General features: G+C 64.8%; 54 protein-coding genes, 1 tRNA gene and 1 pseudogene (1 of these 56 only partly in view). 30 read left to right on the top strand and 26 right to left on the bottom strand.

Translation table 11 applies throughout. From position 1 onward, the window contains the following. The 3 genes and pseudogenes from VC352_RS25420 to VC352_RS10810 form a co-directional block, all read right to left on the bottom strand. A protein-coding gene (locus VC352_RS25420; protein ID WP_416340144.1) for a methyl-accepting chemotaxis protein crosses the window boundary here: on the bottom strand, positions 1-799 show its 5' portion. 65 nt of this gene lie to the left of the window's left edge; only the first 799 of its 864 coding nucleotides appear in the window; its start codon is at positions 797-799; its stop codon lies beyond the left edge, outside the window. Then, positions 791-1,561 (bottom strand): annotated as a pseudogene (locus VC352_RS25415) (MCP four helix bundle domain-containing protein); the annotation flags it as partial. The gene VC352_RS25420 and the pseudogene VC352_RS25415, both read right to left, overlap by 9 nt. A gap of 55 nt (positions 1,562-1,616) precedes the next feature. Then, the gene (locus tag VC352_RS10810) at positions 1,617-2,414 is read right to left on the bottom strand and encodes an EAL domain-containing protein (RefSeq protein ID WP_322979560.1); all 798 of its coding nucleotides are present in this window, start codon (positions 2,412-2,414) and stop codon (positions 1,617-1,619) included. 405 nt (positions 2,415-2,819) lie between these two features. On the opposite strand from VC352_RS10810, the gene VC352_RS10805 reads away from it, so the two are divergent. From VC352_RS10805 to VC352_RS10790, 4 genes are all read left to right on the top strand, one after another. Then, positions 2,820-3,812, top strand: a complete 993-nt coding sequence (locus VC352_RS10805; protein WP_322979559.1) for an AraC family transcriptional regulator — start codon at positions 2,820-2,822, stop codon at positions 3,810-3,812. Positions 3,813-4,008: 196 nt separating this feature from the next. After that, a complete protein-coding gene (locus tag VC352_RS10800) occupies positions 4,009-5,592 on the top strand; it encodes an aldehyde dehydrogenase (NADP(+)) (protein WP_322979558.1) in 1,584 nt (527 codons plus the stop codon). 283 nt (positions 5,593-5,875) lie between these two features. Next, on the top strand, positions 5,876-6,190 hold the full coding sequence (locus VC352_RS10795) for a YceK/YidQ family lipoprotein (RefSeq protein ID WP_322979557.1): 315 nt from the start codon (positions 5,876-5,878) through the stop codon (positions 6,188-6,190). Then, the gene (locus tag VC352_RS10790) at positions 6,187-6,453 is read left to right on the top strand and encodes a hypothetical protein (RefSeq protein WP_322979556.1); all 267 of its coding nucleotides are present in this window, start codon (positions 6,187-6,189) and stop codon (positions 6,451-6,453) included. Before VC352_RS10795 ends, VC352_RS10790 begins: the two co-directional genes overlap by 4 nt. Before the next feature lie 93 nt (positions 6,454-6,546). On the opposite strand, the gene VC352_RS10785 is transcribed toward VC352_RS10790, so the two are convergent. Then, on the bottom strand, positions 6,547-6,741 hold the full coding sequence (locus tag VC352_RS10785; protein WP_322979555.1) for a hypothetical protein: 195 nt from the start codon (positions 6,739-6,741) through the stop codon (positions 6,547-6,549). A 108-nt stretch (positions 6,742-6,849) separates the two neighbouring features. Continuing rightward, positions 6,850-6,926 (bottom strand) — tRNA-Arg (locus VC352_RS10780). Positions 6,927-7,266: 340 nt separating this feature from the next. On the opposite strand from VC352_RS10780, the gene gabD reads away from it, so the two are divergent. Both gabD and gabT read left to right on the top strand, forming a co-directional pair. Beyond that, positions 7,267-8,718, top strand: coding sequence for an NADP-dependent succinate-semialdehyde dehydrogenase (gene gabD / locus VC352_RS10775; RefSeq protein ID WP_322979554.1), 1,452 nt, complete (start codon positions 7,267-7,269; stop codon positions 8,716-8,718). A 139-nt stretch (positions 8,719-8,857) separates the two neighbouring features. Continuing rightward, positions 8,858-10,138, top strand: a complete 1,281-nt coding sequence (gene gabT / locus VC352_RS10770; RefSeq protein ID WP_322979553.1) for a 4-aminobutyrate--2-oxoglutarate transaminase — start codon at positions 8,858-8,860, stop codon at positions 10,136-10,138. Between the two features lie 238 nt (positions 10,139-10,376). Here the strand turns inward: gabT and VC352_RS10765 are convergent, their stop codons facing one another. Next, positions 10,377-10,736, bottom strand: coding sequence for a cupin domain-containing protein (locus VC352_RS10765; protein WP_322979552.1), 360 nt, complete (start codon positions 10,734-10,736; stop codon positions 10,377-10,379). A gap of 246 nt (positions 10,737-10,982) precedes the next feature. Between VC352_RS10765 and VC352_RS10760 the strand changes: the two genes are divergently transcribed. Both VC352_RS10760 and VC352_RS10755 read left to right on the top strand, forming a co-directional pair. Then, positions 10,983-12,476 (top strand): aldehyde dehydrogenase, encoded by a 1,494-nt coding sequence (locus VC352_RS10760; protein ID WP_322979551.1) that lies wholly within the window; start codon positions 10,983-10,985, stop codon positions 12,474-12,476. 209 nt (positions 12,477-12,685) lie between these two features. Continuing rightward, the gene (locus tag VC352_RS10755; RefSeq protein WP_322979550.1) at positions 12,686-13,837 is read left to right on the top strand and encodes an MFS transporter; all 1,152 of its coding nucleotides are present in this window, start codon (positions 12,686-12,688) and stop codon (positions 13,835-13,837) included. Positions 13,838-13,843: 6 nt separating this feature from the next. On the opposite strand, the gene VC352_RS10750 is transcribed toward VC352_RS10755, so the two are convergent. Further along, on the bottom strand, positions 13,844-15,298 hold the full coding sequence (locus VC352_RS10750) for a PLP-dependent aminotransferase family protein (protein ID WP_322979549.1): 1,455 nt from the start codon (positions 15,296-15,298) through the stop codon (positions 13,844-13,846). Between the two features lie 170 nt (positions 15,299-15,468). Here VC352_RS10750 and VC352_RS10745 point away from each other — a divergent pair, with 170 nt between their 5' ends. Continuing rightward, entirely contained in the window at positions 15,469-15,699 is a 231-nt protein-coding gene (locus VC352_RS10745; RefSeq protein ID WP_322979548.1) for a DUF1127 domain-containing protein, read from the top strand. Positions 15,700-15,809: 110 nt separating this feature from the next. On the opposite strand, the gene VC352_RS10740 is transcribed toward VC352_RS10745, so the two are convergent. After that, entirely contained in the window at positions 15,810-17,111 is a 1,302-nt protein-coding gene (locus tag VC352_RS10740; RefSeq protein ID WP_322979547.1) for an FAD-binding oxidoreductase, read from the bottom strand. Between the two features lie 234 nt (positions 17,112-17,345). On the opposite strand from VC352_RS10740, the gene VC352_RS10735 reads away from it, so the two are divergent. Then, positions 17,346-17,699 carry a YkgJ family cysteine cluster protein gene (locus VC352_RS10735; RefSeq protein ID WP_074677774.1) on the top strand — a complete coding sequence of 118 codons (354 nt, stop codon included), beginning with the start codon at positions 17,346-17,348 and terminating at the stop codon, positions 17,697-17,699. Between the two features lie 36 nt (positions 17,700-17,735). On the opposite strand, the gene dadR is transcribed toward VC352_RS10735, so the two are convergent. Next, on the bottom strand, positions 17,736-18,224 hold the full coding sequence (gene dadR, locus VC352_RS10730; protein ID WP_017678280.1) for a transcriptional regulator DadR: 489 nt from the start codon (positions 18,222-18,224) through the stop codon (positions 17,736-17,738). A gap of 156 nt (positions 18,225-18,380) precedes the next feature. On the opposite strand from dadR, the gene dadA reads away from it, so the two are divergent. The 9 genes from dadA to VC352_RS10685 all read left to right on the top strand — a co-directional run bounded on the left by dadA (position 18,381) and on the right by VC352_RS10685 (position 26,671). Beyond that, entirely contained in the window at positions 18,381-19,679 is a 1,299-nt protein-coding gene (gene dadA, locus VC352_RS10725) for a D-amino acid dehydrogenase (protein ID WP_322979546.1), read from the top strand. 39 nt (positions 19,680-19,718) lie between these two features. Next, complete coding sequence (locus VC352_RS10720; RefSeq protein WP_013713456.1) at positions 19,719-20,066, top strand: RidA family protein; 348 nt, start codon at positions 19,719-19,721, stop codon at positions 20,064-20,066. A 207-nt stretch (positions 20,067-20,273) separates the two neighbouring features. Continuing rightward, the gene (alr, locus tag VC352_RS10715) at positions 20,274-21,347 is read left to right on the top strand and encodes an alanine racemase (RefSeq protein WP_322979545.1); all 1,074 of its coding nucleotides are present in this window, start codon (positions 20,274-20,276) and stop codon (positions 21,345-21,347) included. A gap of 295 nt (positions 21,348-21,642) precedes the next feature. Continuing rightward, on the top strand, positions 21,643-22,191 hold the full coding sequence (locus tag VC352_RS10710) for a cupin domain-containing protein (RefSeq protein ID WP_322979544.1): 549 nt from the start codon (positions 21,643-21,645) through the stop codon (positions 22,189-22,191). Positions 22,192-22,329: 138 nt separating this feature from the next. Next, positions 22,330-22,878 (top strand): sterol desaturase family protein, encoded by a 549-nt coding sequence (locus tag VC352_RS10705; RefSeq protein WP_322979543.1) that lies wholly within the window; start codon positions 22,330-22,332, stop codon positions 22,876-22,878. A 126-nt stretch (positions 22,879-23,004) separates the two neighbouring features. Then, a complete protein-coding gene (locus tag VC352_RS10700; protein WP_322979542.1) occupies positions 23,005-23,427 on the top strand; it encodes a c-type cytochrome in 423 nt (140 codons plus the stop codon). A 151-nt stretch (positions 23,428-23,578) separates the two neighbouring features. Then, positions 23,579-23,740, top strand: a complete 162-nt coding sequence (locus VC352_RS10695) for a hypothetical protein (RefSeq protein ID WP_322979621.1) — start codon at positions 23,579-23,581, stop codon at positions 23,738-23,740. A gap of 120 nt (positions 23,741-23,860) precedes the next feature. Next, entirely contained in the window at positions 23,861-25,228 is a 1,368-nt protein-coding gene (locus tag VC352_RS10690; RefSeq protein WP_322979541.1) for a glutamine synthetase family protein, read from the top strand. Positions 25,229-25,354: 126 nt separating this feature from the next. Continuing rightward, on the top strand, positions 25,355-26,671 hold the full coding sequence (locus tag VC352_RS10685) for an FAD-binding oxidoreductase (protein WP_322979540.1): 1,317 nt from the start codon (positions 25,355-25,357) through the stop codon (positions 26,669-26,671). Between the two features lie 9 nt (positions 26,672-26,680). Here VC352_RS10685 and VC352_RS10680 read toward each other — a convergent pair whose 3' ends face one another. Beyond that, positions 26,681-27,463 (bottom strand): helix-turn-helix transcriptional regulator, encoded by a 783-nt coding sequence (locus VC352_RS10680; RefSeq protein WP_322979539.1) that lies wholly within the window; start codon positions 27,461-27,463, stop codon positions 26,681-26,683. A gap of 140 nt (positions 27,464-27,603) precedes the next feature. Here VC352_RS10680 and VC352_RS10675 point away from each other — a divergent pair, with 140 nt between their 5' ends. Both VC352_RS10675 and VC352_RS10670 read left to right on the top strand, forming a co-directional pair. Continuing rightward, positions 27,604-28,419: a carbon-nitrogen hydrolase family protein gene (locus VC352_RS10675; RefSeq protein ID WP_322979538.1), complete on the top strand. Its 816-nt coding sequence runs from the start codon at positions 27,604-27,606 to the stop codon at positions 28,417-28,419. A 252-nt stretch (positions 28,420-28,671) separates the two neighbouring features. After that, a complete protein-coding gene (locus VC352_RS10670) occupies positions 28,672-30,000 on the top strand; it encodes an APC family permease (RefSeq protein ID WP_322979537.1) in 1,329 nt (442 codons plus the stop codon). Here VC352_RS10670 and VC352_RS10665 read toward each other — a convergent pair. Next, positions 29,942-31,933, bottom strand: a complete 1,992-nt coding sequence (locus VC352_RS10665; RefSeq protein ID WP_322979536.1) for an alkaline phosphatase family protein — start codon at positions 31,931-31,933, stop codon at positions 29,942-29,944. The two genes, VC352_RS10670 and VC352_RS10665, sit on opposite strands and share 59 nt — an antisense overlap. Positions 31,934-31,993: 60 nt before the next feature. Further along, on the bottom strand, positions 31,994-32,677 hold the full coding sequence (locus VC352_RS10660; RefSeq protein WP_322979535.1) for a Crp/Fnr family transcriptional regulator: 684 nt from the start codon (positions 32,675-32,677) through the stop codon (positions 31,994-31,996). A 103-nt stretch (positions 32,678-32,780) separates the two neighbouring features. On the opposite strand from VC352_RS10660, the gene VC352_RS10655 reads away from it, so the two are divergent. Then, positions 32,781-33,305 (top strand): DUF962 domain-containing protein, encoded by a 525-nt coding sequence (locus VC352_RS10655; RefSeq protein WP_322979534.1) that lies wholly within the window; start codon positions 32,781-32,783, stop codon positions 33,303-33,305. A gap of 203 nt (positions 33,306-33,508) precedes the next feature. Here the strand turns inward: VC352_RS10655 and VC352_RS10650 are convergent, their stop codons facing one another. Next, positions 33,509-34,255 (bottom strand): hypothetical protein, encoded by a 747-nt coding sequence (locus tag VC352_RS10650; RefSeq protein WP_322979533.1) that lies wholly within the window; start codon positions 34,253-34,255, stop codon positions 33,509-33,511. A 169-nt stretch (positions 34,256-34,424) separates the two neighbouring features. Further along, positions 34,425-35,165, bottom strand: coding sequence for a sulfite exporter TauE/SafE family protein (locus VC352_RS10645; protein WP_322979532.1), 741 nt, complete (start codon positions 35,163-35,165; stop codon positions 34,425-34,427). Between the two features lie 144 nt (positions 35,166-35,309). Here VC352_RS10645 and VC352_RS10640 point away from each other — a divergent pair, with 144 nt between their 5' ends. Continuing rightward, positions 35,310-36,002, top strand: coding sequence for a metalloregulator ArsR/SmtB family transcription factor (locus VC352_RS10640; RefSeq protein WP_322979531.1), 693 nt, complete (start codon positions 35,310-35,312; stop codon positions 36,000-36,002). A 227-nt stretch (positions 36,003-36,229) separates the two neighbouring features. On the opposite strand, the gene VC352_RS10635 is transcribed toward VC352_RS10640, so the two are convergent. The 5 genes from VC352_RS10635 to oscA form a co-directional block, all read right to left on the bottom strand. Further along, positions 36,230-37,222 carry a sulfate ABC transporter ATP-binding protein gene (locus VC352_RS10635; RefSeq protein WP_322979530.1) on the bottom strand — a complete coding sequence of 331 codons (993 nt, stop codon included), beginning with the start codon at positions 37,220-37,222 and terminating at the stop codon, positions 36,230-36,232. A 55-nt stretch (positions 37,223-37,277) separates the two neighbouring features. Continuing rightward, positions 37,278-38,144: a sulfate ABC transporter permease subunit CysW gene (cysW, locus tag VC352_RS10630; protein WP_322979529.1), complete on the bottom strand. Its 867-nt coding sequence runs from the start codon at positions 38,142-38,144 to the stop codon at positions 37,278-37,280. 10 nt (positions 38,145-38,154) lie between these two features. Beyond that, positions 38,155-38,967: a sulfate ABC transporter permease subunit CysT gene (gene cysT / locus VC352_RS10625; RefSeq protein ID WP_322979528.1), complete on the bottom strand. Its 813-nt coding sequence runs from the start codon at positions 38,965-38,967 to the stop codon at positions 38,155-38,157. A gap of 79 nt (positions 38,968-39,046) precedes the next feature. After that, positions 39,047-40,048, bottom strand: coding sequence for a sulfate ABC transporter substrate-binding protein (locus tag VC352_RS10620; RefSeq protein WP_322979527.1), 1,002 nt, complete (start codon positions 40,046-40,048; stop codon positions 39,047-39,049). Positions 40,049-40,142: 94 nt separating this feature from the next. After that, positions 40,143-40,325, bottom strand: a complete 183-nt coding sequence (gene oscA / locus VC352_RS10615; protein ID WP_322979526.1) for a sulfur starvation response protein OscA — start codon at positions 40,323-40,325, stop codon at positions 40,143-40,145. A gap of 238 nt (positions 40,326-40,563) precedes the next feature. On the opposite strand from oscA, the gene VC352_RS10610 reads away from it, so the two are divergent. Then, positions 40,564-41,145: an alpha/beta hydrolase gene (locus VC352_RS10610; protein ID WP_322979525.1), complete on the top strand. Its 582-nt coding sequence runs from the start codon at positions 40,564-40,566 to the stop codon at positions 41,143-41,145. A gap of 178 nt (positions 41,146-41,323) precedes the next feature. Further along, a complete protein-coding gene (locus tag VC352_RS10605; RefSeq protein ID WP_322979524.1) occupies positions 41,324-42,151 on the top strand; it encodes a sigma 54-interacting transcriptional regulator in 828 nt (275 codons plus the stop codon). A gap of 133 nt (positions 42,152-42,284) precedes the next feature. Here VC352_RS10605 and modC read toward each other — a convergent pair whose 3' ends face one another. The 3 genes from modC to modA all read right to left on the bottom strand — a co-directional run bounded on the left by modC (position 42,285) and on the right by modA (position 44,941). After that, entirely contained in the window at positions 42,285-43,409 is a 1,125-nt protein-coding gene (gene modC, locus VC352_RS10600; protein ID WP_322979523.1) for a molybdenum ABC transporter ATP-binding protein, read from the bottom strand. After that, on the bottom strand, positions 43,409-44,089 hold the full coding sequence (gene modB / locus VC352_RS10595; protein ID WP_322979522.1) for a molybdate ABC transporter permease subunit: 681 nt from the start codon (positions 44,087-44,089) through the stop codon (positions 43,409-43,411). Before modB ends, modC begins: the two co-directional genes overlap by 1 nt. A 99-nt stretch (positions 44,090-44,188) precedes the next feature. Next, on the bottom strand, positions 44,189-44,941 hold the full coding sequence (gene modA, locus VC352_RS10590) for a molybdate ABC transporter substrate-binding protein (RefSeq protein ID WP_322979521.1): 753 nt from the start codon (positions 44,939-44,941) through the stop codon (positions 44,189-44,191). Positions 44,942-45,223: 282 nt separating this feature from the next. Between modA and VC352_RS10585 the strand changes: the two genes are divergently transcribed. From VC352_RS10585 to VC352_RS10565, 5 genes are all read left to right on the top strand, one after another. Then, positions 45,224-46,585, top strand: a complete 1,362-nt coding sequence (locus VC352_RS10585) for an NAD(P)/FAD-dependent oxidoreductase (protein ID WP_322979520.1) — start codon at positions 45,224-45,226, stop codon at positions 46,583-46,585. Beyond that, on the top strand, positions 46,585-47,022 hold the full coding sequence (locus VC352_RS10580; protein ID WP_106738245.1) for a RidA family protein: 438 nt from the start codon (positions 46,585-46,587) through the stop codon (positions 47,020-47,022). The genes VC352_RS10585 and VC352_RS10580 overlap by 1 nt, the downstream gene beginning before the upstream one ends. After that, a complete protein-coding gene (locus tag VC352_RS10575) occupies positions 47,019-47,693 on the top strand; it encodes a DUF1028 domain-containing protein (protein ID WP_322979519.1) in 675 nt (224 codons plus the stop codon). Before VC352_RS10580 ends, VC352_RS10575 begins: the two co-directional genes overlap by 4 nt. 299 nt (positions 47,694-47,992) lie before the next feature. Continuing rightward, positions 47,993-49,153 (top strand): acetylornithine deacetylase, encoded by a 1,161-nt coding sequence (gene argE / locus VC352_RS10570; protein ID WP_322979518.1) that lies wholly within the window; start codon positions 47,993-47,995, stop codon positions 49,151-49,153. Between the two features lie 141 nt (positions 49,154-49,294). Beyond that, the gene (locus VC352_RS10565) at positions 49,295-49,837 is read left to right on the top strand and encodes a L,D-transpeptidase family protein (RefSeq protein ID WP_322979517.1); all 543 of its coding nucleotides are present in this window, start codon (positions 49,295-49,297) and stop codon (positions 49,835-49,837) included. Between the two features lie 41 nt (positions 49,838-49,878). Here VC352_RS10565 and VC352_RS10560 read toward each other — a convergent pair whose 3' ends face one another. The 4 genes from VC352_RS10560 to VC352_RS10545 all read right to left on the bottom strand — a co-directional run bounded on the left by VC352_RS10560 (position 49,879) and on the right by VC352_RS10545 (position 54,738). Next, positions 49,879-50,715 carry an alpha/beta hydrolase gene (locus VC352_RS10560; RefSeq protein WP_322979516.1) on the bottom strand — a complete coding sequence of 279 codons (837 nt, stop codon included), beginning with the start codon at positions 50,713-50,715 and terminating at the stop codon, positions 49,879-49,881. A gap of 9 nt (positions 50,716-50,724) precedes the next feature. After that, the gene (locus tag VC352_RS10555; RefSeq protein WP_322979515.1) at positions 50,725-53,070 is read right to left on the bottom strand and encodes a TonB-dependent siderophore receptor; all 2,346 of its coding nucleotides are present in this window, start codon (positions 53,068-53,070) and stop codon (positions 50,725-50,727) included. A 223-nt stretch (positions 53,071-53,293) separates the two neighbouring features. Continuing rightward, on the bottom strand, positions 53,294-54,223 hold the full coding sequence (locus tag VC352_RS10550; protein WP_322979514.1) for a DUF4880 domain-containing protein: 930 nt from the start codon (positions 54,221-54,223) through the stop codon (positions 53,294-53,296). After that, entirely contained in the window at positions 54,220-54,738 is a 519-nt protein-coding gene (locus tag VC352_RS10545) for a sigma-70 family RNA polymerase sigma factor (RefSeq protein ID WP_322979513.1), read from the bottom strand. Before VC352_RS10545 ends, VC352_RS10550 begins: the two co-directional genes overlap by 4 nt. Positions 54,739-54,898: the final 160 nt, after the last annotated feature.

Raw genomic sequence — 54,898 nt, 5'->3', positions numbered from 1 at the left:
CCGCGTTGGTCTGGTCGGCACCGGCAGAGCTCTGCAGCGACAGGTCACGGATATTGACCAGGCCGTGGTCAACTTCTCGCGCCACCTGCGCCTGTTGTTCCGATGCGCTGGCGATGACCAGGTTGCGCTCATTGATGGTGGCGATGGCCTCGGTGATGCTGTCCAGCGCTTCGCCGGCCGATTGGGCCAGTTCCAGGGTTGAGTCGGCGCGCGCCATACTGGCGTTCATGGTCGCCACGGCCTGCTCGGTTTCCGTCTGAATGGCGCCGATCATCTGCTCGATCTCGCCCGTGGACTGCTGGGTACGCTGGGCCAGCGCGCGGACTTCGTCGGCTACCACGGCAAAGCCACGGCCCTGCTCGCCGGCCCGGGCCGCTTCGATGGCGGCATTGAGCGCCAGCAGGTTGGTCTGGTCGGCGATGGCGCGGATCACGTTGACCACCTGACCGATATTGCGCACGTTGCTCGCAAGCAGGCCGACCTCTTCACCCGCGCTGCCGATGTCCGCCGTCAGCAGGCGGATCGAATCGATCGTCCGGCCGACCTGGGCATGTCCGTGGCGCGCACTCTGATCGGTATCGCGTGTGGCCTGCGAAGTGCTCACGGCGTTGCGTGCGACTTCCTCCACCGCTGCGGTCATCTCGGTCACGGCGGTGACGGCCTGCTCGATCTCGGCATTCTGCTGATACAGGCCACGTCTGCCGTCTTCGGTGACCGCGTGCAGCTCCTCGGACGCGGACGCCAGCAGGCTGGAGGAATCGGCGACCTGTTGCAGGGTATCGCGCAGGTTATGGCGCATGGTGTCGAGTGCCTGGAGCAACTGCGCCGGTTCATCCGCGCCCGGGGCGGAACAGTCGTGGTTGAGATCACCGGCGGCGATGTCCTGGGCAATGCCGACGGCTTGAGCCAGCGGTTGGGTGATACTCCGCGTGAGCAATACGGCCAGGCCGATGGTGCAGACGATGGCGGCGATCAAGGCGATCAGCACGACCTCGATGGCACCGGAGTAGGCTGTCTCGCTTTCGCTCGCTGCCAGCTCGGCACCTTTCTCGTTGTGCCGTACCAAGGCTTGCAGTGCGGCGCCGAGGGCATCGGCATGCGCGCTCAGGTCGCCCGCGACCAGTTGTTGAACCTGAGCGTCATCACCCGCGATGACTGCCTTAATCACCCGTTCCTGCGTGTTCATGTAGCGTTCGCGTTCAGCACGAAAGCGTGCGTAGGCCTGCTGCTCTTCGTCTGAATCGATCAGCGCGACATAGGTCTGTTCGGCCTGTTCGAGGAAATGCTTGTACTGCTCCATCGTTGCCAGGTCGGCAGTCCGCTGCTCGGCGTCACGGATGATCTGGGTACGCAGGGTCAGGGCGCGCACCCTGGACATACTCATGCCCATTTCTTCGAGGGCCAGTACGGACGGAAACCACTTCGTGTCGATGGAATCGGAGGCGTCGTCCATGCGTTTCATCTGCGTCAGGGTGATGCCGCCCAGCAGTAACACCAGCACGGCCAGGATGGCGAAGCTCGCCGCCGCCCGCATGCCGATCCTGAGTTTTCTCAACAACATACCAACCTCATAAAAGAGCGCCGCGCCATCCGGCACGACGTGAAGAGTGTGATGATCAAGCGGATACCCGTTGAATACCGGGCAGGTCGGCGAGGGCGAAGCCTGGACGACCGAACAGATAACCCTGCAGCCACTCACTGCCCAGGCTTTGGGCGCGCTGCAGATCCTCTGGCGTCTCGATGCCTTCGACGATCACGCAGGGCGCCAGCGTCTTGCACAGCTCCAGCAGGTACTTGAGGGTGAGTTCGCCCTGCGCATTCGAGCGGGCACGCTGGATGTAGCTCTGGTCGATCTTGATGATGTCCGGCTGGCTTTGCTGGATGAACGCCAGTGTGCCGAAGCCCGAGCCGAAGTCGTCTACCGCCACCTGGCAACCGCTGTTGCGCAGATGCGTGACCAGCTCGACGGCGCTGTTATGGCAGGGCGGTACGGTGCTTTCGGTGATCTCCACGACCAGGCGCCGGGAAACGGACTGATCGCCAGCCAGCACCTCGAGCGTGCTGTCCCAGTCCTTATCCATGACGGTGCTCAGGGCCGAGATGTTGCAGCCCAGGGTCAGTCCGGGATGAGCCTGCAGCAGGCCGATCATGGTGTTCAGCACACGGTGGTCGAGGGGGCGGATAACGTGCAGGCGTTCGAGCAGCGGGAAGGGGTTGAAGCCCAAGCCGCCGTTTTCATGGCGTAACAGGCTTTCCCGATAGAGGATCCGCTCGGGGTCATGCGTCGCGACTACCGCCTGGAACGCCAGGCAGAAGTGCCCGCGCTGCAGTTCGTCGTAGAACAGGTGGGCTCGCTGGAGATCGTCCAGTGAGCCAACGGTAATGGGCGCCATGAAGGTGGCGCTACGGCTCATGCCGGTTCCCGGCGGCAGATCAGGCGTTTCGCTTGGCCGTACATCATTTTCTTTCCTTTGGTGAGGCCGTTGTCGAGCAAAGCAACGACCGCATCGGCGGGAGACAAGCACTCCTGCCAATGGCGGGTTAAACAGGGTGTGGAGAATTGCGATGCCGTTGCATCGCCAGTGGTCGGTCAGACTTGCTTCAGGGGCGTATGGCCTGACTGGACGGGCCGCGCCGGCTGCCGGCGAGAGCGGGGGCCGGTGGTATTATTGACGACGTAAAGCCGACGCCAGGCCTACGGCGGTTATCGTCCCATCGGCGTGCTGCGGTGGGAAGTGTTCCCGGAAACCAATCGCATGTCCGTGGACACTGGCAATCAGTCATCACGCGCTACCCGACCAACGCACGAGAGAACGTCGATGCATTCGATTACCAGCGCCTGCTTTCGCATCCTGATCAAGGCCTTCGTCGGTCAGGGCGCGTTGCCCGACGAAGGCCTGTCCGGCTTCGCCCAGCTACTCGCGGGAGATGCGCCGACGCCTGTGTTGCAGGTCTATCGCTTGCTGGAGCAGTTGGTGGCCACGAGCGGCGATGCGGACATGGGCTTGCGCGCTTATGAACACTTCCACCCCTGCGTACTGGGAGTGAAGAGTTACGCCATGATGTCCAGCCCGACCCTGGGGCAGGCGTTGCAGCACATGGTCGATTATCACCCGCTGACCAGCGACGGCTCGCACCTCTTTCTCGAGCAGGACGCCGATGGGTTGCGGCTGGTCGGGCTTGAGATCGGTGCGGTCGGTGGGCAGGCGCCTCGTGCCTTTATCGACGCCGGTGCGGCGCTGGCACTTGGCGCGGTGCATTGGCTGGCGCCGTTCGAACGGCCCTTGCCGCTGCGACTGGAGCTGACTTATGCGCAGCCCGAAGACACGCGACAGTTGCGCCGGCTGTTCGGCGACAACCTGCGTTTTGGCGCGCCGCGTAACAGCATGACCTTCAGCCGGGCCGATGGCGAGATCCCCTTGCCTACGGCGGCTGAGGCCTTGCATCCCCTGCACCTGGAGTACGCCAAAACCTGGCTGGACGAGCAGGTTGACGGTTCGCTCGAGGCGCGAGTGCGCCGAGTGCTCAGCGCGCAGCTCAGTCTCGGCATCAGCCCTGGTCTCAGCGAGGTGGCGGATCAGCTCGGCATGAGCAAGCGCAGTCTGCAGCATGGCCTCACGCGTGACGCGGTGAATTTCACTCGCCTGCTCGACGGCGCCCGGCGGAGTCAGGCCGCCAGCTTGCTGCGCAACAGCACGCGCAGCCTGAAGTACATCTCGGCGCAGCTCGGCTTTCGCGATCAGAGCAGTTTCCACAAGGCCTGCATGCGCTGGTTCGGCATGGCGCCGCTGCACTATCGCAGCGAGCCGTAGGGGCGGGCGGTCAGTTCCTGATCGCCATCTCGGGTCGCATTCTCCGGTTGTTGGACGGTAAGCAGGACAAATGTATTGTTGTCACTTATCGTACATCCTACAACTGCGCAGGCGGTTGTGAATCCCGGCCCTGCAGCCGGGCCTCATTCATTGTCCCGATGGCGCCTTGCCCGCCATGCACTGACAGGAGAACGCCATGCTGAGTCTGACTGGCCACAATTACATCGGCGGTGAGCGCCGCGCCGCCGGCACCGTCGAGCACAAGAGCCTCGACGCCAGCAGCGGTGAAGCGCTGCCGTACACTTTCATCCAGGCCACGCCGGAAGAAGTCGACGCTGCCGCCCAGGCTGCCGCTGCCGCTTACCCGACCTATCGCAACCTGTCGGCCGTGCGCCGTGCCGAGTTCCTCGAGGCCATCGCCGACGAAATCGACGCCCTCGGTGACGACTTCGTGGCCCTGGTCTGCCGCGAAACCGCCCTGCCTGCTGCCCGCATCCAGGGTGAGCGTGGTCGTACAAGTGGTCAGATGCGCCTGTTCGCCAAGGTGCTGCGTCGTGGTGACTTCTACGGTGCACGGATCGACCGCGCCCTGCCGGATCGCCAGCCGCTGCCGCGCCCGGATCTGCGTCAGTACCAGATCGGCGTCGGCCCGGTCGCCGTGTTCGGTGCCAGCAACTTCCCGCTGGCCTTCTCCACTGCGGGTGGCGATACCGCCTCTGCTCTGGCTGCCGGTTGCCCGGTGGTGTTCAAGGCGCATAGCGGCCACATGGCCACTGCCGAGTGCGTGGCTGATGCCATCATCCGTGCGGCCGAGAAAACCGGCATGCCCAAGGGCGTGTTCAACATGATCTTCGGTGGCGGCGTCGGCGAGATTCTGGTCAAACACCCGGCCATCCAGGCTGTCGGCTTCACCGGTTCGCTGAAAGGTGGTCGCGCCCTGTGCGACATGGCTGCTGCCCGTCCGCAGCCGATTCCGGTGTTCGCCGAGATGTCCAGCGTCAACCCGGTGATCGTCCTGCCGGGCGCCCTGAAAGCGCGTGGCGCCACCGTGGCCAAGGAACTGGCGGGTTCCGTGGTGCTGGGTTGCGGCCAGTTCTGCACCAACCCGGGCCTGATCATCGGCATTCGCAGCGCCGAGTTCAGCGAGTTCGTTGCCGGCCTGGCCGATGCCATCGGCGCGCAACCGGCGCAGACCATGCTCAACGCCGGCACCCTGCGCAGCTACGCCAACGGCCTGGCTCAGCTCAACGCTCACGCCAAGGTCACCCACCTGGCCGGCAACGAGCAAACCGGCAACCAGGCGCAGCCGCAGCTATTCAAGGCTGACGTGAGCATGCTGCTCGAAGGCGACCATCTGCTGCAGGAAGAAGTTTTCGGCCCGACCAGCATCGTCGTCGAAGTCGCCGACAGCGCCGAGCTGACCCGTGCCCTGCAGAGCATGCACGGCCAGCTGACCGCGACCCTGATTGCCGAGCGTGAGGACCTGAGCGCCTTCCGCGACCTGCTGCCGCTGCTGGAAGTCAAAGCCGGCCGTGTGCTGCTCAATGGCTACCCGACGGGCGTTGAAGTCTGCGACTCCATGGTGCATGGCGGCCCGTACCCGGCGACGTCCGACGCCCGCGGCACGTCGGTCGGCACCCTGGCGATCCACCGCTTCCTGCGTCCGGTGTGCTACCAGAACTATCCGGACGAGGTACTGCCGGAGGCGCTGCAGAACGCCAACCCGCTGGGCATCCAGCGTCTGGTCGACGGCGTGCACAGCCGTGATGCGCTGAGCTGATTCGAGCGCTGTAACGAACAATGCCGCGCCCGTGAGGGTGCGGCATTTTTGTTTGGGTGGCATGCAACCATGCTTGGCAACGGCCTGGGCTTTTTCAACCGTCTGAATGACCATCTTGACCACATCTCCCGGACGCGATTGCTGCGGCAAGTGGCTGGCGGCTACCGTGAAGGTGCTGAAGCTGGGAGTGGTTCTGGTCGCGTCTTCAGGTTTGGAGGCAGTAGTCGAGATTGTGGCCTGGCTTGCAGATGCGTACTCTGCTTCGCGGCCATGACGGCCTCGAATGGAAAAGGATTTCATGCTCAACCGTATTTATCGAATCTCTGCGCTGGCCGTTCTGGTGAGCGCACTGCCTGGCTGCGGCACACTGTTCGGGCGATCGTCCGGCGGTTTTTACGGCCCCGATTACTATTCCGGCACTGCCTACGACTTTGGCCTGCTGTTCGGCTCCGATGACATCAATCGCGGCTACTTCCCCGCCACGCTCTGGTGCTGGGCATCGATAGCCTGCCCGGTGTTGACGGTTTTTTCGATGCCCGTGGATTTCGTCGTCGATACCGCCATGCTGCCCCGTGATATCTACGAGGCAAAACGATGAGTCTTGCCAGCCTGCGAGTATTAAGGGCCGTTCTTCCCGTGCTGCTGATCCTGGGGTTTCACGACCTGGCGCTGGCCAGTTTCGAATATGGCAATCGGCGTCTTGCCGCGACTGCAACGGAATTGCTGGCTCAGTTCGTGTTTGCCTTCATTGCGCTCACCGTCATGGGTGCCATCTTCATGATCATCGGTGATATTCGCCGCTGGCTGCGGCGCAGGTTTGGCGAAGATCGCCGCGAGGATGATCATTCCAGGGATCTCTAGCCTGCCTGCGAACGCCCCGGCGCGGATGGTCAACTAGTAGCCTCGATGATGCACAAGACTCCGGTTCGATACCTGGGCCTTGTGCTTTGCGGCTCAGTCGCCGCCTCCACCGCCACCATCTCCCCCGCCTCCCGAGTCGAAGCCCCCGTCACCGAACCCAGGGCTGGAATCCTGTCCGCTCAGGCCGTTGCTCCTCCTTTTGCCCGCGCGTGGCTTGGGCCGTGAGCGTTGCCACGAATAGATGGAAAGCACCACGAATGCGATGGCGATCAGCGGCAGAATGTCCATGCGTCCCCTCCGTTGTCGGGCTGCAATACCAAAAGCTCAGAACGCACAGAGTAAGTCGTAACGGACGCATGGAAACGAAAAAGCCCGCACAGTGGCGGGCTTTTAAAATGGCGCACTCGGCGGGATTCGAACCCACGACCCCTGCCTTCGGAGGGCAGTACTCTATCCAGCTGAGCTACGAGTGCGTTGCGGGGCGCAATGATACGCATCTGGGCGCTTAGCGTCCATCGTGCATGGATGTGCATTATTCCGAACGCACTTTACACTTTTGAGCTGGCTCATAGCCCCTAGAGCAAGTTTTTTGTCATTCTTTCGTCGATTTAGCCCCTTCGGCTATTGCCCTTTACCTGGCGCGCTCCTAGGATTCGTTTGAGATTTCAAACGCAGTGTTCGGCCATCCCGAACCCTTCGCCAATCAGCGGCTCTTAACTTTTTACCAGGCCCATGCCGTGCTGTTCGCGCGGCGTGGTTCGTGTCCATGACTCCACCCCGACGCCTGGGCGTCGGAATCCGAAGGAGACTGCCATGCAACTGAAAGACGCCCAACTGTTCCGCCAGCAGGCTTATATCGACGGCCAGTGGCTAGACGCCGACAGCGGCCAGACCATCGCCGTGAACAACCCGGCGACCGGCGAGATTATCGGCCACGTGCCGAAAATGGGCCGTGCGGAAACCCGCCGTGCCGTTGAGGCCGCCGAGAAGGCGCTGCCGGCCTGGCGTGCGCTGACCGCCAAGGAACGCGCGAACAAGTTGCGCCGCTGGTTCGAACTGCTGATGGAGAACCAGGATGACCTCGGTCGCCTGATGACCCTGGAGCAGGGCAAGCCGCTGACCGAAGCCAAGGGCGAGATCGCTTACGCCGCTTCCTTCATCGAGTGGTTCGCCGAAGAAGCCAAGCGCGTCTACGGTGACGTGATCCCGGGCCACCAGCCGGACAAGCGCCTGATCGTGATCAAGCAGCCGATCGGTGTGACCGCCGCCATCACCCCGTGGAACTTCCCCGCCGCGATGATCACCCGCAAGGCTGGCCCGGCCCTGGCCGCCGGTTGCACCATGGTGATCAAGCCGGCTTCGCAAACCCCGTTTTCCGCCCTGGCCCTGGTCGAGCTGGCCGAGCGCGCCGGCATTCCGAAAGGTGTGCTGAGCGTGGTCACCGGCAGTGCCGGCGAAGTGGGTGGTGAGCTGACCAGCAACCCGATCGTGCGCAAGCTGTCCTTCACCGGCTCCACCGAAATCGGTCGCCAGTTGATGGCCGAATGCGCTCAGGACATCAAGAAGGTGTCGCTGGAGCTGGGCGGCAACGCGCCGTTCATCGTCTTCGATGACGCCGACCTGGACGCTGCCGTCGAAGGCGCGCTGATCTCCAAATACCGCAACAACGGCCAGACCTGCGTCTGCGCTAACCGTATCTATGTGCAGGACGGTGTCTACGACGCCTTCGCCGAGAAGCTGATCGCCGCCGTATCCAAGCTGAAGATCGGCAACGGTCTGGAAGACGGCACCACCACCGGCCCGCTGATCGACAGCAAGGCCGTGGCCAAGGTGCAGGAGCACATCGAAGACGCCGTGGGCAAAGGCGCCAAGCTGGCCCTGGGCGGCAAGCCGCACGCGCTCGGTGGCACTTTCTTCGAGCCGACCATTCTGCTCGACGTGCCGAAAACCGCTGCCGTGGCCAAGGAAGAGACCTTCGGCCCGCTGGCGCCGCTGTTCCGCTTCAAGGACGAGGCCGAAGTGATTGCCATGGCCAACGATACCGAGTTCGGCCTGGCCTCCTACTTCTACGCCCGTGACCTGGGCCGCGTGTTCCGCGTGGCCGAAGCGCTGGAGTACGGCATGGTGGGTATCAACACCGGCCTGATCTCCAACGAAGTGGCGCCGTTCGGCGGCGTGAAGGCTTCCGGCCTCGGCCGCGAAGGCTCCAAGTACGGGATCGAGGATTACCTCGAGATCAAGTACATGTGCCTGGGCGGCATCTGATGCCAAGACGGGGCAAGGTGCGAAAGAGCGTGCGGCGCCCCGGTTGTAAGTCGTAACCCTATTGAGTCCCTTGCGGCCCGGTTCAGTCGATCATCGCATGCTGAACCGACCACCCGCCGGGGGCGACCATGAGGACACCATGAGCAAGACCAACGAATCCCTGCTGCAACGCCGCCAGGCCGCCGTACCGCGCGGTGTCGGCCAGATCCACCCGATCGTCGCCGAGCGCGCCGAGAACGCCACCGTGTGGGACGTCGAAGGCCGCGAGTACATCGACTTCGCCGGCGGCATCGCCGTACTGAACACCGGCCACCTGCATCCGAAGGTGATCGCCGCCGTTCAGGAGCAGCTGACCAAGCTGACCCACACCTGCTTCCAGGTGCTGGCCTACGAGCCCTACATCGAGCTGTGCGAAGAAATCGCCAAGCGCGTACCGGGCGACTTCGCCAAGAAGACCCTGCTGGTCACCTCCGGCTCCGAAGCCGTCGAGAACGCCGTGAAGATCGCCCGTGCCGCCACCGGCCGCGCTGGTGTGATCGCCTTCACCGGCGCCTACCACGGCCGCACCATGATGACCCTGTCGCTGACCGGCAAGGTCGTGCCGTACTCCGCCGGCATGGGCCTGATGCCGGCTGGCGTTTACCGCGCCCAGGCACCGTGCCCGCTGCACGGCGTGAGCGAGGACGAGTCCATCGCCAGCATCGAGCGCATCTTCAAGAACGACGCGCAGCCGCAGGACATCGCCGCGATCATCATCGAGCCGGTGCAGGGCGAGGGCGGTTTCTACGTCAACTCCCCGGCCTTCATGCAGCGCCTGCGTGCCCTGTGCGACCAGCACGGCATTCTGCTGATTGCTGACGAAGTGCAGACCGGCGCTGGCCGTACCGGCACCTTCTTCGCCACCGAGCAACTGGGCGTGGTGCCGGATCTGACCACCTTCGCCAAGTCCGTTGGCGGCGGCTTCCCGATCTCCGGCGTGTGCGGCAAGGCCGAGATCATGGACAAGATCGCCCCCGGTGGCCTGGGCGGCACCTATGCCGGTAGCCCGATCGCCTGCGCAGCGGCCCTGGCCGTACTCAAGGTGTTCGACGAAGAGAACCTGCTGGTACGCTCCAACGCCGTCGGCGAGAAGCTCAAAGCCGGCCTGAACAAGATCGCCGAGAAGCACAAGGTGATCGGTGACGTGCGTGGTCTGGGTTCGATGGTCGCCATCGAGCTGTTCGAGGGCGGTGACCACAGCAAGCCGGCTGCCGAGTTGGTGGGCAAGATCGTCGCCAAGGCGCGCGAGAAAGGTCTGATCCTGCTGTCGTGCGGCACCTACTACAACGTCATCCGCTTCCTGATGCCCGTCACCATTCCTGACGCGCAACTGGAAAAAGGCATCGCCATCGTCGCCGAGTGCTTCGACGAACTGGCCTGAGTCGTTCCTGCTGTACCTGCGCCCGTGGCTCACCAGGCCGGGCGCACCTGAGACCCGCCGCGTGCGGGTCTTTTTTTGCCTGCCGGCTGGGGCAGGGCGGGTGAAACCCGCCGGTTCCTTCAAGGCGGGTTGCACCCGCCCTACACGACGCGCGCTCCACTGCCGCTGGGCATGCGCCCACAGAAAAAGGCCCGCGCAAGGCGGGCCAAAGGGTGACAAGCAACAGGAGTTCGGGAACTTACTTGGGCTCGAAGATCACATACACCTTGCGGCAGGCTTCCAGCACTTCCCAGGTGCCGGAGAAACCGGCGGGGATAACGAAGCGGTCGCCAGCACGCACGGTTTTGGCGTTGCCCTCGGCATCGCGCAGTACGGAAACGCCCTGGAGAATCTCGCAGTATTCGTGCTCGGTGTAGTTCACCGTCCACTGGCCCACGGCGCCTTCCCAGATGCCCGTGCTGAACTGGCCACACGGGCTGCTGTAGTGGTTGCGCACGCTCTGCTCGGGATCGCCCTTGAGCACCTTCTCCGGCGCGGGGCGGTAATGTTCGGCGGCCGTGCCGGCCTGGGCGAAGTCGACGATCTGCTCGATGTTCATCGGTCGGTTCCGTAGTGGGCGAAGTGGCGTGCCAGGGGCTGCCGCAGGGGTGGAATCTCAGCAGTCTATGTGTGGAAAAACGAACATGACAAGGGTTTTTCTGTTGTTTTTGTCAAAAATATTGAAAACCCCAGCGCCGCTAGTTTAGTGTGGCGAACAGCTTTGGCCAGTGCGTTGGCCTCACCCGATTTTTGCCGGTGGCTGCCCTGTGCGGGCGCACCCAGGCCCACAAGAGAGGATGCCGGAATGACTGATCTGACCCATGCCGACTGGGAGCAACGTGCCCAGAACCTGAACATCGAGACCCGTGCCTTCGTGCATGGTGAATACCGTGCGGCTGAGTCCGGCGCCACCTTCGATTGCATCAGCCCGGTCGATGGCCGTGTGCTGGGTCAGGTCGCCAGCTGTGACCTGGCTGACGCCGAACTTGCAGTCAAGGATGCCCGCGTCACTTTCGAGTCCGGCGTGTGGTCGCGTCTGGCGCCGGTCAAGCGCAAGGAAGTGATGATCCGCTTCGCCGATCTGCTCGACGCTCACGCCGAAGAGCTGGCCCTGCTGGAAACCCTGGACATGGGCAAGCCGATCGGCGATTCGCTGAGTATCGACGTGCCGGCTGCATCGCGTGCCCTGCGCTGGAGCGGCGAAGCCATCGACAAGATCTACGACGAAGTGGCTGCCACCCCGCACGATGAGCTGGGCCTGGTCACCCGCGAGCCGGTGGGCGTGGTTGCCGCCATCGTGCCGTGGAACTTCCCGCTGCTGATGACCTGCTGGAAGCTCGGCCCGGCGCTGTCCACCGGCAACTCGGTGATCCTCAAGCCGTCCGAAAAATCGCCGCTGACCGGCATTCGCATCGCCCAACTGGCCATCGAGGCGGGCATTCCGGCTGGCGTATTCAACGTGCTGCCGGGCTTCGGCCACACCGTTGGCAAGGCCCTGGCCCTGCACATGGACGTCGACACCCTGGTGTTCACCGGTTCGACCAAGATCGCCAAGCAACTGATGATCTACGCCGGCGAGTCGAACATGAAGCGCGTCTGGCTGGAAGCCGGTGGCAAGAGCCCGAACATCGTCTTCGCCGACGCCCCGGATCTCAAGGCCGCTGCCGCTGCGGCGGCCAGCGCCATTGCCTTCAACCAGGGCGAGGTCTGCACCGCCGGCTCGCGCCTGCTGGTGGAGAACTCCATCAAGGATCAGTTCGTGCCGCTGGTGGTCGAGGCCATCAAGGGTTGGAAGCCTGGCCATCCGCTGGATCCGGCCACCAACGTCGGTGCGCTGGTCGACACCACGCAGATGAACAACGTGCTGAGCTACATCCAGGCGGGCCACGAAGACGGTGCCAAGCTGGTGGCCGGCGGCAAGCGCGTGCTGGAAGAAACCGGCGGCACCTACGTCGAGCCGACCATCTTCGACGGCGTGAACAACGCCATGCGCATCGCTAAGGAAGAGATCTTCGGCCCGGTGCTGTCGGTGATCGGTTTCGATGACGAGGCCGAAGCCGTGGCCATCGCCAACGACACCATCTATGGCCTGGCGGCTGGCATCTGGACCAGCAACCTGTCCCGCGCCCATCGCGTCGGCCGCGCCGTGCGTGCCGGCAGCGTATGGATTAACCAGTACGATGGCGGTGACATGACCGCGCCCTTCGGCGGCTTCAAGCAGTCCGGTAATGGCCGCGACAAGTCGCTGCATGCCTTCGACAAGTACACCGAGATCAAGGCGACCTGGATCAAGCTCTGAACTGCAGCTTCAGGCTGCAAGCCACAGGCCGCAGTTAACGGCGGCTGAGGTGTGTGGCTGAGCGATCCAACTGCGGCTGGGCTTCCTCGGGAAGTCCGGCCGTTTTGCTTCTGTGACTATGCACTGTAGGCGCCGCGCTAGCGCATGTGCAGCGCCGCTCGGTTGTGCCAGCGGTCGCTAAGCCCGCCATGACAACAAGGAATCTGACCATGCGTTGGGGTACCTATTTCGCCGTTTGCGCGGCGGTCATCAGTATCGGCCTGGCGCTGGGCGTGACCATGCCGCTGGTGTCGCTGCGCCTGGAAAGCTGGGGCTACGATTCCTTCGCCATCGGCGTAATGGCCGCCACGCCTGCGGTGGGCGTACTCCTCGGCGCCTCGCTGGCCGGGCGCCTGGCGGCGCGTTTCGGCACTACCTTGCTGATGCAACTCTGCCTGCTGCTCGGCGCGCTATCGGTGGCCGGGCTGGCACTGCTGCAGAACTACGCGGTGTGGGTCGCCTTGCGCCTGTTCATCGGCGTGGCATTGACCGTGGTGTTCGTGCTCGGCGAGAGCTGGATCAATCAACTGGCCGTGGAAAAGTGGCGTGGGCGCCTGGTGGCGCTGTATGGCACCGGCTATGCGCTGAGCCAACTGAGTGGGCCGCTGCTGCTCAGCGCCCTGGGCACCCGCACCGACCTGGGTTTCTGGACGGGGGTGGGGCTTCTGGTCGGTGGCTCGCTGATGCTGCTCGGGCGCAGCGGTGCGCCGCAGGTCGATGCCCATAGCGCCTCGGGGCGTGGCTTGCTGAGCTTCTGCGGCAAGCTGCCGGCGATTGCCTGGGCGGTGATGCTGTTCGCCGCCTTCGAGGCGATGATGCTGACCCTGCTGCCGATCTATGGTTTGCGCCAGGGGTTCAACCAGGAGGTCGCTCTGCTGATGGCCAGCGTGGTGGTGGTCGGCGATGCCGCGCTGCAACTGCCCATCGGCTGGCTAGCCGACCGCATGTCGCGACAGACGCTGTTTCGCGGCTGCGGTATCGTCCTGCTGCTGTCCAGCCTGGCGATTCCGTTGCTGCTGCATACGCCGTTGGTGTGGCCGGTGTTCGTCGCCTTCGGCGCCAGTGCCGGCGGCCTGTTCACCCTGTCGCTGATCATGATTGGCGAGCGCTACCGCGATGACGAACTGGTGCGCGCCAATGCCCATGTCGCCCAGCTCTGGGGCCTTGGTTGCCTGGTCGGGCCGCTGCTTACCGGCGCGGTAAGTCAGTGGCTCAGTGGCCATGCCCTGCCGTTGATGATGGCGGCGGGTGCGCTGGTATTCATCGTCCTGGCCGGGCGACCCGGTGCGTTCAGCGACGCAGTGCCAGATACGCGCGGCTAAGCGCCTCTAGCGCCAGAGCCCTAGGTCTTGGCTCTGATCCAGTTTGCTCTCTGCGATCAGCTCGGTGATGCTCGTGCCGATCTGACGAATGGCCGCCTCGAGCTCCGGGCTGCTCGGCTTGGCGTAGTTCAGGCGGATGCAGTTGCGGTACTTGCCTGCGGCGGAAAAGATGCTGCCAGGCGCCACCCGCAGTTTGTGTGCGGCCAGGCGCCGGTTCAGGCGCAGGCTGTCGAAGCCTTGCGGCATTTCCACCCAGAGCATGAAACCGCCTTGCGGTTGGCTGACGCGCGTACCCGGCGGGAAGTAGCGGCTGACCCAGTCGGTCATCTGCTGGCGGCCACGGGCGTAGAGCTTGCGCATCTGCCGCAGGTGCGGCTGGTAGAACCCTTCGCGGAGGAACTCGGCAATGGCCAATTGCGGCAACTGGGCACTCTGCCCGGTGCCCATGTATTTCATGTGCAGCACCTGCTGCAGGTAGCGCCCGGGAGCGATCCAGCCGATGCGCAGGCCCGGCGCCAGTGTTTTGGAGAAGGAGTTGCACAGCAGCACGCGGCCATCCTCATCGAATGACTTGATGCTGCGTGGGCGCGGGTAGTGATAGGCCAGGTCGCCGTAGATATCGTCCTCGATGATCGCCACATCGAAGCGCTGCGCCAGCGCCAACAAGGCGCGTTTGTTGGCCTCGGGCATGATGTAGCCGAGCGGATTGTTGCAACTTGGGGTGAGCTGGATGGCTTTGATTGGCCATTGCTCCAGCGCCATCTCCAGGGCTTCCAGGCTGATCCCGGTCAGGGGGTCGGTGGGCAGCTCCAGTGCCTTGAGGCCAAAGCCCTTGAGCACCTGCATGACGCCGTGGAAGCTCGGCGAATCGACCGCAACGATATCGCCCGGCTGGCAGATGGCACGCAGCGCCGTCGACAGGGCTTCGTGACAGCCGGTGGTGATGACGATGTCCTCGGCGGCCAACTGGCAGCCGGAGTCCAGCGCCAGACGGGAGATTTCCTGGCGCAGGGTGATCTCACCCTCCACCGCACCGTAACTCAGCTCGCGCAGGCTCTGCCGCCTGCTCAGGCGAGACAGACTGCGCAGCAGCGGCTTGAGCGTCGGCGAGCTGATGTCAGGAATACCCCGGCTGAGTTGCAGGGTTTCGCCATAGACCGGCTCGCTGACCAGCTCCAGTACCTGCTCCCACTGCGACACTTCCACCGGTCGCTGCGGCGCGCGGCTGACCTGCGGTAACTCCGGCTGCTGGCGCCCGTGGGTGACGAAGTAGCCGGACTTGGGCCGTGGCGTGGCCAGGCCTTGATCCTCCAGTTGGCGATAGGCCTGTTGCACGGTGCTGAGGCTGACACCGTGCTCCTGGCTGAGCGCGCGTACCGAAGGTAGGCGCTCACCCGGACGGAACAGCCCTTGCTCGATACGAGCGGCCAGTTCTTCGGCGAGATTCAGGTAGAGCGTCATGAATGGCCTCGTCGTACCGGAAATGACCAGTACAGATTGCGCTGAAAACGGGAATTCAGATGGGAATTCGGCAGATCTGTATGGATTTAATAGAGGTTTTTTGAATCTGTCATGGCTTTTCGGATAGGCGCATTCTGGTTTCCCATGAGCGCCATCAGGAGAACAGGGCCATGCGCATCATCGACGAGGTAGCGAGAGGAGCAGGAGGCACTGTTTCAGCCGTGACTCCGGTAGACAGCGGTCGGCAAGCCAGCGAGGGCCATCGCTGGGCGAACTTCTGGCGTCGTTTGCATACCAGTCGAGAGCTGCGCCACCTGAGTGATGAGGCCCTGGCCGATGTCGGCCTGACCCGCGCCGAGGCAAATCGCGAAGCCTATCTGCCGTTCTGGAAGATGCTCTAGCATCGTAGGGTGGGTTAGCAGCGCTGAGCACCGTTCCAGCAGCCACACACGGGTTCGTGCGCTGCGTAACCCACCAGTCGGCCTCTCAGGCGATGCCGACAACCCCCCGCTTAGAGCACTTCCTTCAACCGATGCCAGAGCATGCCCAGCGCCAGCAAGGGCGAGCGCAGGTACTGGCCGCCGGGGAAGGTCATGTGCGGCACCTTGGCGAACAGCTCGAAGCCGCCGCCCATCTGGCCGGCGATGGCTTCGCCGAGCAGCTTGCCGGCCAGGTGGGTGGCGTTCACCCCATGGCCGGAATAGGCCTGGGCGTAGAACACATTGGGTTGATCCTGAAGCCGGCCGATCTGCGGCAGGCGGTTGGCGCCAATGCCGATCATGCCGCCCCACTGATAGTCGATGCGCACGTTGGCCAGTTGCGGGAACACCTTGAGCATCTTCGGCCGCATGTAGCCGGCGATATCTGCCGGGTCGCGCCCTGAATAGTGGCAGGCGCCGCCGAACAGCAGGCGGCGGTCGGCGGACAGGCGGTAGTAATCCACCGTCACGCGCTGGTCGCACAGCGCCATGTTCTGCGGGATCAGTTGCCGTGCCTGCTCTTCGGAGAGCGGCTCGGTGGCGATGATGTAGCTGCCGGCTGGCAGCACCTTGCCGCCCAGCTGCGCATTCAGCCCGTTGAGGTAGGCATTGCAGGCCAGCACCAGCGTGCTGGCGCGCACCTGTCCGCCGGCGGTGTGCACGCGCACTTCGCTGCCATAGTCGATGCGGGTGACGGCTGAGTTCTCGAATAGCTGCACGCCCAGCGACTGCGCTGCCGCCGCTTCTCCGAGCGCCAGGTTGAGCGGGTGCAGGTGCCCGGAGCCGCTGTCGATCATGGCGCCATGGTAGTTGTTCGAGCCGACCACCTCGTGCACCCGCTCCTTGGGGATCAGGCGCAGCTCGTGGCGGTAGCCGAGGCTTTCCAGCTCGGCCTTGTCGGCGGCGAAATCATCCAGATGGGCGGGCTTGTTGGCCAGGTCGCAATAACCCCAGGTCAGGTCGCAGTCGATCTGGAACTTGGCGACGCGCTCGCGCACGATCTCCACGGCCTCCAGGCCCATCAGCTTGAACTGGCGCACGCCTTCTGTGCCGACCACCGATTCGAACTGCTCGACACCATGGCCGACGCCGCGAATCAACTGCCCGCCGTTGCGCCCGCTGGCGCCCCAGCCGATCTTGTGCGCTTCCAGCAGGGCCACCGAGAAGCCTTTCTGGGCCAGCTCGATGGCCGTGTTCAGGCCGCTGAAGCCGCCACCGACCACGCACACGTCCACCTTCAGCTCCCCCTGCAGCGGCGGGTAGGCCAACTGGCGATTGACGCTGGCGGCATAGTAGGACGCGGCATGCTGAGGCTGGTGAACGCGGGCGTTCATGTGCGAAATCCTGAATTGGTGTGTGGAAAATTCAACGCAGCATAAGCGCGTGATCGTTATCACGCCAAGAGATGGGCAGAAAAAAGCAGGCTGCGTCCGTTCATGTTGCTCTGGTCTATCGCCGCTGAAGCGCCTCCCACACAGCTCCGTGGGAGGGGCTTTAGCCGCGACTTAAGGAATGACATCGGGGCGCCTGGCAGTAAACTGGTCGCCATCACTTCAGGATGCCCGACGATGAGCTGCACCGACCGCAAGATCGACCACCTGCGCCGGCAGATTCCGCGCTTCGACTGCGTGCCGGGCTGCCACGACTGCTGCGGGCCGGTCACGGCATCGTCCGAAGAGCTGGCGCGCCTGCCGGTGAAAAGCGATGCCGAACACGATGCGGCCCTGGCCGAGTACAACTGCGTGCACCTGGGGCCGAACGGCTGTGAGGTGTATGACCAGCGCCCGCTGATCTGCCGCCTGTTCGGCACCACGCCGAACCTGCCATGCCCGCATGGCCGTGGGCCGGAGCAACCGATCGAGCCGGCAGTGGAGCGTCAGGTGCACCGGCTGATCGCCACGACGCGGCAACGGCTGGTGTAGAACGCAGCGGCATCGCCTACGCGCACGGCATGCGCTTCACTCCGGCACCGGCAGCGCCAGGCTCTCCTTCACCTCTTCCATGACGATATAGCTCTTCGACTCGCGCACGTGCGGCAGCTTGAGCAGGATGTCGCCGAGCAGCTTGCGGTAGCTGGCCATCTCGTTGATGCGCGCCTTCACCAGGTAGTCGAAGTCACCGGACACCAGATGGCACTCCAGCACGTGCGGCAGTTTGAGCACGGCGCGGCGGAACTCCTCGAAGGTGTCACCGGACTTGTAGTCCAGGCTGATCTCGACGAACACCAGCAGGTTGGCCTTGAGGTTCTGCGGGTTGAGGCGGGCGTGGTAGCCCATGATGATGCCTTCGCGCTCCAGGCGGCGTACACGCTCGGTGCAGGGCGTGGTCGACAGGCCCACGCGCTCGCCCAGTTCGGTGAAGCTGATGCGCCCATCCTCCTGCAGGATACGGAGGATGTTGCGGTCTATCTTGTCCAGTTCACGACGGCTTTGATGCTGGGTTCTCATGGGGAATCCGCCTCTGTAAAACGGCTTTTTGCCAAGAATTCTCGCCAAATATAGCTATGTATATGGTGAAAAGCACTGCATGGCTCTTTCTATACTGCGCCCATCTACAACAGTGGCCTGTAACGCACGTGCCTTGGGCGCGGCGGGGAGAAAAACATGCGTGTTCTGGTTCTCGGCAGCGGTGTGATTGGTACCGCCAGTGCTTACTACCTCGCCCGTCAAGGCTTCGAGGTGGTGGTGGTCGACCGCCAGGATGGCCCGGCCTTGGAAACCAGCTTTGCCAATGCTGGCCAGGTTTCCCCCGGCTACGCGTCGCCCTGGGCCGCTCCGGGCGTGCCGCTGAAAGCCATCAAGTGGCTGCTGCAAAAGCACGCGCCGCTGGCGATCAAGGCTACCGGTGACGTCGACCAGTACCTGTGGATGGCGCAGATGCTGCGCAACTGCACTGCCAGCCGCTATGCGATCAACAAGGAGCGCATGGTGCGCCTGTCCGAGTACAGCCGCGACTGCCTCGACGAGCTGCGTGCCGAGACCGGCATCGCCTATGAAGGCCGCCAGCTCGGCACCACCCAGTTGTTCCGCACCCAGGCCCAGGTCGATGCCGCCGCCAAGGACATCGCCGTGCTGGAAGCCTCCGGTGTACCGTTCGAGCTGCTCGACCGCGACGGCATCGCCCGCGTCGAACCGGCCCTGGCTGGCGTCAAGCACAAGCTGGCCGGCGCTCTGCGTCTGCCCAACGACCAGACCGGCGACTGCCAGATGTTCACCACCAAGCTGGCGGACATGGCCAAGGCGCTCGGCGTCGAGTTCCGTTTCGGCCAGAACATCCAGCGCCTGGACGCCGTGGGCGACCGTATCAACGGTGTATGGATCGACGGCAAGCTGGAAACCGCTGATCGTTACGTGCTCGCCCTCGGCAGCTACAGCCCGCAACTGCTCAAGCCGCTGGGTATCCGAGCTCCGGTGTATCCGCTCAAGGGCTACTCGCTGACCGTGCCGATCACCAACCCGGACATGGCGCCGACCTCGACCATTCTCGACGAGACCTACAAGGTCGCCATCACCCGCTTCGACGGTCGCATCCGCGTCGGCGGTATGGCCGAGATCGCCGGTTTCGACCTGTCGCTCAATCCGCGTCGTCGCGAAACCCTGGAGATGATCACCTCCGACCTCTACCCGGAAGGCGGTGATCTGCAGCGCGCCGATTTCTGGACTGGCCTGCGCCCGGCCACGCCCGACGGTACCCCGATCGTCGGCGCCACCGCCTACCGCAACCTGTTCCTCAACACCGGTCACGGCACCCTGGGTTGGACCATGGCCTGCGGTTCCGGTCGTCTGCTGGCCGACCTGATGGCCAACAAGCGCCCGCAGATCAGCGCTGATGGCCTGGATATCTCGCGTTACTCGCGCAAGGCTCGCGAAGTGCACAGCGCACCGCAGCCGCTGCGCACCTGATAGGCTGCGCGGCCCGGAAATTCAAAGGAGATTCGCAGCATGTCGATCCAGCGCCTGCATGTGGCCAAACGCTACAGCGAAGTGGTGATCCACAACGGCACGATTTACCTCGCCGGCCAGTTGGCCGACGACTTCGACGGTGACATCCGCGAGCAGACCCGCCAGACCCTGGCCAACATCGACAAGATGCTGGCCGAGGGTGGCAGCGACAAGAGCAAGATCCTCTCGCTGACCATCTTCCTCAAGGACATGGCCGACTATGACGGCCTCAACGCCGAGTACGACGCCTGGGTTGCCGACGGCCATGCGCCGGCCCGCGCCTGCGTCGAGGCGAAGATGTACAAGCCTGAAGTACTGGTGGAAATGTGCGTGGTGGCGGCCGTCTGAGGCGACCACCATCGGAACAGTTTTTTACGGCCCGCCATCCTTGGCGGCCGCCCTTACGGGCCGTCGCTGGGCGACGTCAAAAATTGTTCCAGACAATTTTTTGTGTTGGCTTCTCGCCCGGCTTCCCCTGCCGGGCTTTTTTTATAGCGTGTGGCCCGGATTGTTTCCGGGCTGCGAAACCAGCGAAGCAGTGAGAAATAACGAACCATGCGCCCTGCCCGTGCCCTGATCGACCTCGATGCCCTGCGTCACAACTACCGAATGGCCCGCGAGCTGAGCGGCGCGCGCGCCCTGGCCGTGGTCAAGGCCGATGCCTACGGGCATGGTGCGGTACGTTGCGCGCAGGCGCTACAGGATGAGACCGACGGTTTTGCCGTGGCCTGCATCGAAGAAGCACTGGTGCTGCGTGAGGCCGGTATCAGCGCACCGATCCTGCTGCTCGAAGGCTTCTTCGAGGCCGATGAGCTGGCACTGATCGACCAGCATGAACTGTGGTGCGTGGTGCATGCCCAGTGGCAGATCGAGGCCATCGAACAGGCGCAACTGCGCAAGCCGCTGACTGTCTGGCTCAAGCTGGATTCCGGCATGCACCGCGTCGGTCTGCATCCGGCCGAGTACCAGGCTGCCTACCGCCGCCTGCTGGCCAGCGGCAAGGTCAGCAAGATCGTATTGATGAGCCACTTCGCCCGCGCTGACGAACTCGACTGCGGTCGCACCGCCGAGCAACTGGCAGTATTCCAGCAAGCACGCGAAGGACTCGCCGCCGAGGTCAGCCTGCGCAACTCGCCGGCCTTGCTGGGCTGGCCCCAGGTACCCAGCGACTGGGTGCGCCCCGGCATCATGCTGTATGGCGCCACCCCGTTCGAAGAGGCGCAGGAACAGGCCGCGCGCCTGCAGCCGGTGATGACCTTGGAATCGAAGGTCATCAGCGTGCGTGAACTGCCAGCGGGGGAGCCGGTGGGCTATGGCGCGCGTTTCATCGCCGAGCGGCCGACCCGCGTCGGCGTGGTCGCCATGGGCTATGCCGATGGTTATCCGCGCCATGCGCCAACCGGCACGCCGGTGGCGGTGGACGGCCAACTGACGCGTCTGATCGGGCGTGTGTCGATGGACATGCTCACCGTCGACCTCACCGATCTGCCGCAGGCGGGCCTGGGCAGCCGCGTCGAGCTTTGGGGCAAGCAGGTATTGGCCAGCGATGTTGCCACGGCGGCGGGCAGCATTCCCTACCAGATCTTCTGCAACCTGCGGCGGGTGCCTCTGCAGTACACGGGCGGCTGATTTCGCCGCCTGTAGGGCACCTCTAAAAACTATCTGCGTTGCCATCGCTGCGTTAAAAACAGGCTCGTGCGCGAGTCCGATCAAAATGCTCATTTACAGCGCGTAAAGTCGAGCGCGACTCCGACCGTTTTTCGCCTGTTTTTGCGGGGCCGCCATCGGTATTGCGCTGGCTGCCTCGCCTACGTTTTTAGAGGCACCCTGTAGGAGAGTCTGCACGCAGGCGTTGTAAATTCCGAACGCTATGCCATGATACGGACACTTTTCCGCATCCACCCCTTAAGGGAGGGCAACAGCATTGGACGTCGGCGTTCGCCTGCAATCGATTCGTAAGCTCAAAGGTCTATCCCAGCGTGAACTCGCCAAGCGTGCGGGTGTCACCAACAGCACCATCTCGATGATCGAGAAGAACAGCGTCAGTCCCTCGATCAGCTCGCTGAAAAAGGTGCTCAGCGGCATTCCCATGTCCCTGGTGGAATTCTTCTCCCTCGATCTGGAGCAGGAGAATCAGACCCAGGTGGTCTACCGGGCGGCCGAGCTTACCGATATCTGCAGCGGCGCCATCACCATGAAGCTGATCGGCAAGGCGCATCCGAGCCGGGCCATCGCCTTTCTCGATGAAACCTACCCAGCGGGTTCCGACACCGGCGACGACATGTACGCCCACGAGGGCGAAGAGGCCGGCATGCTGGTCGAAGGCCGCCTGGAGCTGACCGTCGGCAACGAGGTGTTCGTGCTGGAGCCGGGCGACAGCTACTACTTCGAGAGCAGCAAGCCGCACCGTTTCCGCAACCCCTTCGATGTGCCGGCGCGCCTGATCAGTGCCACCTCGCCAGCGAACTTCTAAGCTCGCTCCTTTTGCCTGATTGCAACCGGCTCGATCCGTTAACGGGTCGAGCCTGCATCAGCGGCCCAAGCGCTAGAATGGCGTCCTCATTCAATGGACAGAACCGGCCTTGCGCCGGTACGGCAAGGAGCCTGCAGCATGGCAGCCAGCAACAAGTGGTTGATTTCTTCGCTCGCCTATTACCTCGACTTTTTCACCGTCCCGCTGCTGATCATGGTGGCGTTGCTGATCGGGCCCGTTCTGTTCTGGCAGATGGTGGCCGGCGTATTGATCTGGAGCTTCGTCGAATACGCCATGCATCGTTTCCTCTTCCATTCGTTGTATCGCCGGGAACACTGGACGCATCACGTCGATGTGCTGGCGTTGATCGGCATTTCCAGCTGGAAGACCAGCGCGGCGTTCCTGGCGTTGGTGGTGCTTTTCCAGGCTCTGGGCATGGCCTCGCTGATCGCTGGCGTCATGCTGGGCTATCTGGCCTATATCAGCGTGCATTACGTCATGCACCGTCCTGAGCATCCGCTCTATCGCTTCATCCCCGGCCTGGTGCGCAACCACGACCTGCACCATCAGCGCGGAGTGGAAAAGAACTTCGGCGTCTCTTCTCCGCTCTGGGATCACATCCTGGGCACCTACGTGGCGGTAAGTCATGCCGAGCTGTCCGAGGGTGTTGGCAGCAAGGCCCGCTAAGCCTGCCTCTGTGGGCAGAAGTCTGCGACAATCTGGATTGTTTCGGCCTGACCGGCTAACCGTTATACTGTCGCCCGCTCGCGAAACCGTGGCCGCGGGCGTGACTAGCCACGAAGAGGGTGTACCGTGAATCTGATGAAGAAAATGCTGGCAGTACCGACTGCCGTATTGGCCCTGTGGGCAGTGACTGCTCAGGCCACGACCGATGAAGCCATCGCCGAACGCCTCAAGCCGGTCGGTGAAGTGTGTGTCATGGGCCAGGAGTGCAAGGGCGTCGGTACCGTCGCCGCAACTGCTGGCGGTGGCGCGCGCACCCCGGATGACATCATTGCCAAGCACTGTAATGCCTGCCATGGCACCGGTGTGCTGGGCGCGCCGAAGATCGGCGATACCGCTGCCTGGAAAGACCGCGCCGACCACCAGGGCGGCCTCGACGGCATCCTGGCCAAGGCCATTTCCGGTATCAACGCCATGCCGCCGAAAGGCACCTGCGCCGATTGCTCGGAAGACGAGCTGCGTGGCGCCATCAAGAAGATGTCCGGCCTGTAAGACCGACGCTTCCGAGAAGAGCCGCCCCATAGGCGGCTTTTTTGTGCGTGCCGTTCGGCAGTGCGCGGCTCGATTGTTTAGCGGGCTGCAATCCGAACGTCTGTAAAATTCGATTTAACGCATCTCTGGGCCTGTGCGACGCTGCCTAGCCATGAGTTCCCCAGCCTGTCGTGCCATGCCCCAGCAGCACCGTGCCCCCGCGCGGCGTCGTTTGCTGGAACGACTCAATCCGCTGCTGACCATCATCCTCGCCTTCTGGGCCTTGTGGCATTGCCGCCACGCGCGCCCGCCGGATGTCGTCCTCGCCCGCTGAATACCGATGGCTGCGCCATGCCCGCAGCCGCTGATACCCGTTTGTCTGCCTGTGCAACCTGTTCGAGATCGAGCGGGCCGTGCGGACATTGAGCGCCCAACTGGCGCAAGCGAGCGCAACATGACGACTTTCGCCCCCGTGCAGGAAGCTCAGGACTTCCTGACGAATAATTCCGATATCGAGCTGATCGAGCTGTTCATCCTCGACGCCAATGGCGTGCCGCGCGGCAAGCTGCTGCACCGCGAGGAATTGCTGGCGCTGTACCAGAGTGGCCGACCGCTGCCGAGCACCATGCTCGGCCTGTCCATCCAGGGCGAGGATGTCGAGGACTCCGGCCTGGTCTGGGAGGTGGGCGATATCGACTGCCGCGCCTACCCGTTGCCCGGCAGCCTGGTGCGCCTGCCCTGGCGGCAGATGCCCACCGCTGCCGTGCAGGTGTCGATGCACCCCACCGAAGGCCTGCCGGCCACCCCGGCCGACCCGCGCCAGTTGCTGATCCGCGTGATCGAGCAGCTCGAAGCCGAGGGTTATTACCCGGTGATGGCCTGCGAGCTGGAGTTCTACCTGCTCGACCAGAAGCGCGATGCCGAGGGGCGCCCGCAACCGGCGCTGGACGCAGACGGCGGCCGCCCACGGCAGACCCAGGTCTACGGTCTGCGCGAACTGGAGCAGATCGAGCCGTTCCTGCGCGACCTCTATGCCGCCTGCAAGGCGCAGGGCATTCCCGCGCGCACGGCGATTTCCGAATACGCCCCCGGGCAGGTGGAAATCACCCTGGAGCACGGCCCGGTGCTGGCAGCGATGGATCAGGCGGTGCGCTACAAGCGCCTGGTCAAGGGCGTGGCGCACCGCCACGGCATGCAGGCCTGCTTCATGGCCAAGCCGTTCGATCACCTGGCTGGCACTGGCATGCACATGCACGTCAGCCTGGCCGATGCGCAGGGCAACAACCTCTTTGCCAGCGAAGATCCGGCCGGTACGCCGCTGCTGCGCGAGGCTGTAGGCGGCATGCTCGCCAGCCTGCTCGATTCGCTGCTGCTGTTCTGCCCCAACGCCAACTCCTACCGGCGCTTCCAGGCCAACAGCTATGCGCCGCTGGCGCCGACCTGGGGTGTGGACAACCGCACCGTCAGCCTGCGCGTACCGGGCGGCCCGGCCAATACCCGGCACGTCGAACACCGCATCTGTGGCGCCGACGCCAACCCCTACCTCGCCGCCGCCGCGATCCTCGCCGGAATTCACCGGGGGATTCGTGACCAGCTCGACCCCGGCGCGCCAATCGAAGGCAATGGCTACGCCCAGGCCACCGAGTACCTGCCGACCCAGTGGTCGGCGGCGATCCAGGCGCTGGAGCAGTCCAGTTGGGCGCGCGATGCCTTTGGCGCTGACTTCCTCAAGGTGTATCTGGCGGTCAAGCGTGCCGAGTATCGCCAGTTCATGGGCGAGGTCGGTGAGCAGGACTGGCGCTGGTACCTGAGCAACGCCTGATGGCCCTGATTTGCAGAAGTCGCGGCTGAAGCCCCTCCCACAGGACACCCATACCCCCCGTTCCGTGGGAGGGGCTTTAGCCGCGACAATAGATTCATCGGTGCAAACGCACCCCAAGGACATGCAATGAACACGATCAAGCAACCCGCCAAACCCGCCGCCGAGCGCGCGCCGTCCTACTACTCGGCCTCGCTCAATTTCGAGAGCGACTACCCGACCCTGCAGGGCAGTGTCACCGTCGACGTGGCCATCATCGGTGGCGGTTTCACCGGCATCGCCACGGCGGTGGAGCTGGCCGAGCGCGGCCTCAAGGTCGCCGTGGTGGAAACCAACAAGGTTGGCTGGGGCGCCAGCGGGCGCAACGGCGGCCAGGTCACCGGCAGCCTCTCCGGCGACGAGGCCATGCGCAAGCAGATGCGCAACACGCTGGGCGACGAGGTGGACGACTTCATCTGGCACCTGCGCTGGCGCGGTCACGAAATCATCAAGAGCCGCGTGGCCAAGTACGGCATCGACTGCGACCTCAAGCATGGCCACCTGCATACGGCGATGAAAGCCAGCCATATGGACGAGCTCAAGGCGACCTACGACGAAGCGCTGCGTCGTGGCATGGAAGCCGATGTCACCCTGCTCGACGCCGCTGGCGTGCGTGCGCAACTGGGCAGCGAGCTGTACTGCGGTGCGCTAAAAAACACCCGCAACATGCACCTGCACCCGCTCAACCTGTGCCTCGGCGAGGCCAAGGCCGCCGAGAGCCTGGGCGCGCTGATCTTCGAGCACTCCGAAGTGCTGGATATCGTCCACGGGCCGCGTCCGGCAGTGGTCACCACGGGCGGGCGCATCGAGGCCAAGCAGGTGCTGCTGGCCGGTGACGTCTACCACAAGCTGGAGCGGCGCAAACTCAAGGGCCTGATCTTCCCGGCCATGGGCGGCATCGTTACCACCGCGCCGCTAGGCGCCGAGCTGATCGAGGCGATCAACCCGCATGACCTCGCGGTGTACGACTGCCGCTTCGTGCTCGATTACTACCGCCTGACCGGCGATGGCCGCCTGCTGTTCGGCGGCGGTGCCAACTACTCCGGGCGCGACTCACGCGACATCGCCGGCGAGCTGCGCCCGTGCATCGAGCGCACCTTCCCACAGCTCAAGGGCGTGCAGATCGATTTCCAGTGGAGCTGCGCCATGGGCATCGTGATGAACCGCATCCCGCAACTGGGCAAGCTCTCGTCCAACGTCTGGTACTGCCAGGGCTACTCCGGCCACGGCGTGGCGACCACCCACATCATGGGCGAGATCATGGCCAAGGCCATCACCGGTGACCTGGAACAGTACGACACCTTCGCCGCCTGCAAACACATCAAGGTGCCGCTCGGCGACCAGCTCGGCAACCCGATGCTGGCCGCCGGCATGTGGTACTACCAGATGCTGGAGAAGCTGCGCTGACCACCGGCATTAGCCACCCTGCGCCTGCAAAAACAACGCAAACAGCTCCGACTGCGACTTGATCCCCAGCTTGCTGTAGACGTGCTTGCGGTGCACCTTCACGGTCTCCGCCGAGATCGCCAGCTTGCGCGCCACTTCCTTGCTGGAGTGGCCGCTGAGCATCAGTCGTACCACTTCCAGTTCGCGCCCGGTCAGCGCCGTTTCCACTTGCCGGGCCATCTGTTCCAGACGCTCCTGCCAGGGCGGCGGGGCGCTGGGTTCGCCCGGCTCCGGTTCGAACGCCAGGCGCTGGCGCATCAGCGCGGTGACCCAGGGCTGCACCAGGCTGAGCAGGGCGATCTGTTCCGGGCGGAAGGCCTGGCGCGAGCCCAGCGACAGGCACAGGGTGCGCTCGCCTGGCAGCGGCAGGTTGATCTGTACCTCGTCGGCCACCACGTTGAGGCTGAAGTAACGGCGGAAGTAGTCGGTCTGCTCGAAGCACTCGGGTGCCACGTCAGCCAGACGCACCAGGCCGTCGCGGCGGCCTTCGCGGCTGGCGATGTAGAAGGGGTCGAGCAGGTACAGGCCGCGCAGGTAATCCTGGAACAGCAGGTCGGGCTCGCCGTCGTCGCCGGCGCATTCGGCCAGCACCTGTGGCCGCCCCTCGCTGAAGATCAGCGCCACCCAACTGTCGTGCGCCACGTATTGCCCCAGCGTGCGCACCAGGGCGCGCCAGAAGTGCGGGCTGGGCAGGGCGTCGATGAGTTCGCCTACGCTGCGGTGAAAGGCGATGTCGTGCAAGGTCATGGTCATGCCTCTACCCTCTGGGGGTTACCCCACGTGCGTGATTTCGCCCGGGCGACCCTGTCTCCATACTCGAACCCTGGCGGATGGCTGCCGGCATTCTGGGTAGCCGCCGCGCGTCGTGCAACAACAAGAATCGGAGCCCTGTCATGCAAGTCGAACTCGTCCAGCTCGCTGGCCGTGATGGCGATACCGCCTACAACCTCGCTGCCGCGCTGGAGGCCATCGCCGGTTGCGCGGCGGGCACCCGTCTGGTGGTTTTCCCGGAAACCTACCTGACCGGCTTCCCCACTGCCGAGAACATCGCCGCCCTGGCCGAGCCGCTGGATGGCCCGAGCCTGCAGGCGATCCACCGCGCCGCCCGTGAACGCAACCTGGCTGTGGCCATCGGCATCGCCGAGAACGACAACGGCCGCTTCTACAACACCACGGTGCTGCTCGACGGCGATGACCTCGTGCTCAAGTACCGCAAGACCCATCTGTGGGCATCTGATCGCGGCGTATTCGAGCCGGGCGACCGCTACGCCACGGCGCTACTGGATGACGTGCGCGTCGGCCTGCTGGTGTGCTTCGACATCGAATTCCCGGAAAGCGCCCGCGCCCTGGGCGAGCTGGGCGCCGAGCTGCTGATCGTCACCAACGGCAATATGGATCCCTACGGGCCGACCCACCGCACCGCGATCATGGCGCGGGCCATGGAGAACCAGGCCTATGCGGTGATGACCAATCGCGTCGGCGAGGGTGATGGCGGCCTGGTGTTCGCCGGTGGCAGCGCGGTGGTCGATCCCTCCGGCACCCTGCTGCTGGAGGCCGGCCGCGAGCCGTGCCGGCAGACCATCGAGCTGGATTTCCAGCGTCTGGCCGAAGCGCGCCGCGACTACCGCTACCTGGATGAGCGCCGTATGCCGATGCCCGGCCAGCGTGTCGAGCACGACAGCGGTTTACGTGAGCTGTTGATCCCCTGACTTTTCTCAGAACCTGTTCACGATCTCGCGAGCTAGAGCCATACAAGGTAAAAACAGGCGAGGACGCGGAGTTTACGAGCTGTAAATGAGCAGTCCGAGCCTGTTTTTAACGAAGTAGGGCCGACGCGCAGCAGATCGTGAACAGGTTCTTATAGACGGGCGCCAATGAAGTGCCCGCTGCGGCCCAGCCGCGCCTGTTCTTCGCCGACTTCGGCTCTGCCATAACAATTTAAAAAACGGGAGTAGCAAGTAATGGCTCGTCTGCAACGATCCCTCTCACTGGGGGCGGTGGTGCTCTTCGGCATCGCCTACATGACACCCATCATCGTTCTTGGCACCTTCGGCATCCTCGCCGAGATCAGCCGTGGCGCGGTGCCCGCCGCATACGTCGCCGCCTCGCTGGCGATGCTCTTTACCGCGCTCAGTTATGCACGCATGGCCGCGTTGTTTCCGGTGGCCGGCTCGGCCTACAGCTACGTGCGCCGCAGCATCAACGATCACCTGGGCTTCATCGCCGGCTGGTCGGTGCTGCTCGACTACCTGTTCCTGCCCATGGCCATCTGGCTGATCGGCGCGGCCTACCTGCACTCGGCCTTCCCCGAGGTGCCGCAGGCGCTGTGGGTGCTGGCTTTCATCCTGGTCACCAGCCTGATCAACGTGATCGGCCTGCGCCTGGCCAAGGGCATCAACGGCGTGCTGATGCTGGTGCAGTTCCTCGTGCTGCTGGCCTTCGTCGTGCTGTGCGTGCATTACGTGCTGGGCGATGCGAGCAAGCCGCTGTGGTCGCTCGAACCCTTCATCGGTGAAGGCATGAACCTGTCGTTGGTGATGGCCGGCGCGGCAGTGGCCTGCTACTCCTTCCTCGGTTTCGATGCGGTCAGCACCCTGACCGAGGAAACCCATGAGCCGCAGCGCACCATCCCGCGAGCGATCCTGCTGATCACCCTGATCGGCGGGCTGATCTTCGTGGTCACTGCTTACTTCGTGCAGTTGGCGCACCCGTCCATCGTGTTCGAGAGCAGCGATGCGGCGGCCTACGAGATCGCCCGCAACATCGGCGGCGATCTGTTCGTGTCGTTCTTCCTCATCGGCCTGATCGTCGGCCAGTTCACCTCGGGTCTGTCGGCCCAGGCCAGTGCCTCGCGCCTGATGTACGCCATGGGCCGCGATGGCGTGTTGCCGCGTGCCCTGCTCGGCACCCTGAGCCCGCGCTTCGGCACCCCGGTGGGTGCCATCCTGGTGTGCGCGGTGGTGGCCTTGCTGGCGCTGAAGCTGGACGTCACCACCTCGACGTCCTTCATCAACTTCGGCGCCTTCCTCGCCTTCAGCCTGGTCAACCTCTCGGTGATCGTGCACTTCGCCCGCCAGCCACAGGCGCGCGGCCCGCTGCAGCTGCTGCGCTACCTGCTGTGCCCGGCGCTGGGTCTGCTGGCAACGCTGTGGCTGATGGTCAGCCTGGATCGCCTGGCGATCATGCTCGGCTGCGCCTGGCTGGTGATCGGTGGCCTGTACCTGGCCTGGCTCACCGGAGGCTTCCGTCGCCGTCCGCCGGAGCTGCAGTTCGATGATGCCGATGCCTGAGTTGCGTGGCCGGGCCTGATTCGCGCTCGGCGACGAAGGTCACCGGCTTTGAGCCATCGGCATTGAGCTGAAGGATGCGTTTGGGCCGGCCCTGATCGTCGAAGAACACCTGGCCGAGCCCCGCGCCATTCCAAAGCCGTTCACCCGAGCGGCTGCGATCCGGAATCATTGGGCTGACGCGCATGCGCCGGCGCTTGGTCAGCCAGTTGAGCGGCGACCAGGGCGCGTAGAGCCAGCGGTTGAGGCGGTCGAACCAGTCCAGCAGCTTGGCCGGGAATTCGTTCTTGATGCCGCTGCTGGTGATCTGCCAGATGGTCGGGCTGGCGCGACGGTGGCGGATGCGCACGCGGTAGACGAAGGAGTAGTGCACGTCGCCGGAAAGGATGACGAAGTCTCTCGGTGTACGTGAGTGACGGAAGATGTTCAGCATCACGCTGGCCGCGCCGCGATGGGCCATCCAGTTCTCCGCATCGACCATCAGCGGGTGGCCGGCGAGGGTGAAGAGTTTCTGGATGCCTTCGATCAGCTTCACGCCGAACATCGGCGCCGGCGAGACGATGATGCAACTGGGGTGGTCGAGCAGTGCCTGCTGAAACTCGCACAATGCCTCCCAATCCATCAGCCCCGAGGGCTTGGACAGGTGCCCCTCGCTGCGCCAGCGCCGCGTGCGGGTATCGAGCACCAGCAGCGCCGGCGTGGTGGGCAGCACGTAGTGCCAGTGCTCGAAGTGCAGCAGGGTGTCGATCAGTTCGTCCTGCGCCTTGGCATTCAGGTGGTTGTCCTGGCGCGCCTTTAACAGCCTGGAGCAGGCTTGCAGCGGTTGTTCGAAGGCATCCGGATGGTTGCCCCAGCCCTGACACAACAGGTAGGCGAGCAGGGCGTTGCCGATGATGCGCTTGGAGAAGGGGTGGCCGTAGGCGGTCTCTTCCCAGCGTGCGGAGAGGTTCCAGTCATCGGTGACGTCGTGGTCGTCGAAGATCATCAGCGTCGGCAAGTGCGCGAGTGCCCGGGCAATCTGGCCGAGGTTCTGGCGGAAGGCATCGATGCGTTGGCGTTCGTCGGCGTAGCGTTGCTGATGTTCTTCGCTCAGCGGCGGCTGGCTTTCCTCGATCAGCGTCCAGGGCACCGGCGACCAAACCAGCAGGTACATGGCGATCATCTCGGCGAAGGTCACCAGGTGGTTGTCGGCGCTGCTGCTGGTGAAGATGGGTTTTTCCACACCGCCGAAGAACTTGTCGCGCAGGGTCTGGTTGCTCTTCAGCGCGGGCAGCAGCTCAGCGCGCTGGTAGTAGCCGACCGGTGTGGCGTAGAGCGCCTGGCTGTCCTCGACCACGGCGCCTTCGAGCTGTTCGTCGAACAGGCCGAGACGGGCGATCAACTGGTGGATGGCACAGAGCATCGGCCCGGCGACGTCGTCGACGTACACCTGATCGCCGCTCATCAGCAGCAGGGCGGGGCGCTGCGTGGCGTCGTGGGGCTCGGCCAGCAGGCGGTCAGCGCAGAGCAGGCCGTCGGTCGCCGGATGATGCGGTTTGCGGCAGGAGCCATGGAGCAACTGGTCGACCCGTGAGCGCAGGACGAAGTCGGCGTGTTCGGCGCCGTCGTAGAGCAGGTGCGGCGCCCAGTCGGCCAGGCCGCGTGCGGCGTTGTCCTCGACGATCTGCAGGTCGTAAGCGATGCGCACGTCCTGCGGCAGGGCCTGCTGCAGCGGCAGGTCGATCAGGTGCAGTACGGCATGGTGGCCCAGCGGCAGGCGCTGGCAGTGTTCATCGAGCATCAGGCTGCGCGGCGCTTCGCCTTCGGGCCGCAGCCAAAGCTGCAGGCTCAGTTCGCGGCTGGCCACCAGCCACAACACCAGGCGGCCGGGCTCCAGGCGCCGCAGCAGCGGGCCGGCGAGGACATCGGGCAAGGGCATGTGCGGGTGGTCGGTCATCGAAGCGCTAGATCCGGAGGCAAAAAGACTGATACTCGACAGTGGCAGGAGGCCAGCGGTTCAGCAGGCGGCCTGGCGCAGGCGCTGCAGGTCGAGGATCTCGATCTCGCCGTAGGTCAGGCGCACGATGCCCTGGGCTTCCAGCTCCTTGAGGATCTGGTTGGTGGTCTGGCGTGACAGCGAGAGCATCAGCGCGAGTTGTTCCTGGGCCAGGTGCAGCACCTGGCGCGGCTCGCCTTCGCCGTAGTTCTCGGCGATCAGCAGCAGGCGCCGGGCCAGGCGTGGTGCGGCGGGCAGCAGGCTCATGTCTTCCAGGGCGAGGAACGCCAGGCGCAGCTTGTGGCTCATCAGCAGGGCGAAGTCGCGCCAATGCTGCGGTTGGCGTTCGAGCAGGGTGAGCAGCTCGGTCTGCGGCAACAGCAGCAGGGTGCTGGCGCTCTCGGCGAAAGCATCGTGGGTGCGCGGCAGGTTATCGAACAGGGAGATCTCGCCGAACCAGTAGGGCGGCTCGACCAGGGTCAGCAGCGCTTCCTTGCCGCTCTCGCTGACGGCGCCGATACGCACCGCGCCCTCGACCACCGCATACAGCCCACTGGGTTTGTCACCACGGCGGAACAGCCGCTGGCCGGCGTCGAGGCGCTGCACCTGGGCCATGGCCAGCAGGGCATCGCGCAGCACCTGCGGCAGCGCGGCGAACCAGTGGCCCTGCAGCAGGCGTGCGAGGTGGGCGTGGGCATCGGGCATGGTGACTCCTGCGGTTGGTCGGCATTGTCGGCTAGCTGACAGAGGGACGGTGCTGGGCAGAGGGATGATGCCCCGGCCTGTATCACTGCTGAGGACGATAACAATGAAAACCCTCGTCGATCACCTGGCCCAGTATGCGGCCTATCACCGTGACCGCCGCAACATCGCCAGCCACTTCATCGGCATCCCCATGATCGTACTGGCCGTGGCCGTGCTGTTGTCGCGCCCCGGTTTCGAGCTGGCCGGTCTGTGGCTGGCACCTGCGACCCTGACGGCACTGGCTGCGGCGCTGTTCTACTTGCGTCTGGACGGCCGCTTCGGCCTGGTCATGAGCGGCCTGTTGCTGCTCTGCCTGTGGTGCGCCGCCAAGCTGGCGGTGGCGAGCACGGCCGCCTGGCTGTCGGCGGGCCTTGGCCTGTTCGTGGTCGGCTGGGTCATCCAGTTCGTCGGCCATTACTACGAGGGGCGCAAGCCGGCGTTCGTCGACGATGTCATGGGGCTGATTGTCGGGCCGCTGTTCGTGGTGGCCGAGGCGGCCTTCCTGCTCGGCCTGCGCAAGGAGGTCGAACACGCCGTGGTGGAGATCGCCGGCCCGACCTGCATTCGCGAGAAGAAGGCGCTGGCCTGAGCATTGGTTTGTCGCGGCTGAAGCCCCTCCCATAGGCGCAGGGCTCAGCCGCGAGCCTCGCTAGGTTCTGTACGAAAAGTGCCTGCACTCGGTGATGCTTCGTTAAAAACAGGTTCGGAATGCTCATTTACAGCTCGTAAACTCCGCTTCCTCACCTGTTTTTGCCTCGCCTGACCTTCGCTCGACGACTTTTCGTACAGAGCCTAGAACATGTCCATCCACTGCGTGGTCAGCGCGCGCGTGTGCCGATCCACGGTGATCGGCGCGAAGGGGCGGCCGGACACGCTGATCAGCGCGCTGCTCTTGCTGTTCATATCGGCCAGGGCGGCGCGCAGGTAGCCCCAGCGAGTCTTGAGCTTGGCCACCTGCGGATCCTGCTTGTCATCCAGGGGCGCCAGTTGCGTGTCGATGGCAGGCAGCAGCAGGCGTTCATCCTGCCCCAGGTAGGTGTCCGGCTGTTCGCGGGCGATCTCGAAGGTGCCCATGTACGAACGCGCCAGGTACTGCACGCCGAGGTACTCGATCTTGGCCGCCAGTTCGCTGTCGTCACCCTGTGCGCGCGGCAGGGTGCGGGCAATGGCGAGAAAGTCGCGCAGAGAGCGGCTCAGATCCTCGGGGTAGCGCCACGGCACATGCTCATCGCCAGGGCCGTAGCTGACACCATTGCGCAACTGGGTCACCAGCGCCTGGTGGGCCTGGTTCAACTCGGCATTGTCTTTCATACCCTGCATGTCCGCGGCCAGCGCCGCGAGATCGGCTTCCAGGCGCTGCAGGTGCGCCTTCTGGAAGCCTTCGCCACGTAACAGCAGCAGGCTGCTGGTGGCACGACTGGCGTTGACCTGAATCTGTTCCTGCGGGGTGATGGCTTCGGCGAAGGTGATGGGCGAAAGCCCGGCGAGAATGCCCAGCGTCCAGACGAACGCTCGGCGCAGCACGGCATGACGCTGCATTCGGGGTGCTCCTTGTTATTGTTGTGAGCGGTATGGGCGTCAGCGACGCCGCGTCAAGAGTAATGCGCGCTGCCAGCCGGAGCATGAGCCAAAAGAGTGATTTCGTCGGAAATCGCGGCCGTTCGGTCGTTTTATCGGAAGCGGCGCAGGTGTTCGACGCCACTTCGTTTCAGACCAGCCCTCGCAGCGCCAGGTTGGCGCCGAGCAACAGCAGGCCGATGAAGAACCAGCGTTTGAAGCGCTCCGCGCTGATGCGCTTGCGCAGCCATTGGCCGGCGACCATGCCCAGCAGGGCGGGCAGCAGCGCCAGGGCGGAGAGGCCGAGCACCGCCGGTTGCAACAGTTCGCCGCTGTGGCCGATGGCAACCGCCAGTGCCAGGGTGGAAACGCTGAACGACAGCCCCAGTGCCTGCACCAGGTCGTCCTTCTCCAGGCCGATGGCCTGCAGGTAGGGCACGGCAGGGATCACGAACACGCCGGTCACCGCAGTGATCGCCCCGGTGATGGCACCAATCAGCGGGCCTAGCCAGGCTTCCTTGGCTCGCTCCACGCGAAAGTGCACCTTGGCCAAACCGAGCAATGCGTAGAGCACCAGGGCAGCGCCCAGCCAGCGGCTGGCGCCGGGCAGATCGAGACTCTGCAGCAGGCCGGCGACCAGCAGCGTGCCGAACAGGATGCCCAGCAGCATTGGCCACAGGCGGCGCAGCATCGGCAGCGGGCTGCGGCCGTCGCACAGTTGCCAGATGTTGGTCGCCATCGACGGGATGATCAGCAGCGCGGCAGCTTGTAGCGGCGCCATGATCAGGCTGAGCAGGCCGAGGGCGATGGTTGGTAGACCGAGGCCGACCACGCCCTTGACCATGCCGGCGAGCAGGAAGGTGACGAGAATCAACGGCAGGTATTCAGTCATCGCATCGTTCCCTGCTGCTGGCCAGGCTTGGCCTCGACTTTGAAGATCACGGTGAGCATCGGCATTCTCCCTGGCTGGCTCTGGCTGAAGTTGCCTGCCAGTATCCACCTTTGCTGCACGCCATGTTTCGTCATGAGGTGAACGATGGAATACGCACCGGGTTTCAGTTCGATTGCTGCGTTGCTTGCCGACGCGGGGCGCGCTGCCATGGTTTGGGCGCTGATGGATGGCAGTGCGCGCCCGGCCGGAGAGCTGGCCTTGCTGGCTGGATTGTCCCCGTCCTCGACCAGCGCGCACCTGGCCAAGCTGGTCGAGGGCGGCCTGCTGGCGCAGCAACGCCATGGGCGCAATCGCTATTACCGCCTGGCCGGGCCAGAGGTTGGGCAACTGGTGGAGGCCCTGGCCAGCGCTGCACTGGCTGCACAGCCGCGACAAGCGCGTGCGGTACCTGCCTCGCGCGGTACGCCGCTGGCCATGCGCGAGGCGCGCACCTGCTACGACCATCTGGCCGGCGAGCTGGCGGTCGGTGTGTTTGCACGGATGTGTGCGGCTGACTGGTTGAGCGAGGATGGCGGAGCGCTGAAGCTGACCGCCAGCGGCGAGCTGGGGCTGCAGGCGTTGGGTATCGATTTGCAGCAGGTCAGCCGCCAACGTCGCCAGCGGTTGTGTGCCTGCCCGGACTGGAGCGAGCGCAAGCCGCATCTGGGCGGTGCATTGGGCGCGGCGTTGCTGAGTCTGTGCGAAGGCGAGGGTTGGCTGCGGCGCAGCAAGGAGTCGCGTGCGTTGCAGGTGTCGCCGCAGGGGCGTAGGGCGATCATGGCGATCGCGGCTTTGTAGCTTCGTAGGGGGGGCGGGGGGCGATCCGGCGTGCTAGGGCCGTGTCGAATTTCTCGCCGGACTCTCAGGTAGGGCGGGTGAAACCCGCCGTCTTGGGTGGCGGGTTACACCCGCCCTACGTCCACTATGTACGGCTTTCGTACTCAGGTGGCCAATGTATTGCCTGTAGGAGCCCCGCCCCGGGGCGAAGCTTTTCGTCGCCGGGCGCGACTCCTACAGGTGTGGCTTCAGGCCGAGGCGCTGACCGGCTTGCCGCCCTTGGGCTTGAAGTACAGGGTGGTGCCGCGGGCGAGGTTGTCCAGGCTGACGTGATCCTTGGCCACCTCGGCCTCGATCAGTTCGTCCTGGCCTTCGACCTTCAGCGTGATGCGGGTGATCGCGCCGAGCAGGCGGATGTCGCGCACTTCACCGGCCTTGTGCTCCGGGCTCGGTTCGCTGGACAGGTCGACCTCGTGCGGGCGGAACAGGACGTGGTGGTCGCCACCGACGTACAGGCGGTTGGCGTCACCGAGGAAGTGGTAGACGAAGTCACTGGCCGGGTTTTCGTATACCTCGGCCGGGGTGCCGATCTGCTCGATCACGCCCTTGTTCATCACCACGATGCGGTCGGCCACTTCCATGGCTTCTTCCTGGTCGTGGGTGACGAATACGCTGGTCAGGTGCACTTCCTCGTGCAGGCGTGCCAGCCAGCGGCGCAGCTCCTTGCGCACCTTGGCATCCAGCGCGCCGAAGGGTTCGTCGAGCAGCAGCACTTTCGGCTCCACCGCCAGGGCGCGGGCCAGGGCGATACGCTGGCGCTGGCCGCCGGAGAGCTGCTCCGGGTAGCGGTCGCCGAGCCAGTCGAGTTGCACCAGATTGAGCAGTTCGTGCACCTTCTCGGCGATCTTCGCCTCGCTCGGGCGCTCGCGCTTGGGCTTCATGCGCAGGCCGAAGGCGACGTTGTCGAACACGGTCATGTGGCGGAACAGCGCGTAGTGCTGGAATACGAAGCCGACGTTGCGATCACGCACGTCATGCTCGGACACGTCCTCGCCGTGGAAGCCGATGCTGCCGCTGTCCGGGGTTTCCAGGCCGGCGATGATGCGCAGCAGGGTGGTCTTGCCGCAGCCGGACGGGCCGAGCAGGGCGACCAGTTCGCCGCTCTGGATGCTCAGGTTGATCTCGTTCAGCGCCTTGAACTGGCCGAACTGCTTGTTGACGCCTGTGACTTCGATACTCATGGCTTATTCCTGGTGGTTCCGTGGGCCGGGCCGCGTTCAGGCGGCGCTACGGCTATCAGTCTTCTCGATCGGCTTGTAGCTGGCGGCTCAGACGCGCCTCGCTCCATTGGCGAAGCAGCAGCACCACCAGGGCCATGACGAGCAGCAGGATCGCCACGCTGAAGGCAGCGACGATGTTGTACTCGTTGTAGAGAATCTCGATGTGCAGCGGCAAGGTGTTGGTGTAACCGCGGATATGCCCGGAAACCACCGAAACTGCGCCAAATTCGCCCATCGCACGGGCGGTGCACAGCACCACGCCGTAAATCAGCGCCCATTTTACGTTAGGCAGCGTGACATGCCAGAACATCTGCCAACCGTTGGCACCGAGCAGGCGCGCGGCCTCTTCCTCGGTGGTGCCCTGTTCCTCCATCAGCGGGATCAGCTCGCGGGCGACGAAGGGGAAGGTGACGAAGATGGTCGCCAGGACGATGCCGGGCACGGCGTAGACGATCTGCAGGTTCTGCGAGTCGAGATACGGCGCGAGCACGCTCTGCGAGCCGAACAGCAGCACGTAGATCAGGCCGGCGACCACCGGCGACACCGAGAAGGGCATGTCGATCAGGGTGATCAGGATGCTCTTGCCGCGGAACTCGAACTTGGTCACCGCCCAGGCTGCGGCGACGCCGAACACCAGGTTCAGTGGCACGGAGATGGCGGTGGCCAGCAGGGTCAGCTTCAGCGCCGAGATGGCGTCCGGCTCGCTGATCGCCTGCCAGAAAACCTCCAGGCCACGGCTCAGGCCCTGGGTCACCACCATGTACAGCGGCAACACGAGAATCGCGGCAAATACTGCCCAGGCGATGATGATCAGGATGATGGCGCCGACGGAGCGGCTGGCCGGGCGCGCAGCCGCACTCTGGCCAAGGGTTGCAAGGCTCATGACGGGCTCCTCAGAGTTGCGGCTGGATGCGGCGCTGCAGGATGTTGATCAGCAGCAGCAGGATGAACGACACCACCAGCATGATCACGCCGATGGCGGTGGCGCCCGGGTAGTCGTACTGATCCAGCTTGGAGACGATCAAAAGCGGCAGGATCTCGGTCTTCAGCGGGATGTTGCCGGCGATGAACACCACTGAGCCGTACTCGCCGACGCCACGGGCGAAAGCCAGGGCGAAGCCGGTCAGCCAGGCCGGCAGCAGGCTTGGCAGCAGGATGTGGCGGAACACCTGCAGCGGCTTGGCGCCCAGGCAGGCGGCGGCTTCCTCGACTTCCTTGGGAATATCGGCCAGTACCGGCTGCAAGGTACGCACCACGAACGGCAGAGTGACGAACACCAGTGCCAGGGTGATGCCCAGCGGCGTGTAGGCGATCTTGAAGGGGAACAGCGAGCCGATCAGGCCGCTGGGTGCGTACAGCGCGGTGAGCGCGATGCCGGCCACGGCCGTGGGCAGGGCGAACGGCATGTCGACCATGGCATCGATGATGCGCCGGCCGGGGAAGGTGTAGCGCACCAGCACCCAGGCGATGATGGTGCCGAGAATGCCATTGAGCAGGGCGGCGGCCAGTGCTGTGCCGAACGAGAGTTTCAGCGAGAACTGCAGTTGGCGATTGTTGAGCAATGCCCACCACTGTTCGCCGGTCAGCTGCAGCGAGAAGAGGAACATCGCCCCCAGCGGAATCAGCACGATCAACGCCAGGTAGGTGATGGTGTAGCCCAGGGTCAGCCCGAAGCCGGGTATGACCGGGGAAGTTCGACGAGACATGGGGTGTCCTTTTGTACAGGTCCAGAGTCACGACGCCCCACAACCCGGAGGTTGCAGGGCATCGAGCGGTCGAGCCGGGTTACTGGTTGATCTTGGTGAAGATCTGGTCGAACACGCCGCCATCGTCGAAGTACTTGGGCTGTGCCTGTTTCCAGCCGCCGAAGTCCTTGTCGATGGTCACCAGCTTGAGATCCTGGAACTGACCCTTGAACTCGGCGGCGACTTTCTCGTTGCGTGGGCGGTAGAAGTTCTTCGCGGCGATGCGCTGGCCTTCTTCGCTGTACAGGTGCTCCAGGTAGGCTTCGGCCACTTTGCGGGTGCCCTTGCGGTCGACGTTGGCATCGACCACCGCCACCGGCGGCTCGGCGAGGATCGACAGCGACGGGGTGACGATCTCCAACTGGTCGCCGCCTTCTTCGGCCAGCGACAGGTAGGCCTCGTTTTCCCAGGCCAGCAGTACGTCACCCAGGCCACGCTGGACGAAGCTGATGGTCGAGCCACGGGCGCCGGTATCCAGCACCGGGGCGTGGCGGTACAGCTCGGTGACGAACTCCAGAGCCTTGTCTTCGCTGCCGAACTTCTCGCGGGCATAGGCCCAGGCGGCGAGGAAGTTCCAGCGGGCGCCGCCGGAGGTTTTCGGGTTCGGGGTGATGACTTCCACGCCCTCTTTCACCAGGTCATTCCAGTCCTTGATGCCCTTCGGGTTGCCCTTGCGCACCAGGAACACGATGGTCGAGGTGTACGGCGTGCTGTTGTCCGGCAGGCGCGCCTGCCAGTTCGGGTCGATCAACTGCTGGTTGAGGTTGAGCGCATCGATATCGCCGGACAGCGCCAGGGTCACCACGTCGGCACGCAGGCCATCGATCACTGCGCGGGCCTGCTTGCCCGAGCCACCGTGGGACTGCTGAATGGCGACGGCCGGGTTGCCCTGCGCTTGCCAGAATTTGTTGAAGGCGGCGTTGTACTCGACGTACAGCTCGCGGGTCGGGTCGTAGGACACGTTGAGCAGCGGCTCGGCGATGGCCGGGCCGGCGATCAGGGTGCTGGCCAGCGCGGCCAGGGCAAAACGGCGAATGGACATGGTGCAGCTCCTAAACGGGATAGATTCTTGTGTTGGCGTAGGTTCTAGCCCTCTGGTGGTCCAGTCGGGCTGCATCATGGGAGGCGGTGTTCTGTCAGCTGTTCTTGGTGTTCGGCTGTTGCAGGCGGATCTTTTCCTTGCGCTCGATCTGCACGACCTGGCCGTTATGTACGGTGATTTCCACCGAACCGAATTTCAGGCCATGCAGGGCGGTCTGGATCTCGCGGAGGATGACGGCTTCATCCTGACCTTCCAGGTTTCTCAGAGTGGCGCTCATTTCCAGGCTCCTTGTGAATGGGTCGCCACGGCGGCGGGGGCGACGTTGGCGTGGAGCGGATAGTAGAGAGGCTGAAATATTCTTAAAAATACTGTTTAAGAACATTTATATGCATTTTGGAAATATAAAATGCTGCGGGATTTGATTGGTTTATGGAATAAGCAAAGAATTTCTTATTCTTTTTGTCATTGTTTTACGCCGCCTAGACTGACGCCATTCGATTCAAGGAGGCGCCGTCATGGCCAGCGAAGCAATCCGTTATCTGATCCTGCCAGGTTGGCAGGGCTCACCCGATGAGCATTGGCAAAGCCACTGGCAGCGCAGCCTGCCCAACAGTGCGCGGGTCGAGCAGCAGGACTGGCTCAATCCGCAACGTGGCGACTGGGTCGCCGCGTTGAACCAGGCGATTGCTGCCGATCCGCGTCCGCTCATTCTCATCGCCCATAGCCTGGGTTGCGTGACGGTGGCGCACTGGGCGGCGCAGGCGCCGGTCGAACTGTTGCGCCGTGTGCGCGGTGCCCTGCTGGTGGCACCAGCCGATGTCGAGCGGCCGGGTTGCCCCGAAGCGCTGCGCAATTTCGCGCCGATACCGCGTGATCTGCTGCCCTTTCCCAGCCTGCTGGTGGGCTCCGACAACGATGCCGCAGCCAGCGCCCTGCGCGCCCTGGAGCTGGCACGCGCCTGGGGTAGCGAGGCGGCGATTCTGACCGGTGCCGGGCATATCAACGTGAAGTCCGGGCATCGTTACTGGGAGCAGGGCTTCGGTTATCTCTACCGCCTGCAGAGCCGCATCGAGCAGCAGGCGCGGCTGCGCGCCTGAGCGAGTCATCACGGCGTTACCTTTTCCGGAGCAGGGTCGGGCCAGGCAGCCGCCTGCTCTTTTTTATCGCCTGCCAGCCATGGCGCCACCTTTCGGGCCAAAGCGGAGCAGTTGCTCCAGGCATTTTTTATTCGCGTACAGGCTGCGCCGGCGAGGTGTGGCTCAGGAGCTGCACCTCATGAGTTTTCCACCTGACTTCCCACCCTTGACCTTCGCCGATTCGGACAAGAGCCCGCTGAGCATCCGTGCCAAGGCGCTGGTATTCGTCGACGCCCGTTCACGCCAACTGCGCGAGCACGCCGAGGCGCTGGCGGGCAATGGCCAGCCGTTGCTGATTCTTGGCGAGACCGGTACCGGCAAGGAGTTGTTGGCGCGCTACATCCATCGCCAGAGCGAGCGCGCCGGCCTGTTCGTGGCGGTGAGCTGCGCGGCGATCAGCCCGCAATGGGGCGAGGCCGAGCTGTTCGGGCATGTCGGCGGAGCCCATGTCGGGGCCGCCAGCAGCCGTGCCGGCTGGTTCGGTTCGGCCAATGGCGGCACGCTCTACCTCGACGAGATTGCCGATCTTTCACGCCCGTTGCAGAGCAAGCTGCTGGCCGCGCTGGAAACCCGCGAGGTGTATCGCGTCGGTGCCAGCCAGGCGTTGCCGGTAGACGTGCGCCTGGTGGCGGCGAGCAGCATCGACCTGGCCCGTGCGGTGGCAGTCGGCACTTTCGATGAGCGTCTGTACGCCTACCTGTGCGACGGCCAGCTGCGTTTTCCGGCATTGCGTGAGCGGGTCGGCGACATCCTGCCGTTGGCTGAGTACTTTCTGGGTATCCATGCCCAGCGCCTGGGATTGAGCATCGCCGGCATCAACCCGGCGGCGCAGGCAGTGCTGGAGGCGCACCGCTGGCCGGGCAATACCCGTGAGCTGGAGAACGTCATCCACTTCGCCCTGCTGCTGGCCGGCAACAGCGAGATTGGCCCCGAGCATCTGGAGCTTCCGGGCCTTTCCGACTTGTGACCCACGCCGTAGGGCGAACCGGGGCGCCGCCCGCTCGTAGCGTCAGCGAACAGTCCGCCGGTTTGACCTCGTGCCGCCTGATGTGCGGCGTACTGCTTCGCGAGTACGCTCTACGGGGCTTCGGTGCACAGGCTCAGGGAGCCAGCAGCGATACCGATTTGATCTGAGCCCAGATCGCCTGGCCGGCATGGATGCCCAACTGGTCGAAGGAGTAGCGGGTGATCCGTGCCAGCAGGTGCTGCTCGCCCAGGCGCAGGGTCAGCAGGGCCTGGGCGCCAATCATCTGCCAGCTGTCCACGGTGACTGGCAACAGGTTGAGCAGGCTGCTGCCTTCGGCGCGTTGCAGGCTGAGGCTGACATCGCGCGCCTTGATCTTCACCCGAACCCGGTGCCAGGCCGGCAGCGCTGCATGGGGTATGCGCAGGCGTGCGTCACTGCCAGGAATGCGCAGGGCCACCAAGCTGTACTGCGCGTCGTAGGCGTCGACCTGGCCGTCGATCACCGCCTCGGCATCGTCTTCGCTGGCGAAGGGCAGGTCGGCGCGCAGCAGCAATTCCTTGAGTGGGCCGCTGGCGCGCACCTGACCTTCGTCGAGCAGCACCAGGTGATCGGCCAGCCGCGCCACCTCGTCCGGCGCGTGGCTGACGTAGAGCACGGGGATATCCAGTTCCTCGTGCAGTCGCTGCAGATAGGGCAGCACCTCCTGCTTGCGCTTGAGATCGAGCGAGGCCAGTGGCTCGTCCATCAGCAGCAGGCGCGGGCTGGTGACCAGCGCGCGGGCGATGCCGACGCGCTGGCGTTCGCCGCCGGACAGCGCCGAGGGCATGCGTTCGAGCAGGTGGCCGATGCCCAGCAGCTCCAGCGCCTGATCCAGCGCCACCTTGCGCTGCGCGGCTGGGATGCGTTTCTGCCCGTACTCCAGATTGCCGCGCACGCTCAGGTGCGGGAACAGGTTGGCGTCCTGGAACACGTAGCCGATGGCGCGCTGGTGCGCCGGCAGGAAGAAGCCGCGCGCACTGTCCTGCCAGCGTTCGCCGGCCACTTGCAGATAGCCCTGCTGCGGGCGATCCAGCCCGGCGAAACAGCGCAGGCAACTGGTCTTGCCCGAACCGGAATGGCCGAACAGGGCGCTGACGCCGCGCCCGGGCAGATCGAGGTCGACATCCAGGCGAAAGCCCGCATGTTGCACCAGAAATCGCGCGCGAATACGGCCGTCATCCACCACTGCAGGGATCGAAGGTTTACCGAATCCGAACATCACCAGGCCCTCACCTTGCCGCTACGGCCGCTGTACAGCGCGAGCAGGACGAGGAAGGCGAACGCCACCATGCCGCCGGCCAGCCAGTGCGCCTGGGTGTACTCCATGGCCTCGACGTGGTTGTAGATCTGCACCGACACCACCTGGGTCTTGCCGGGGATATTGCCGCCGATCATCAGCACCACGCCGAACTCGCCGATGGTATGCGCGAAAGCGAGGATCGCTGCGGTGACGAAGCCGGGTCGCGCCAGCGGCAGCACCACGCTGAAGAAGGCATCCCAGGGATTGGCGCGCAAGGTGGCGGCAGCCTCCAGCGGGCCGCGGCCGATGGCCTCGTAGGCGTTCTGCAGCGGCTGCACGACGAAGGGCAGGGAATAGAAGATCGAGCCGATCACCAGGCCGGTGAAGGTAAAGGTGAAAGTGCCCAGGCCGAGGCTCTGCGTCAGTTGGCCGAAGAAACCATTGGGGCCCATGCTCACCAGCAGGTAGAAACCGATCACCGTCGGCGGCAATACCAGCGGCAGCGCCACCAGCGCGCCGACCGGGCGCTTGAGCCAGGAGTCGGTGCGCGCCAGCCACAGCGCTATGGGCGTGCCGATGATCAGCAGCAGCACGGTGGTCAGCGAAGCCAGCTCCAGGGTCAGCAGGATGGCGTCGAGGTCGTTCTTGGACAGCGGCATGCGAGGTTCCGGCAACTGGCGTCTGGACAAACGTAGCCCGGATGCAATCCGGGGCCTGCTCAGGCAGATGGCCCCCGGATTTCATCCGGGCTACAGGGATTACAGTTTATAGCCGAACGACTCGATCACCTTGGCCGCTTCCGGGCCTTTCAGGTACTCGACCAGCGCCGCTGCGGCCGGGTTGTTCGCGCCCGGCTTGAGGATCAGCGCATCCTGCCTGATCGGGTCGTACATTGCCTCCGGCACGATCCAGGCCGAACCGCTGCTGAGCTTGCCGTCCTGGTATACCTGCGACAGGGCGACGAAGCCCAGTTCGGCGTTGCCGGTGGAGACGAACTGGTGCGCCTGGGTGATGTTCTGGCCTTCTACCAGCTTGCCCTTGACCGCCTCGCTCAGCCCCAGCTTGGCCAGCACCTGGGTTGCCGCCAGGCCATAGGGCGCGGCCTTCGGGTTGGCGATGGACAGGTGCTTGAACTGCCCGGCCTTCAACGCCGCGTCGCTGCCGTCGAGGTAGCTGGAGTCAGCCGACCACAGCACCAGGCTGCCGATGGCGTAGGTAAAGCGCGAGCCTGGCACGCTGTCGCCTTCTTGCTCCAGCTTGGCCGGCGTCGTGTCGTCGGCGCTGAGGAATACATCGAACGGCGCGCCGTTCTGGATCTGCGCATAGAACTGCCCGGTGGCGCCGAAGGAGGCCACCAGCCTGTGCCCGGTGGCTTTCTCGAACGCCGGGGCGATGGCCTGCATCGGTGCGGTGAAGTTGGCGGCGACCGCGACCTTCACTTCATCGGCGATGGCGCCGCTGGCGAAGATCAGACCGAGGGCGAGTAAACCGTGCTGGAGAGGCTTGAGCATGGAGATTCCTTGTGGTTCCTGGGCGATCAGGCGGCCTGAGGCAGGCCAGGTGCGGCAATCCTACCTCGTTATGTAATTTTGTATATAGCGCTTTGCGGCCCGCTTCCTTGCACGATCTTCGTGCGTGGCGGCGGGTGCCTGCACCGTCACGGCTTGCGGGCAGTTTTTCCCTTGCCAGCAACTACAAAAAACATAATTTCGCTAATCCCCCGCTCTGAACAGAATGCCCGCAACGAGCCGCCCCGGCGGATTCAGTCACGAGCAGAATCAGAGCAGGCAACCATGACCGAGCTGAAGCAATCCGCCTTTCCCCAACCCGCAGGTCGGGTACCCGCAACCCTGACGATCGACACCCTGGTGGTCGGCGCCGGCCAGGCCGGCGTGGCCATGAGCGAGCACCTGGGCAAGCTCGGTGTGCCGCACCTGGTGCTGGAGAAGAGCCGCATCGCCGAGGCCTGGCGCACGGTGCGCTGGGATTCGCTGGTGACCAACGGGCCGGTCTGGCATGACCGCTTCCCCGGCCTGGAATTTCCCGATCTCGGCCCGGACGACTTCGCCCACAAGGATCAGGTGGCCGACTACTTCGAGGCTTACGCGCGGATGATCGATGCGCCGATCCGCACCGGCGTCGAGGTCAAGCAGGTGGCGCGTGCGCCAGGCCGTGCCGGCTTCATCGTGGAAACCTCCGAGGGCACCATTCACGCCAACCGCGTGGTCGCTGCCACCGGCCCGTTCCAGCGCCCGGTGATCCCGGCCATCGCCCCGCAGGACGAAAGCCTGCTGCAGATCCACTCGGCGCATTACCGCAACCCGCAGCAACTGCCCGAGGGTGCGGTGCTGGTGGTCGGTGCCGGTTCCTCCGGCGTGCAGATCGCCGACGAGCTGAACCGCGCCGGGCGCCAGGTGTACCTCTCGGTTGGCGCTCACGACCGGCCGCCACGCAGCTACCGTGGGCGCGATTTCGTCTGGTGGCTCGGCGTGCTCGGCCTGTGGGATCTGGAAACCGTGCAGCCGGGCAAGGAGCACGTGACCATCGCCGTCAGCGGCGCCCATGGCGGGCGCACCATCGACTTTCGTGAGCTGGCCGCGCAGGGCATCACCCTGGTCGGCCTGACCCGCGCCTTCGAGGCGGGCGTGGCGCAGTTCGCCGATGACCTGGCGGAAAACCTGGCGCGTGGTGACGAGAACTACCTGTCGCTGCTCGATGCCGCCGATGCCTACGTCGAACGCAACGGCCTCGATCTGCCTGAAGAGCCCGAGGCGCGCCGGCGCTTCCCCGAGCCGGCGTGCGTCCGCGAGCCGCTGCAAAACCTCGACCTGGCCGCCGCCGGCGTCACCTCGATCATCTGGGCCACCGGCTACGCCACGGACTTCAGCTGGTTGCAGGTCGATGCCTTCGACGCCAACGGCAAGCCCAAACACCAGCGCGGTGTGTCCAGCGAGCCGGGGGTGTACTTCGTCGGCCTGCCCTGGCTGTCGCGCCGTGGCTCCACCTTCATCTGGGGCGTGTGGCACGACGCCCGCCACATCGCCGACCACATCGCCACCCAGCGCAAGTACACCGCCTACCGCGACGCTGCCCGGCGTGACGCCGCGACCCTCGAATCCAGCGCTGGCAAAGTCAGCCTCACCGGAGTCCGCTGATGCCCACTCATACCCGCATCCGCATGTTCAACACCAAGGACACCTACCCCAATCAGTCCCTGGACAACGACCTCTGCCAGGCCGTGCGCGCCGGCAACACCGTGTACGTGCGCGGCCAGGTAGGCACCGATTTCGACGGTAACCTGGTCGGCCTCGGCGACCCGCAGGCGCAGACCGAGCAGGCGATGAAGAACCTCAAGCAACTGCTGGAAGAAGCCGGCAGCGACCTCTCGCATATCGTCAAGACCACCACCTACATCATCGACCCGCGCTACCGCGAACCGGTGTACAAGGAGGTCGGCAAATGGCTCAAGGGCGTGTTCCCGATCTCCACCGGGCTGGTGGTCTCGGCGCTCGGCCAGCCGCAATGGTTGATGGAGATCGATGTGATCGCCGTGATTCCCGATGACTGGCCGAGCGCCGGGGGCCAGGCATGACCTTTTCCATCGTCGGCCGCTGCCCGGAAACAGGGCACCTCGGCATCGCCATCAGCTCCTCCAGCATCGCCGTCGGCGCCCGTTGCCCCTGGCTGCGTGCCGGGGTCGGCGCAGTGTCGACGCAGAACATCACCCTGCCGGCGCTGGGCCCGCAGATACTCGACCGCCTGGAGGCCGGCGAGGCGCCGGCCAGCGCGCTGGAGCAGGCGCTGGCGCGCAACGGCTATGGCCAATACCGGCAGGTGACGGTGATCGACAGCCACGGCGCCAGCGCGCACTTTTCCGGCAGCGAAGCCCTCGGCGTGCACCATGCGCGCGCCGGCGAGCAATGCGTGGCGGCCGGCAACCTGCTGGCTTCCACGGCGGTGATCGACGCCATGGTCGAAGCCTTCGAGCAGGCCCACGGCGGTTTGCCGGATCGCCTGCTGGCATCCATGCACGCGGCGATAGCCGCCGGTGGTGAGGCCGGGCCAGTGCATTCGGCGGCGCTGTCGGTGGTCGGTGATCTGGTCTGGCCGGTGGTCGACCTGCGTGTCGACTGGGCCGAGCACGACCCTATCGGCGAGCTGGATAAACTCTGGCGCGCCTACGAGCCGCAACTGCACGATTACATCACCCGCGCCCTCGACCCCACCGCCGCGCCGAGTTACGGCGTGCCGGGTGACGAGTAGGGTGGACGACCTGTGAGAGGGGCTTCAGCCGCGACTTGGAGCGTACCCTTCGTCGCCGCTGAAGCGCCTCCCACAACAGACGCACCCAGTCGTAGGGTGGACGACGCTCTTTTCGTCCACCGTGTGTGTCCTGGGATGAAAGCGCCACACTGCACCCAGATCGTGGGAGGGACTTTCGGCTCTGGCATCCTGCTTCGCTCTACCTCCTGCATCCATGCAGTCGCAGCCGCGACCTTGAACTGTCGCCGCTAAAGCGCCTCCCACAGGGGCATCGATCAACCTTTCACCGGTAACCACCCATGCCCACCCGCCGCGACCTGCTCGCCGACCTGATCGCCTTCGACACCACCAGCCGCGAATCCAACCTGGCGCTGATCGATTACGTGCGTGCCTATCTGGCCGGGCTTGGCATCGACAGTGAGCTGCTGTTCAACGCCGAACGCAGCAAGGCCAACCTCTATGCGCGCATCGGCCCGGCCGGGGCGGGTGGGGTGATGCTGTCCGGGCACAGCGACGTGGTGCCGGTCGATGGTCAGGCCTGGACGCTGCCGGCCTTCGCCCTGAGCGAACGCGACGGACGCCTGTACGGGCGTGGCACGGCGGATATGAAGGGCTTCATCGCCTGCGTGCTGGCGTCACTGCCGCGCTTTCTCGCCGCGCCGCTGCGCCTGCCGCTGCACATCGCCATTTCCTATGACGAGGAGGTCGGCTGCCTCGGCGTGCGCAGCCTGGTCGAGCGCCTGCGCGCCAGCCCCGAGCGCCCGGCCATCTGCCTGATCGGCGAGCCCACCGAGATGCGTCCGGTGCTTGGCCACAAGGGCAAGCTGGCAATGCGCTGCGAGGTGCACGGCGCCGCCTGCCATTCGGCCTATGCGCCGCAGGGGGTGAATGCCATCGAGTACGCGGCGAAACTGATCGGCCACCTCGGCGAGATCGGTGAGCGCCTGGCCGCGCCCGAGCGCCATGACGACCGTTTCTACCCGCCGTACTCCACGGTGCAGACCGGCGTTATCCAGGGCGGCCGTGCCCTGAATATCGTGCCCGCCGAATGCCGCTTCGATTTCGAGATGCGCGCGCTGCCGGCTGATGATCCGCAGCAGGTTGCCGCCGAACTGCGCGACTATGCCGAGCGCGAGCTGCTGCCGCGCATGCGTGCGGTGAGCGCGGCCAGCGACATCCGTTTCGGCGAGCTGTCCAGCTATCCCGGCCTGCTCACCGACGCCGCCAGCGATGCGGCGCGGCTGCTGGCGCTGATCGCCGAGCGCGAGGATTTCACCACCGTCGCCTTCGGCACCGAAGGCGGCCTGTTCGACGCGGCCGGCGTGGCTACCGTGGTCTGCGGCCCCGGCAGCATGGAGCAGGGGCACAAGCCGGACGAGTTCGTCACTCTCGAACAGCTCGAGCGCTGCGACGCCCTGCTGGCGCGCCTGGCGAGCTGGATGCAGCAGGCCCAGGGCTGATGCCGGGCAAGCCCGTGTGGCTGCCAGCCTTGTTCCTTTGTGCTTGATCCCTGATTTCTGCAAATGCTTCACGCTCGGATAAGCGGGCGATCTGCTAAGGTGCGCGGCGCGCCTGTCGTCTGGCCCAAGGGAGAAGAAGCAATGAAGGGAATCAAGCGTTGGTTGCTGACGAGCCTGTGTCTGCTCGTGCTGCTGGTGGGCTACACCAAGGTCATGGGACGCCTGGCTGGCGGCCCGGCACCGTTGATGGAACCCGTCGCACAGGCCGATCTGATCACCGTCGACAAGGCTCAGCGGCGCCTGCAGCTCTGGCGAGAAGGTACGGTGCTGAGCGAGTACCGCATCGTCCTCGGCGCGGCGGGCGACGAAGGGCACAAGCAGCGTGAAGGTGACCAGCGCACGCCCGAGGGGCGCTACCTGATCGACTGGCGCAATGCCAAATCCATGGCCTACCTCAGCCTGCACATCGCCTACCCGAACTCGCAGGATCAGGCCGCCGCTGCCGCGCGCGGTGAGAGCCCCGGCGGCAACATCATGATCCACGGCCTGCCCAATGGCTGGGGCTGGCTCGGGCCGCTGCATCACCTGTGGGACTGGACCGATGGCTGCATCGCCGTGAGCAACGACGAGATGCGCGATATCTGGCTGCGGGTCGCCAACGGCACGCCGATCGAGATTCACTGAAGTTTCATCGACGTGCTCGGTGCGCCGGGCCTGTGCGCCGGCTAGAAACGTCGCGTCTGCAGCAATTGCTCGAGTACCCGCGAGGCGGCCCGGAACGGCACCGACATGTGATCCTCGCCGGCTTCGACCTGGAAGCTGCTGCGCAGGCCGAAGCCTGACAGGGCGTCCAGCCGCCGGTACAGGGCGCCTGCATCCTCAATCTCCTGTGCGCTGTCGCGCTCGGCCATGAGCAGTGTCAGGCTGTTGTGCAGGGGCTTGATCCGGCCTTCGCGCACCTGCTGGGTAAAGGCCTGTTCGTGCGCCAGCAGGTAGTGGTCGTGCCACCACAGGCTGGGGCTGATGGCGACCAACTGCTGGAACAGATGCGGGCGGGTGAACAGCGTATAGGTGGCGAACATGCCGGCGAACGAATGCCCGACCAGGCTTCGCTGATCCTCGTCCACCTTGTAGCGGCGCGCCACCTCGGGCATCAGGCGTTGCTCGATGAAATCGAGAAACTGATCCTGCCCGCCCTGGGGCGGGTCGTTGCGCGCGGCCGATACCGGCGGCGAGAAGTCGTAGGAGCGGCGGAGGAAGTCCAGCGGTGTATCGCTGGGGTAGCCGATGCCGACCAGGATCGAGCCGCGCAGACGTTCCTGGCTGCGCTTGGCGGCATGGAAGGCCGCAAAGTAGGCATTGCCATCGAGCAGGTAGACCACCGGGTAGCCGCCGGTATAGGGCACCTTGCCCTCCGGCAGGCTGACCATGATGCGGTATTCGCGGCCCTCGGCGCTGCTCAGCGTCCACGCCTCGCTGCCGTCCAGGCTCACGGGGGCGGCCTGCAGGCTGCCGGCACAGAGGCTCAGCAGCAGGCCGATGACTAGCAGGTACTTGCGCATGCGTCCTCCCTACCAGCGATAGCTGAGGCTGGTGACCAGGCTGCGCGCTTCGCCCCGGTAGCAGTAGCCGTCCAGGCAGGTGATGTAGCGCTTGTCGAGCAGGTTGCTGGCGTTGAGCGCCAGGCGCACGCCGTCGAGCGAGCCGCCGAAGTCGTAATGGATAGCGGCATCGACCAGGGTGTAGGCGTCGTTCTGGTTGCTGTTCTCGGCATCGGCGTAGGTGCTGCCGACATAGCGCGCACCGCCGGAGAGGCCGATGCCCATGGGCAGGCGGTAATCGAGCCAGGCCGAGGCGAGATGGCGCGGCACGTTTTTCGGCTCCTTGCCTTCGTTGCCATCGTTGCTGCGGGTGACTTCGGCGTCGTTGAAGCTGTAGCTGGCGGTCAGGCGCAGGCGGTCGCTGAGATCGGACACCGCTTCCAGTTCCAGGCCACGCGAAACCTGCTCGCCGGTCTGCAACTGGTTCAGCAGATCGTCGGGGTCACTGGTCAGCACGTTGCTTTGCGTCAGGTGATAGAGCGACGCCGTGAGCAAGGTGGCGCTGCCGGGCGGTTGGTATTTCACGCCGACCTCGTACTGCTCGCCTTCGGTGGGCTTGTAGGCTTCGCCCTGCACATTGGTACCGCTCTGCGGCAGGAAGGATTGCGCGTAGCTGGCGTAAGGCGCGATGCCATTGTCGAACAGGTAGAGCACGCCGACCTGGCCGGTGGTGGCGTCGTCGTGGGTCTTGTCGCGGGTGTCGCTGAGGTTGTTCAGAGTGCGTGCGTTGACCCAGTCCTGGCGCAAGCCGGCGGAGAAGCGCCAGCGCTCCAGTTCGATCTGATCCTGCACATACAGGCCGCTGCGGTGCTCGACGCCGTCGAGGTCGGCCCAGATGGTGTCGGGTTTGGCGATTGCCTGATGGTAGTCCGGGGCGTTCATGTCGATGCTCGGCGCCACGCCGCTGGCGTAGATCACCGAGTAGTCGAGGCGCGCATAGTCCAGCCCGGTGAGCAGGGTATGGCTCAGCGCGCCGGTGTCGAAGCGGCTGACCAGGCGCGTGTCGGTGGTCAGCGAGTTCATGTCCTCGTACACGCCGTAGCTGGTTCGGTTCAGCGTGTGGCCATCGCCGGAGTCGCTGGCGCTGAGGTACTGGTTGGTGGTGTCGACCCGGCCATAGCGCAGGTTCTGTTGCAGGCTGACGCTGTCGCTGAGCTGGTGTTCGAACTCGTAGCCCAGCGTCCATTGACGCTGGTGCAGCTTGTCGAAGTATTCATCGCCCGGCCAGAAGTCGGTCAGCGTTTCGCCCGCCTGGTAGGGGCGCGGCGAGCCGGCGGTCTGGCGTTCCTGATACTGGCTGATAAGGGTCAGCTTGGTGTCCGGGTCGAGCTGCCAGCTCAGGGTCGGCGCGAGCAGGTTGACGTTGTCGTCCACCTGTTCGATAGAGGTTTGCGAGTCGCGCACCACGCCGACCACGCGGTACAGCAGATCCCCCTGCTGGTCGAGCTTGCCGCCGACATCGAACTGGCCCTGGCGGTGCTCATCGCTGCCAGCCTGCACCTGGACTTCGTTGACGGCCTCTAGGCTGGGGCGTTTGCTGATGCGGTTGACCAGGCCGCCAGGGCTGATCTGACCGTAGAGCACCGAGGCCGGACCTTTGAGCACCTCGATACGTTCGAGGTTGTAGGGCTCGGTGGAAAAGTACGACAGCCAGCCGGTGTTGGGTTGGCGCAGGCCGTCGAGGAAGTCCGCTGCGATGGTGGTCTCGAAACCGCGCACGTAGATCTGGTCGTAGCGCGGGTCGAGGCCCGAGTCACCGACGCGAACGCCAGCGACATAAGCCACAGCGTCTTCGACACTGCCCGCCTTGCGGTCGGCGATCTGCTCGGCGGTGACCACGCTGACGCTCTGTGCGGTTTCCAGAATCGGTGTGTCGGTCTTGCTGGCGCTGCTCGCTCGCTCGGCGTGATAGCCCGAGACCGGAGCGAAGGCGCTTGCCGGCAGACGGCCCTCGACCTGCATGGGCTGCAGCTCGATGGAGCTGGCGGTGCTGTCGTCGAGGGCAATCACGTAGCCCTCGCCCTGCCTGCGTGCCACCAGCCCGCTGCCCTGCAACAGGATGGCGAGGGCGGATTCCAGCGAACTGCCGGCCGGCGCCCCGGCGGTCTGCTTGCCGCTGACCTGTTGCGGTGTGTACGACAGGGTCACGCCCGCCTCCTGCGCCAGCGTGCTGAGGGCCTGATTCAAGGGGCCTGGCGCAATGGCTGGCAGGCTGGCGGAGTCGGCGCTGGCATTGGTCAGGGGCACGAATGTGCCAACGGCAAGGGCGAGGCTGATGGCGGCGGCGAGTGGCCGCAGGGTGGCGAAGGTGGTCATGTCGGAAGCTCATGCACAGGGATGATGACTCCCATACCGGACGAACTCGAAAAGTCCGCCAAAAAAATCAGGCGGCGGGTTAATGCCAGTCAGTTAGGCGTCGACGTTGCCAATGCGTAGGAGCGGCGCCCCGCCGCGAACCAGGGCGATGCGCAATTGAAGAGCTTCGCTCCGGGGCGGGGCTCCTACGAAAGTCCGCATTGGCAACCTTATCTGATCGGCATCAGACAACGGGCTTCAGGCGCACCCACCAGCGGGTGCGCTCGACCACCCGTACCGGCAGCAACTGGCTGAGGTTGGCCAGCAACTCGTCAGGCGCATCGAGGCGGAACACGCCGGAAAGGCGCAGGCTGGCGATGGCATCGTCGCAGCCGAGCCAGCCGCGTCGGTAGCGCCCGGCCTCGGCGAGAAAGTCCGCCAGGCGTATGTCATTGACTACCAGCAGCCCGCGCGCCCAGGCGAAGGGATCGATGGCGCTGGATCCGGCAGGGTGATAACCGGCGGCGCTGATCTGCAGCCCTTCGCCGGCGTTCACTCGGCGGACGCCATGCGCGCCACTGACCTCGACGCTGCCGCGCGCCACATGCAGCGTGGTGCTGCCTGTCTGGCGCAGGACGAAACGCGCCGCATCGGCCCGGCATTCGGCATGGCGGCAACTGACTGCGAGTTGCTGGCCATCGAGCAAGATTTCACCCTCGAGCAGTCTCAGGCGCTGGCCATCGAGGTCGACACGGGTGGCGGTATTGAGTTGCAGCTCGGCGCTGCTCAGGTTTACGCGGCGGCGCTCGCCGGTGGTGGTGGCGTAATCGCCGCGCCAGTCGCGCAGTTGCGTGCCGGCCGTCAGGGCGCTGCCGCCCCCGACCAGCAGTACACCGAGTAATTTCAGCGTGCGGCGGCGCTGCAGATCGGTCTCGGCGCGCTGCAGCGCATGCAGGGCCTGGTGCGGCTCTGGCAAGTGCTGGCGGGCATTGTGGAACAGGCCAGCCATGCCATTGATGCGCTGCCAGGCCAGCTCATGCCTGGGGTCTGCGTTGCGCCAGGCCTGCAGGGGCGCGTGCAACTGGGCGTCCGTGCCCATCTGGCGCAGGTGCATTTCCCAGGCGATGGCGCTGCGGATGATGGCCAGGGGTAGACGCTCGTCGCTGTCGTTCACGGGGTCGGCTCGTAGATCAGTTGGTAGCAGCGCAAGGCTGCCGTGGCTACATGGCGCTCGGCCGTGCGGCTGGAGATGCCCAACTGGCGGGCGACTTCGGCGTGCGTGAGGTCGCCCAACTGATAGAGCAGGAAGGCGTCGCGCACCTGGGACTTGAGGCCGTCGAGCAGGCGGGCGATCTGTTCCAGGCACTGCAGCGCTTCATGGCGGACTTCCGGCGAGGGCTGATGCTGCTCCGGCAACTGCGCCATGGCCTCCAGATAGGCGCGCTCGAGGGCGTTGCGGCGCCAGTGATCGATCACCAGACCGCGCGCGATCCGTGCCAGCAGCGCCCTGGGCGCCTGGTCGGTGATCGGTTGCTTGCGCAGCAGCAGACGCAGGAAGGTGTCCTGGGCCAGGTCGGCGGCCTGCTGCGAACAGCCCAGGGTGCGCCGTAGCCAATGGTTCAGCCAGCCGCAATGGGCGCCATAAAGAACCTCCAGGGGAATGGCCTGCGGCGAGTCGGATGGGGGCATGATCGATCTGGAGTTCAGGGGCGGGAGCGCACGAGCGGCTACATTAAATAGGAATAGTTCGTATTTCAATCCTGGCGTCTGTTTTATGCCTGCTTCCGCCCCCGGCTCTTTGGGTCGGCTACTGGGCGGCGTCTATGCTGGGTATGCTTCTTGCCGCCGA

The sequence above is a fragment of the Pseudomonas sp. C11 genome, assembly GCF_034683865.1.
GTDB lineage: Bacteria > Pseudomonadota > Gammaproteobacteria > Pseudomonadales > Pseudomonadaceae > Aquipseudomonas.
This window is presented reverse-complemented; position numbering and strand designations above follow the sequence as displayed.

Coding starts and splice junctions, on each gene's coding strand:
- VC352_RS10735 (WP_074677774.1), top strand. CDS start 17,346: ATGAGCTGCACCGACCGCAAGATCGACCACCTGCGCCGGCAGATTCCG.
- VC352_RS10740 (WP_322979547.1), bottom strand. CDS start 17,111: ATGAACGCCCGCGTTCACCAGCCTCAGCATGCCGCGTCCTACTATGCC.
- VC352_RS10745 (WP_322979548.1), top strand. CDS start 15,469: ATGCGCATCATCGACGAGGTAGCGAGAGGAGCAGGAGGCACTGTTTCA.
- modA (WP_322979521.1), bottom strand. CDS start 44,941: ATGCTCAAGCCTCTCCAGCACGGTTTACTCGCCCTCGGTCTGATCTTC.
- oscA (WP_322979526.1), bottom strand. CDS start 40,325: ATGAGCGCCACTCTGAGAAACCTGGAAGGTCAGGATGAAGCCGTCATC.
- VC352_RS10695 (WP_322979621.1), top strand. CDS start 23,579: ATGAGTTCCCCAGCCTGTCGTGCCATGCCCCAGCAGCACCGTGCCCCC.
- VC352_RS10610 (WP_322979525.1), top strand. CDS start 40,564: ATGGCCAGCGAAGCAATCCGTTATCTGATCCTGCCAGGTTGGCAGGGC.
- VC352_RS10620 (WP_322979527.1), bottom strand. CDS start 40,048: ATGTCCATTCGCCGTTTTGCCCTGGCCGCGCTGGCCAGCACCCTGATC.
- VC352_RS10585 (WP_322979520.1), top strand. CDS start 45,224: ATGACCGAGCTGAAGCAATCCGCCTTTCCCCAACCCGCAGGTCGGGTA.
- VC352_RS10660 (WP_322979535.1), bottom strand. CDS start 32,677: ATGCCCGATGCCCACGCCCACCTCGCACGCCTGCTGCAGGGCCACTGG.
- VC352_RS10605 (WP_322979524.1), top strand. CDS start 41,324: ATGAGTTTTCCACCTGACTTCCCACCCTTGACCTTCGCCGATTCGGAC.
- dadR (WP_017678280.1), bottom strand. CDS start 18,224: ATGAGAACCCAGCATCAAAGCCGTCGTGAACTGGACAAGATAGACCGC.
- gabT (WP_322979553.1), top strand. CDS start 8,858: ATGAGCAAGACCAACGAATCCCTGCTGCAACGCCGCCAGGCCGCCGTA.
- modB (WP_322979522.1), bottom strand. CDS start 44,089: ATGCCGCTGTCCAAGAACGACCTCGACGCCATCCTGCTGACCCTGGAG.
- VC352_RS10575 (WP_322979519.1), top strand. CDS start 47,019: ATGACCTTTTCCATCGTCGGCCGCTGCCCGGAAACAGGGCACCTCGGC.
- VC352_RS10790 (WP_322979556.1), top strand. CDS start 6,187: ATGAGTCTTGCCAGCCTGCGAGTATTAAGGGCCGTTCTTCCCGTGCTG.
- VC352_RS10655 (WP_322979534.1), top strand. CDS start 32,781: ATGAAAACCCTCGTCGATCACCTGGCCCAGTATGCGGCCTATCACCGT.
- VC352_RS10690 (WP_322979541.1), top strand. CDS start 23,861: ATGACGACTTTCGCCCCCGTGCAGGAAGCTCAGGACTTCCTGACGAAT.
- VC352_RS10555 (WP_322979515.1), bottom strand. CDS start 53,070: ATGACCACCTTCGCCACCCTGCGGCCACTCGCCGCCGCCATCAGCCTC.
- VC352_RS10580 (WP_106738245.1), top strand. CDS start 46,585: ATGCCCACTCATACCCGCATCCGCATGTTCAACACCAAGGACACCTAC.
- VC352_RS10645 (WP_322979532.1), bottom strand. CDS start 35,165: ATGACTGAATACCTGCCGTTGATTCTCGTCACCTTCCTGCTCGCCGGC.
- modC (WP_322979523.1), bottom strand. CDS start 43,409: ATGTTCGGATTCGGTAAACCTTCGATCCCTGCAGTGGTGGATGACGGC.
- alr (WP_322979545.1), top strand. CDS start 20,274: ATGCGCCCTGCCCGTGCCCTGATCGACCTCGATGCCCTGCGTCACAAC.
- VC352_RS10685 (WP_322979540.1), top strand. CDS start 25,355: ATGAACACGATCAAGCAACCCGCCAAACCCGCCGCCGAGCGCGCGCCG.
- VC352_RS10680 (WP_322979539.1), bottom strand. CDS start 27,463: ATGACCATGACCTTGCACGACATCGCCTTTCACCGCAGCGTAGGCGAA.
- cysT (WP_322979528.1), bottom strand. CDS start 38,967: ATGTCTCGTCGAACTTCCCCGGTCATACCCGGCTTCGGGCTGACCCTG.
- VC352_RS10650 (WP_322979533.1), bottom strand. CDS start 34,255: ATGCAGCGTCATGCCGTGCTGCGCCGAGCGTTCGTCTGGACGCTGGGC.
- cysW (WP_322979529.1), bottom strand. CDS start 38,144: ATGAGCCTTGCAACCCTTGGCCAGAGTGCGGCTGCGCGCCCGGCCAGC.
- VC352_RS10665 (WP_322979536.1), bottom strand. CDS start 31,933: ATGACCGACCACCCGCACATGCCCTTGCCCGATGTCCTCGCCGGCCCG.
- VC352_RS10670 (WP_322979537.1), top strand. CDS start 28,672: ATGGCTCGTCTGCAACGATCCCTCTCACTGGGGGCGGTGGTGCTCTTC.
- VC352_RS10755 (WP_322979550.1), top strand. CDS start 12,686: ATGCGTTGGGGTACCTATTTCGCCGTTTGCGCGGCGGTCATCAGTATC.
- VC352_RS10640 (WP_322979531.1), top strand. CDS start 35,310: ATGGAATACGCACCGGGTTTCAGTTCGATTGCTGCGTTGCTTGCCGAC.
- VC352_RS10750 (WP_322979549.1), bottom strand. CDS start 15,298: ATGACGCTCTACCTGAATCTCGCCGAAGAACTGGCCGCTCGTATCGAG.
- VC352_RS10760 (WP_322979551.1), top strand. CDS start 10,983: ATGACTGATCTGACCCATGCCGACTGGGAGCAACGTGCCCAGAACCTG.
- VC352_RS10545 (WP_322979513.1), bottom strand. CDS start 54,738: ATGCCCCCATCCGACTCGCCGCAGGCCATTCCCCTGGAGGTTCTTTAT.
- VC352_RS10795 (WP_322979557.1), top strand. CDS start 5,876: ATGGAAAAGGATTTCATGCTCAACCGTATTTATCGAATCTCTGCGCTG.
- VC352_RS10785 (WP_322979555.1), bottom strand. CDS start 6,741: ATGGACATTCTGCCGCTGATCGCCATCGCATTCGTGGTGCTTTCCATC.
- VC352_RS10810 (WP_322979560.1), bottom strand. CDS start 2,414: ATGAGCCGTAGCGCCACCTTCATGGCGCCCATTACCGTTGGCTCACTG.
- VC352_RS10705 (WP_322979543.1), top strand. CDS start 22,330: ATGGCAGCCAGCAACAAGTGGTTGATTTCTTCGCTCGCCTATTACCTC.
- VC352_RS10800 (WP_322979558.1), top strand. CDS start 4,009: ATGCTGAGTCTGACTGGCCACAATTACATCGGCGGTGAGCGCCGCGCC.
- gabD (WP_322979554.1), top strand. CDS start 7,267: ATGCAACTGAAAGACGCCCAACTGTTCCGCCAGCAGGCTTATATCGAC.
- VC352_RS10565 (WP_322979517.1), top strand. CDS start 49,295: ATGAAGGGAATCAAGCGTTGGTTGCTGACGAGCCTGTGTCTGCTCGTG.
- VC352_RS10675 (WP_322979538.1), top strand. CDS start 27,604: ATGCAAGTCGAACTCGTCCAGCTCGCTGGCCGTGATGGCGATACCGCC.
- VC352_RS10560 (WP_322979516.1), bottom strand. CDS start 50,715: ATGCGCAAGTACCTGCTAGTCATCGGCCTGCTGCTGAGCCTCTGTGCC.
- VC352_RS10720 (WP_013713456.1), top strand. CDS start 19,719: ATGTCGATCCAGCGCCTGCATGTGGCCAAACGCTACAGCGAAGTGGTG.
- VC352_RS10805 (WP_322979559.1), top strand. CDS start 2,820: ATGCATTCGATTACCAGCGCCTGCTTTCGCATCCTGATCAAGGCCTTC.
- argE (WP_322979518.1), top strand. CDS start 47,993: ATGCCCACCCGCCGCGACCTGCTCGCCGACCTGATCGCCTTCGACACC.
- VC352_RS10635 (WP_322979530.1), bottom strand. CDS start 37,222: ATGAGTATCGAAGTCACAGGCGTCAACAAGCAGTTCGGCCAGTTCAAG.
- dadA (WP_322979546.1), top strand. CDS start 18,381: ATGCGTGTTCTGGTTCTCGGCAGCGGTGTGATTGGTACCGCCAGTGCT.
- VC352_RS10765 (WP_322979552.1), bottom strand. CDS start 10,736: ATGAACATCGAGCAGATCGTCGACTTCGCCCAGGCCGGCACGGCCGCC.